Origin of the sequence: Dyadobacter linearis (genome assembly GCF_907165045.1) — a bacterium.
In the GTDB taxonomy this organism is placed as follows: domain Bacteria; phylum Bacteroidota; class Bacteroidia; order Cytophagales; family Spirosomataceae; genus Dyadobacter; species Dyadobacter linearis.
Genome location: NZ_CAJRAU010000003.1, coordinates 288358 through 346028, shown reverse-complemented (window position 1 = coordinate 346028; position 57671 = coordinate 288358). Strand labels below are relative to the sequence as shown.

The following is a 57671-nucleotide window of genomic DNA, read 5'->3' as shown; positions in this document are numbered from 1 at the left end:
GAGCATATCAGGCAGCTGCACAATCTGGCTTGCCGGAAACATTTCAAAGGTGGGGAAATACCAGAGCTGGATACCACGCAGTTTATGCGGGCGGGGCAAATGCGGCTGTTTTGATGTTTTTAATGCCACGAATACACGAATGTAACACGAATGAAAACTTCAATTCCGATACTATGAAACTGTCATTATATGCTTTTTACCTAGTCGCCAACATGCTGCTGTTCAATAATTGCGTCAATACCTCCGCCAGTAAAAATCCGGTATTGACAGGAAATGATACGATCAGCACACCAGGTGCAAATGCAGGTTTGAATGTACCGATCACCGGCGCGGACCAAATTTCAGAATATATTCCTTATCTAAAAGGGAAAAAAGTGGGTATTGTGATCAACCAAACCTCTATTATCGGCAGCAAACCGATGGTAGATAGTCTGGTGGCATTGGGCGTAAACGTCGTGGCGATTTTTGGTCCTGAGCATGGTTTCCGCGGAACTGCGAGCAATGGGGATAAGGTAAGTGACAGCGTAGACGAGAAAACGGGCATTCCGGCAATTTCACTTTACGGAAAATTGAAGCGACCTACGAATGAACAAATGGCCAGGCTGGATATTGTGCTGTTCGATATTCAGGATGTGGGCGCGCGTTTTTACACCTATATCAATACCCTCGGCCACGTAATGGAAGCCTGCGCCGAGAATAATAAGGAAATGCTGATTCTCGACCGACCGAATCCCAACGGTTTCCTCGTCGACGGGCCGCTATTGGAGGATCACCTGCATTCAGGCATTGGTATGTACCGCATTCCTATTTCACACGGATTAACGATTGCCGAATTGGCGCAGATGATCAATGGAGAAGGCTGGCTGAAAAACAAGATGCAATGCAAATTAAAGATCATCAAAATCAACAATTACACGCATGATACTCCCTACACCTTGCCGGTACTGCCCTCGCCGAACTTGAATACGCAGCAGTCGATCATGCTTTATCCGCATATCTGCATGTTTGAAGGAACGATCGTGAGCCAGGGACGAGGTACTTACATGCCGTTCACAGTATTGGGCGCACCGTTATTGAAAGACAAATACGCGTTTTCATTTACACCAAAAAGCATAAAGGGAATGAGCGAAACGCCACTGCACCAGGATAAAGCGTGTTTTGGCCTGGATCTCCGGGAATATGATATGAAAGAAATCCGCAAATCCGGGAAGCTGCATCTGGCTTGGCTGATTGAAATGTACAAGGCTTATCCTGACAAAGAGCGCTTTTTCGACAGATCGCAGAGTAAGCAAATGGGCAATTTCGATTTGCTGTCAGGAACTGAAAATTTAAGGAAACAGATCATCGCGGGTACTTCCGAAGAAGAGATACGGAAAAGCTGGGAGTCGGGACTTTCTCAGTACAAAGAGACGCGTAAAAAGTACCTGCTCTACCCCTGAATGCGATATTTCCTAAAAAATTTGAGCGACTGCATGAGCGCGAGCAGGATGAAAATGAGTGAAAAAATGTGTGTCGAAAGCCAGGGACTGAACGTGGAAGTTTTCAGTAATATCTTTTGAAAAACCATTACAAAAAGAAAAACGCCTGTAAATGTGCCTGCCGAAGTGCCGAAAATATAGGCATATTTCTTACTGTCTTTTACTTCAATCAACTCGGCATTAACCAGATACAGGTTCCAGCCCAGCCAAAACGGTATTTGAACCAGATTGATGCAATTCAGGAAAATGCCAAGCAGGAAAGGAGAATAGCCCGATAAATAATCAGGTATTGCTCTATCTCCAACTGCCTCCTGCCCATTGTAAAACGAAACTGCCAGCACCAGCATAAACAGGATCGACAAAATTTCGGTGACTTTTGTAAACCGCTTATGTCGGTGAAGCCAGTTCGCGGCTTTCAAAGTGAGCAGGATAAGCAGGAACTCGACGATCACAACACCCAACAAAAACAGGGTGAGGCTGCTCATTCCCTGCGTTTCATAAATTTTTAATGCGATTACATTGATATAACCAAGTGGCAGCGAACCTACCATACTGACTATAAAACCGACAAGCAAATTTTTCAAATGGACCATTTGCTAAAACCTTTCGAGCTTTTTTACGTGCAATTTATTTTGTCTCAGCATGTCCAGACCTTCCAAAAAAGTCAGGAATCGATGTCCGTTTGCATGGTTGAGTTTGCTGATTTTGAAAAGCATTGAAAAGTGCCGGACGATCTCTTTCCAGGCGGTGAATATAGACTGACCCGGGTCGTAAATGTGGGTAGGCTCACTTCCGGCGCCATTTAGTTCGATAATTGAAAGATTCTGACCGTTTTCCAGTTCCTCTATCGTATTGTATTTCAGGTCAAGCCGACCGTAGTAAAAGTGCGGCACTTGCAGGCAAATCCGGTTCAGAACAGCGGTGAGTTTCTCATTCGCCCAGCAAGTCGCATTCACGAAACGCGAGCCCCGGGCGTGATTTCCGTAAGGTACCAGGTTGAGCCGCTCGCCGGCTGCCGGAATTTCCATCAACTTCGTCCCGTACATTTTCTGCAACGCATTCATTTGCAGATGGTAACGGGGATTTTTTTCGATCAGTTGTTGAATGGTCGAACTTCCGTCTCCGGTCACGATCAGAAACTCTTTGGCGACTATTCCCGTAATTTTGCCGGCTTTCTGATCCGGGAAACGTACATAGAAAATACCGATCTCATTGGGCAGTTCAATGTACTCCTGTATTAAGTAATCAAAATCGACTTTCCGAATATACGCAGCCAGATCGTGCTCGTCTTCAAGCTTTTGAACCGCCATTCCGCGCATTCCGATATCCGGTTTGGCGATCATCGGAAATGAGATATTAGCTGCCATATATCTTTCCCGGACAGAGGCAATCGGTTCGCCGGGCGTGGCGAGAATGGTTTTAGGGTAAAATCCGGCGGGTAGCAGATCGTAAATCTCTTTCTTGGATTCCATCAAAAATCCTCCATTCCTGATAGAAGGATTGGAAGCATTGAAAAAGAAAAAGGACCTGGCGCGCAGCGAATAGAAGAACCAAACGAAGTACATCGGAATATAAACGATCCCGAAAGGCCAGTATTCCCAATGTGTCAATTTATGAAACAGGAGCGAGTACTTTTTCAAAAGATGCCTTTTAAACAGTTATGATAGAATGTGACAACTGCTTTTCCTTTAATAAGTCGTAGTGAAACATTTCAGCTTGATTATCCTCCACAACGGCCTGAGTTATACTGAATGTTTTTACACCACTATCTCTATTGATGATCAAACCATTATCCGGGTTTTCCCGGGCTGTCTGAGAATGGAAATGCTTCATATCTTCCATATCGGCCTCAGGATTTTGTTTTCGGAAATGATCAAACCAAAGTATTCTTTCCTGTTGAATATCAGGCGCATATAAGGTACAGGAAGACCAGATATGGTCCTCAGCGGCAGGTAACTGGATAGATTCCTTTTTTTCTCCATCCCAGCGCAGCTGAAAAAGCGAGTGTTGTTCCAAAAGTATGATCGTAAAAGGCTCAATACCCTGCAAATCATAGTTTTCCCAACAGGAGCTCGGGGAAATTTCAGCTATTATATCCAGCAAGACCAGCCCGCGGCTTTTTCGGTATTGTAATGCTGGCTGATGGGCGAATAATGCGCCATTCAACAAAACGGCTACGTTGCCCAAATCGTCGGCTGCGAACCAGGTGCCGCCCGCTTTCGGGTCTTTTGGAAATGTAATGTGCTTTTGTCCGATCAGGTAAGACGCGGGTGGCAGCGATGCCGGGCGGTCGCGATGTTCGTCACGGTTCGAGGTTAAAATCGCCTTTTTGCCCCTCGCTACATAAGTTACTGTGCACATTGTCTGTATTCGATAGTGGCAGGAGCGAGTCCAAAATTTTCATCTACCTCCACATTATCCATATCCATGACCGCGACCCTGATCAGCGCCTGGTGGTGAATGCAATGTTCAAGGTTATATAGTATCTCCCGGTAATAGTTAGTAGCGATTTTGATCTCCCTACCCGCTACTTTTTGATATAAAGCCAAAAATTTATCAGGCTTGTCAACCGTTTCGCGGATCATTTGAATGCAGCTTCTTGCATAAGAGGGCAGCGTTTCGATAGTAGCATTGCGCTGGCGGCTGTCATAATTGATCTCGCCCCGATCGTACTGAATGAGCAGACATTGAAATACTTCAATAATATGGCGCGTATGCTGCCCGATACTGGACCCGCTCAGTTCGGGGCACGGGAAGTTATATTGCTCGTGCGTGAGTTGACTTAAAAAAGAATCTATTTCGCCTAAGGTATGCCTGACGGATTGGATAAGCATATTGGTGTCAATTTTTAAGGTAAGTGATTTCCCGGTTAAAAAATTATTCCAGCGCCCGGACCTGGCCTGTATCAAAACGAAACATCCCGGGGATAGCTTCCCAGGGATGTTTAATTATTCTCAACGATATTTAATTTAAAGCAAAGTGATTTAGTTTAGGTTATATAATGTGTGCATAATGCAATTTTTTATGCACAAATGCCAATTTTTATCTGATGTACGTATAGCGCAACGAAATAGATTTCTCCAAGTGAAATTCCTGAAAAATAAATTGTGATTCCTTGATTTTTTAGGACAGAAAACAGGCAATTGCCTTAACTAAAAATAGTTCGACAACGCCACTCTCCCAAATTAATGGGGCGAAAGTCAGATTTTCAGGGGTGAAACGGAGAAATCTGTGGGTAAGAGACCAAAAATAGTCAGGTAGTCAGACTTAGGAGAACGTTTTGACTTTGCTCAGCAACTCATTCCGGTTATCATTTGTAATAGGAATTTCAATGTCATTGATCATTACATGTACATAATCAATCGCTGTGATCGCTTCCAGGTTGATGATAAATGATTTGTGTACCCGGAAAAACAGATTCGCCGGCAACTGCTGAAGCATGTTTTTCAAAGTCTCGCGGATGGTGTATTTTTTACCTCTTGTATGCAGTTCCAGGTAATTATCGTCGCTGCGTATGTAGAGGATATCTGAAAGCTGGATCTTGGTGAACATTTGCTTCTCTTTGATAAAAAGCGAATCCTTGATCACCGTCGTATCCTCCTTTTCCTTGCTGCTCGACTCGCCTGCCAGTGCGGCCAGCCGGTAGTTTTTCAGCGCCAGCTTCACGGCTGTATAAACCGTAATTTTTTGGAAAGGCTTTTGTAAAAATGCGTGCGGAGCGGATTGCAACGCTGCATTGACGACCGCAATATCGTCGTGGCTGGAAAGGAACAGGAAAGGAATACCCAGGGTCTCGCGGATATGGTCGGCCAGGTCTATTCCCGTCTGATAGCCATTCAGGTTGATATCAAGTACTGCAAGATGAAAAATCTTGTTGTTCAGCAACTCGATAGCGGTAGGGTAATCGGTAGCAATATCGTTTGCTTCATAACCGAATCCGTTCAAAAGAAATTGAAGGTGCCTGGCTATGATAAAATCGTCTTCGACAATTAGAATATTCATTTTTTTAAAAATGCGCCCGCTATCGGGCGTTGGACAGTGAACTTAATTAGGATTTACGGTAACTGTCTTAAAAATAGCTAGTACTCAGATATTTATCGAATTAATAGAGCGCTTTGACCAAAAAATTCTATCTCCGCTTTTGAGGGTAGACAAAGATGCAATGAATATGTAGGAATAGCAGGTTAAAATTTATAAGTTTTTCAATAAAAACGCCCTTTTTTTCATTGCTCAATGCGTTTTGTGGCGCCCGGTTGCCAGGAATAGAATTGTAACTATAATAAGCCCCGAGAAGAACCATAGACTTAATACTACATTGTAGTAGACGATGGCAATCAGGCACACGGACGAGAGTAAAAGTGCTACGGCGGGGAAGAAAGGGTAGGCGGGGACGATGAACGGACGTTCCAGTTCCGGTTCTTTTTTTCGGAGCGCAAATAGGGCCGCCATACTGATCATGTACATCACCACCGCACCCAGTGCCGCCAGTATAATAACCTGATCGGTCGTGCCCAGGACCAACGCGAGACAACCCGCCACTCCTCCGGCGATCAGTGACCAGTGCGGGGTTTGGAAACGGCGGTTTACAATGCCGAGAAACGCAGGCAGGTAACCGCTTCTTGCCAATGCATAAATCTGCCGGGAATAGCCGATGATCGTTCCGTGAAAAGAAGCGATCAGTCCGAAAAGTCCGAGGCTCGCAAAAAGCTGCGTCAGGCTATTGTCCCGCCCCAGCACGATACCCAATGCAGCCGGCAGCGGGTAATCGATCTCGCTCAGCGACTGCCAGGGCGCAATGCCGCCGGTCACGATCATCACAGAAAGTGCCAGCACCACGAGCGTGAGAATACCATATATATAGCCTCGAGAAATTGTTCTTTTGGGATCTTCCACTTCCTCAGCCACCATCGCTACGCCTTCGATCGCGAGGTAAAACCAGATCGCGAAAGGCAATGCCGCAAATACGCCCGGCCAGCCAAACGGCATCGGGTCGGTCACGAAAGTTGCATAGGAAAAGCTGGGCGCTACGATACCGATATAGACTAGTAACTCTCCGACAGCGAGCAAAGTCACGACCAGTGAAAAGAGCGCAGATTCCTTGATACCCAGCAGATTGATCAGGATAAAAATACCATAACAAGCGAATGCAACGTGCAATACTTCGAGCGACGGGTACAAAAAATGGGCATAACTGCCCAATGCAAAAGCAATAGCCGGCGGCGTGACGAGAAATTCAATGAGCGTCGCATAACCGGCGATCAGCCCGCCCCACCAGCCGAATGCCCGGTGCGCATAGGCAAACGGCCCGCCAGCGTGCGGAATGGAAGTAGTAAGTTCAGTAAAGCTGAAAATGAAAGTGACGTACATCAGCGTTACCACCAACGTCGCGATCAGAAAGCCGATCGTCCCCGAAACACCCCAGCCGTAATTCCAGCCAAAATATTCACCCGAAATAACCAGTCCGACCGCAATTGCCCAGAGGTGGATCGGCTTTAAAACTTTTTTAAGCGAGGCACTTTGTTCGGAGGACATGCAGGGTTGGGTTAGCGTTACATAATGCTTAGCGGGGCGCCGTTCGCAGGTAATCGCCCATTTCTCTCACTTTGTCTGTATTCAGATAATCAACGCCCATCGACATGAGTGTGCGCCACGAATTGATATTGTCAGGAGTCGCCCATAACCTTACTTTCTTGCCCGAATCGTGAACCTGGCCGATCACTTTTTGCAAAACTTTCTTTTCTTTTTCGGTTAAAGGGCCTTCTCCGTTCCATTTGGAATACTTCTGAAAAGACTGACTGATCAGCCCGATCCTTTTCAGCTGCTCCGGCGTGTAGGTATTTTCGGGGCGGCCATCGAAAAAAATGTAGGAAGGATATTCGCCAAACTGAGCCGGGGCGGGAAGGTTACCGCTGATCACGATTTTCACGGAACCTGACGGGGCAAAGATCTGCTTGTGCGGGTCCAGTAATTTCACCAATGCAGCCAGCGTCTCAGGCCCCGACGTTTTCAGGTCGATCAGCAATTGTAGCGGCACGTTTTGCTGCGGGTAGATATTGCCACCGTTTTTCTGAGTTTGTTCCAGGATCGGTTGGAGGTACAATGCGGCAAACGTCCGTTTGCGATTGATCTCTTTCTGGTCATGCGCCACGTACAGGCTGTCGTCTACTAAAAATAGATCCGCTTCGATAGAGCCGAACTGCTGCTCGTAAGCATCAAAAAATGGCTTTTTTCTCGTGTAATCATTGTGCGAATGCGCCTGAGCAGTCGTGTATGCTTTGATATTTTGTGTAAAAGCAAGGGGCGCAAAAAGTAATACAAACAGGGTGGTGAAGGTCAATCTCATATCGTTGTTACAGAACAGGTAAGCCCAAATCTGATTGAGAACACAATCTTCTTCGGTTTCATTTATAAAGCAAGAATTTTCTTCGGAAATAGAAGCCCAAATCAAACAAATTTGCAACGGGCTCGGAGATGCGTTGAGAATATCATTATTTTAGCCAAACTTATCGCATTCCTGCACAAGGTAAATCAGCTCCTTCATGAAACAAAATTCTTCTCTATTTCGTAAAAAAACAGTTGAACAAATTCTGAAAGATGCCAATTCCGGCGAGCACGGCGGACTGGCCAAGATACTCGGTGTGCGGGATCTGGTGTCTCTTGGAATAGCTGCAATTGTCGGAGCGGGAATTTTTAGTACGATCGGGCTGGCGAGTTTCAATGGTGGTCCTGCTGTGTCACTGCTTTTCGTTTTCACCGCGATCGCCTGCGTATTCACTGCATTGTCCTACGCACAGTTTGCGAGCACAGTGCCAGTCTCCGGTAGTGCCTACACGTATGCTTATGTTGCCTTCGGAGAGCTTTTTGCCTGGATCATAGGCTGGGCGCTGATTCTCGAATATGCGGTTTCCAATATGGTCGTCGCGATTTCCTGGTCGGAGTACTTTGTAAGTATGCTCAAAGGTTTCGGAATTACATTACCCGGCTGGCTCACAATCAACCAGGAAACAGCCTCGGAAGCATTTGCTAAAATGCAGTCTCTGGGCGTGGCAGAGCTTTCTGCCTACGAAAGATTCGCTGCGAATGCGTATGAAACTGCGCCACGGATCGGGGATTTCGCGATTATGCTCAATCTGCCCGCCGGAATCGTAACCCTGCTGATCACCGCATTGGTATATATAGGTATCCGCGAGTCGAGGACAGCAAGCAATATTATGGTGGTTTTAAAGATCGGCGTGGTGTTGTTAGTGATCATTGCGGGAGCATTTTATGTGAAACCGGAAAACTGGACACCATTTGCACCAAACGGAGCAAAAGGTGTTTTGAGCGGAGTGGCGGCTGTTTTCTTTGCATTTATAGGTTTTGATTCCATTTCCACAACAGCTGAGGAATGTAAAAATCCGCAGCGGGATATGCCCAAAGCGATGATCTACTGTCTGATCATCTGTACAGTTCTATATGTACTGATCACCCTTGTATTGACTGGAATGGTCAATTATACAGAATTGAAAGTAAGTGACCCGCTCGCATTCGTTTTCCAGCAAAACGGCCTGGATTTCATGGCCGGTGTGATTTCTGTAAGTTCTGTAATTGCGATTACCAGTGCATTGCTCGTTTACCAATTGGGGCAGCCGAGGATCTGGATGACGATGAGCCGCGACGGTTTGCTGTGGAAACGTTTCTCAAAAATCCACCCCAAATACCAGACCCCCTCTTTCGCTACCATCGTCACAGGCTTTGTGGTAGGTATTCCCGCATTGTTTTTCAAGATGGATTTCTTCGTCGATCTAACTAGCGTAGGTACCTTCTTTGCATTCATCCTGGTGTGCGCTGGTGTACTTTACCTGGATCACAAAGGGATTTCCGCACAGTCTAAATTTCGCGTTCCTTATCTGAATGGAAAGTATTTGGTCGGGATATTGCTGGTTGTTGCGATTATTGGCCTGTCCATATACGGTCAGGAAGTGGTGGCTGATTGGGCTGCATTATCTGCTGCAGAAATTATCGAACACAAGCTGCTTACCATTATTTTCTGGATCACCTGGGCAGTTTTGTCAGTGATGAGTTTTAAATACAACTTCTCGATATTACCGGTGGCCGGGATATTGACAAACCTTTACCTGATGACGGAACTCGGCTCTTCCAACTGGCTGATCTTCGCGATCTGGCTGGCGATCGGGCTGGTGATTTATTTCAGCTACGGTTATAAAAGGAGCAAGCTGGCGCAGTAACTTACTGTTTCTCAATCGTGAGCGTGATTCTGTGATTCTCTTTTTTGGGGATATCGGTAGATTTTCTAGCTGGCGTCAGTGACGAAAGTATAAATCTGTATTGTTGTCCTGCAAAGGATTTAACGACGGTGTCATTTACCGTGCGGAAGACTTCGGTGGTATCTTTGCGAAAAAAGCTGCATCCACCCAGGCACATTTCGACGTGTTCGGTGATCCCGCCTTCTGTCGTGCTTGATAATAGCAAATCCACCGAAGTATGGCCCTCCCAGATACAATTGACATCTTCCGGGCAGCGGCCGTCCGAGAAATCGAAGAAAGTAAGGGTAGTTCTCGGCGAAGCATTGATTTCGATGGTTTCCTTATAAGCGAGCCCTTCGTCCCGTTTATCAATCGAACCATTCTTGCACGAAAACACGCAGCATATACCCGAAATGATCAACAGAAGCTTTTTCATAAGATCGATTTAATTTCTTAGAAAGACCTGCAAAGGCTGGAAAAGGTTGGAAGTGAATTTTAGTAATATCAACTAAAAAACCAGCGTGAAAGTAGTGCCTTTCCCAACTTCCGAAACCACATTGAGCTGGCCGTTATGCTGTTGTAAAATCTGGCGCGAAAGGCTTAATCCAATACCTGAACCCGTTTTTTTAGTAGTGTAAAATGGGATGAAAATATTCTCAATCGCCTCCGGTTCAATACCGTCTCCATTGTCTGCAACCTCTATCATCACTACATTATCAGTTTGATAGGCTGATAGCGTAATGAGTCGCTCGGTTTGCGTGGAAAACGATTCGGCGGCATTTTTAACAAGATTGATCAATACCTGCTGGATCTGGCTGGCGTCGGCTTTTACGATCAGGTTTTCCGGTTTTACGGACAATTTCCAAAGCACGCCCGACCTGTTCAGATCGGTTTGCAGCAGCTGTAATACTTCCTGTAAAAGCTCGGCCACGTGATTATTGGCTATAACCGGCTTGGGTAATGTAGTAAAATCGCGGTACGCATTCACGAACTGCATCATTCCCTTACTCCGCTTTTCGAGGGTTGATAACGCTTCTTTCAAATCATTTACCGCTTCCTGATCGGTCGTGGATTTTTCAATATCCTCATTCACGATCAGCCGCATCGTACCTACCAGTGAAACGATCGGCGTCATGGAATTCATGATCTCGTGCCGCAAAACGCGCGTCAGGTTTTGCCACGATTCTACTTCCTGCTGCTGTAATTCTGTTTGAATATTCTGTAAAACCACAATCCTGACCCACATTCCCCGCAGCTGGATCGCGGCGCCCTGTAATGCAAGTGGCTGGTCCGAAGGTGTGCGGTACAGCTCGCGCACGCCGCTGTTGAGATTCGAAAGCAACTCGTAAAGTCTTGGATGTTTGTCTTTCAGCTCGATCAGCTGGTGCAGCCTGTAAATGCCCAGCATACGCAAAGCCGCATTATTGATCAGGTTCACCTGCCCGGTACTGTCAAATGTGATCAGCCCGGTACTGATATGCTGAACGATGGTATTCAGGTATTGCAGATTCGCCTCTTTCTCCGCCCGCGCCTGCCTGAATGCATGCAAAACTTCATTGAACTGCTGGTTCAATTCCTTAAAAGTCCGCCCCATTTTGTTGTCCGACCGGAAATTGATCGTGAAATCAGAATACCGGACGGATTCAAGAAAGTAGGTCAGTTTACGGTTTACATTCGTCACATACTGGTACAGCAGCGACGCCTGCACGAAAATGAATACCGTCCCGAGCACATACACGAGCATTTCATTGGTATGCCTGGCAGCCAGCCACGCCAATGCGATCACACTCAGGATAATCACAGCTATCCTGATCATGATCATAATACTGAAATGCCGGAGTCCGATCATGGGAGGGTGACGAAGATAAGGAGAGGATTAATTTTCGAGGATATTCTGAGGTACCCCCGACATTTCGCTCAATATATATTTTTCCAGCGAACTGATCTTGTAATGCGCCATATCAAATTTGGGATCTTTGAAAACTTCAGCCGCAGGTACCGATATTGTCACCATTCCCGCCGCGTGCGCCGACCGTAACCCGGCGTGGGAATCTTCAAATGCAATGCATTCTTCCGGTTTCACACCCAGCTTTTTGGCGGTTGTCAGATACACCGCCGGGTGCGGCTTGGTGAATTCTTCGAGTTCGCCCGAATGCCAGGTATCGAAATATTCAGTGATATTCAACCGTTCCAATACCCCTTCGATCAGCTCCATGTGCGACGCCGAAGCTACTGCGAGCTTCAAACCTTCGGCTTTCAGCGTTTTCAGTATTTCAATTGCGCCGGGCATAGCAGTTGCGTTGTTCAGGATCAGCTTATGCGCTTTTTCAAGGATCTCTTTTTCCAGCTGTTCAAAACTTGGGGTGTTCCACGGCTGGATCTGGTGACAAAAATCGAGGAACAGCTTGATAGACAAGCCCGTTGTTTGCAGTTTCAGTTCCTCTGTCAGTTTAAAATTCACTTTTTGCATTACTTCGTTCGCCGCCTGGTGCCACATTGGCTCGGAGTCGATAAGTAATCCGTCCATATCGAATATTGCTGCCTTGATCATTATATGTTGTCCGTAAATAGAAATCTACGCTTTTTGATTAAATGAAATGTTTTTTAATAACTCCCTAAAACTACTACTTTCGCAAATAAGAATGGCTTTGGGGGTGTCCGAAATGCGGACTGAGATTCATACCCTTTGAACCTGACACAGTTGATACTGTTGGAGGAAAAAGCGTGCCGGGAGTATACTACCCGTTCTTTTACTCAATTGCAAAACCAGAGATCAGTCGCAAAAAGCGCCTTGGTTTGTCCGTTCCATCAGTCCGATTAAAAAAATTGATATGGATTTTCATTTAGAACAAAATCTTTCAAACCTTAGGAATACTGTCCCGCTGGTGCATAATATCACCAATTTCGTGGTGATGAACTATACGGCGAATGCTTTGCTGGCCGCAGGAGCTTCGCCTGTAATGGCGCATGCGGTGGAAGAGGTAGAGGAAATGGTGTCGATCGCAGGTGCGTTGGTAGTGAATATAGGAACACTTTCGGCCCATTGGGTAGCGGGAATGAAAGCGGCGATGGTCACGGCGGCGCAACTTGGCAAGCCCATTGTGCTCGACCCGGTAGGCGCAGGAGCAACATCCTACCGTAACGAAACGCTGACTGAGCTGCTCGATGTGGCTTCGCCGACAATTATCCGTGGAAATGCGTCCGAAATTCTGGCGCTGGCCGGGGCTAGCGTACAAACGAAAGGCGTGGACAGTACGGCAGCTTCGGATCTGAGTCTCGAAGCTGCCTGGGCGCTGAGCAAGAAATTTGATTGTGTAGTAAGTGTAAGCGGCGCTATCGACGTGATCGTGAAAGGAAATCAAACTGCTTTTGTTTCAAATGGCGTGGCGTTAATGACCAAGGTAACCGGAATGGGCTGCACAGCCACAGCCATTGCCGGCGCTTTTGCCGCTACGGTGGCAGATCCTTTCGAAGCGGCGGTATCGGCAGCGGCGATGATGGGCGTTTGCGGTGAACTGGCTTACCGGAATGCAAAATCTCCCGGCTCTTTTCAGATTGCATTTCTCGATTGCCTGTCCGAAATTACGCCGGCGCACCTGGCCGAACTGGCCAAAATCAGAATATCCTGAAACATTACGAATAGAATATGACAACTTCCGATACGAATATTCAGCTTTACCTGGTAACCGACGAAGCCGCCTGTCTGGGCCGCGACTTGCTCTGGGTCGTTGAAGAAGCAGTGCAGGGAGGCGTTACCATGGTTCAGCTGCGTGAAAAAACGCTTGGTACCCGCGCATTCATAGAACGGGCCAAACGACTGAAAGATATTCTGCTGCCTTATCAGGTACCATTGATTATCAACGATCGGGTAGATGTAGCATTGGCAGCAGATGCCGACGGCGTGCATGTGGGGCAAAGCGATATGCCTTTTGAGATATTGAATAAAATGCTGCCGCCGGAGAAAATTATAGGTATTTCAGTTGAAAATGAACGGGATGTGCTCGAAGCAGAGCAGTGGGACATATCCTATCTGGGCGTAAGTCCGCTGTTTGAAACTCCCACCAAAACAGATACAAAAGTGCCGTGGGGCCTCGAAGGATTGCGCAGGATAAGCGAGCAAAGTAAACATCAGCTGATCGCAATAGGAGGTATAAATCTGACCAATGCAGGATCAGTGATGCAATACGGTGCGAGCGGGATTGCGGTAGTATCTGCCATTTGCAGCGCCACATCGCCCTACGAAACCGCCTTCCGCCTAAAATCCATGCTTCAATCCCAAGCAATAAGTGACAACACCTAACAATAAGTGACAACTTCTGACCACTAAACCCTTTATGACCCGATATCCAACCGTACTTACCATCGCAGGCTCCGATAGCGGAGGAGGCGCCGGCATTCAGGCCGATTTGAAGACGATCGCTGCCTTGGGCGCTTATGGCGCTTCGGCTATTACGGCACTTACTGCTCAGAATACGCTGGGTGTGAGTGCAATACACGCAGTACCGCCTGCTTTCCTGAAAGCGCAACTGGAAGCGGTATTCGAAGATATTACGGTGGATGCGGTTAAGATCGGAATGGTCAATACGATTGAAGTGGCGCTGGTGATCTCGGAAATTATTGAAAAATATAAGCCGGGCTTCGTGGTTTTCGATCCGGTAATGGTTTCTACGAGCGGGTCCCGGCTGATCCAGGAAGAAACAGTTGCTGTTCTTTGGGAGGCGCTTTTTTCGAAAGTTAATTTAATAACCCCCAATCTCGACGAGGCGCAGATACTGATCTCGAAACAGATCGAAACGGTGGAAGCTATGAAAGCTGCCGCCGAAGAAATGGTGCGCCGGGGTTGTAATGCAGTTTTGTTAAAAGGCGGACACCTGGTAGGGCCGGTGTTGTCCGATATCTTTGCGCGAAAAAATGAAGATACCCTGATCTTCGAAAGTGAATACATTGACAGTCCGAATGTGCATGGCACCGGCTGCACATTATCGTCGGCGATCGCATCATTTATGGCGACCGGCTATTCCCTGCCGGAAGCGATCATTTTTTCAAAGGAATACATTTCAGGCGCTATTGAAGCCGGAAAGAATATCACCACAGGAAATGGGCCAGGGCCGCTGAACCATTCATTTTCCCCAGTTCCCATGCAAACTATATGACCAAGTTCACTGACCACCTCTGGGAGCAGGCACTGCCCATTTACGAAAAAATAAAGCAGCACCCTTTCAACCAGGAGCTTAAAGAAGGTACCCTGCCGCTCGAAAAATTCAAATACTATATTTACCAGGATTCACTCTACCTCGCCGACTTTGCCCGCGCACTCGCAATGACCGGAACAAAGGCAGGTAACAGCCACGAACTGCTTGATTTTCTGGAATTTGCTCAAAACGCAATCCTCGTCGAAAGAGCTTTGCATTTGGGTTATTTTAAGGAATATGAAATTGAGTTTGATTCAGGAAAAGGGCTCGGCTGTTTTGCCTACACCAATTATCTGCTTGCTACAAGTGCCTTTGAATCCTACGAAGTGTCGGTAGCCGCATTGCTTCCCTGTTTCTGGATTTACAAAAAAGTAGGCGACTATATTTACGCTGATCAAACTACTCCTAATCCTTACCAAAACTGGATCAACGCCTACGCCGGCGAAGATTTCGCCCGCTCCGTCCAAAAAGCCCTCGATATCTGCGACCAACTAGCGGCATCCGCCTCCGAACAAACCAGAAACAAAATGACCGAAGCTTATATAAAAGCAACGGAAATGGAATACCTGTTTTGGGAAGGAGCGTATAGGTTGGCTATTAGCTGTTAGCCGTTAGCCGTTAGCTTTTAGCTGTTAGCACGTGACCGTAGTTAATAGCCAATAGCCAATAGCTAACAGCCAACAGCTAATAGCTAATAGCTAAAACCCTCCTCCCAAAAAAAAATAGGGTAACCCTCAGCTAAGTTGTCAATATCGAAACAACTAGCTATGAAAAATTTATTCTTCACTTTCATTGCCGCCGCATTGGGCGTTGCGGCTTTTGGTCAGCAGCCGACGCAAACTGTAAAAGGTCGGGTAGTGGACACTGAATCACAGCAGCCGGTGATCGGCGCGAATGTAATCATTACTTCTCTCAGCCCTATTCTGGGCGGAGTCACCGATACTGAAGGGTATTTCCGGATTCCGCAGGTGCCAGTTGGTCGGCATGCAATCAAAATTACTTCCATTGGGTACGACAATGCATTCCTGCAGGAAATCTCCGTAGGCTCGGGTAAGGAGGTGGAACTGAATCTCAAACTGACCGAATCTTTCAGGGCACTGGACGAAGTGGTGGTGAAAGCGCAAAAGGAAACGGGCGCGCCGCTAAACGACATGGTGAGCGTAAGCGGGCGGTCGTTTACTGTGGATCAGACCAAACGTTTCGCGGCTGCGGTCAACGATCCGGCGCGGATGGCGCTTTCGTTTGCGGGCGTTGCTACGAATGATGATGGTGGTAATCAGATCATTATCCGCGGAAATAGTCCCAAAGGGTTATTGTGGAGAATGGAAGGTGTCGAAATCCCCAACCCGAACCACTTTGCCGCCGAAGGTTCATCGGGTGGGGGCATCAGTGCATTGAGCGCGAACGTGCTCGGCAACTCTGATTTTCTGACCGGCGCATTCCCTGCCGAATATGGCAATGCTACTTCGGGTGTTTTTGATCTGAAACTCAGAAAAGGAAATAATGAAAAGCGTGAATATGCATTGCAGGCGGGCGTTTTAGGACTTGATTTCGCTGCCGAGGGGCCGATCGGAGCCAAAGGCGGCGCTTCTTACCTGGCCAATTACAGGTATTCAACTTTGTCGATTTTGAGCAAGATCGGCGTGCAGGTAAGCGGCGACGCGGTAAATGACTTTCAGGATGGCGCATTCAAGGTTTATTTGCCTTATGACGAAAAAGCGGTCGTGTCGGTTTGGGGAATGGGCGGGATCAGTACTACTACGATCAACAATGCGGATACCAAGGAGAAATTCACTTCCAATAGAGGTATCGTGGGCGTAAACTACCTGCGTTATCTCAGCAACAAAGCGTACATGGAAACGATCGTTTCTTACGCGGCGACCAGTCAAAGCGGGGATTTTTTGGATAAAGAAGATGGTACCGCATTTCAGCAAAACTTCATCAACCAGACTTTACGCCTATCCACCCTCCTCAATTACAAACTGAATGCAAGGAATACGATCAGGGTCGGGGCGATTATTAATCACCTGGATTTCAATCTTTTCGATCAGGATAACGAAGCCGGTTCCTGGATTAAGAATGTGGATCAGCAGGGAAATACGCAGCTTTTTCAGGCTTATGCACAACTGAAATCGCGCCTGTCGCCCGATGTGACCATGAATGTAGGTTTACATGCGATGCTTTTGGGATTGAATAACCAGCATTCCATTGAGCCGCGTGTTGGTTTGAAATGGGCAGTTGCGCCCAGGTCGACAGTTAGTTTCGGGGCAGGGCTGCATAGTAAGACGGAGTCTATCTCAACCTATTTTACGCAAATAAAAGCGAGCGATGGTAAAGATCAGCTGATCAACAAAAACCTGAAACTCATGAAATCGGCGCATTTGGTGACAGGTTACGAGTTCCGGCCTTCTTCGAGCTGGCGGATATTGGCGGAGACTTACTATCAGCACCATTATCATATCCCGATCGGGCCGGCCAATACGACGACCCCGTTTCTCTTACACAACTCGCTGATGAATGAAATATCAGGTTTTGTGAGCGATTCACTGGTCAGTGCAGGCACGGGGAGAAGTTACGGTTTGGAGCTGACCGTTGAAAAATCACTTACTGCCGGCATTTATCTGATGAGTACTACTTCTGTTTATCAATCCAAATACACGGGCCGCGATGGAATTGAGCGCGACAGCAGGTTCAACGGCAGGTTTGTTCAGAATTTCCTGGCGGGAAAAGAATGGCGGGTCGGGAAAAATAAGACGAATATTTTTGCTGCGAATATCAAATTGCTGGCGGCAGGAGGGAATATGTCCACGCCGGTGGATCTGGAAAAATCGCGCGAAAAAGGAAGGACCGAACGCGATTGGTCTAAAAGTTACTCGGAGCAGCTGCCGCATTACTTTCGGGGAGATTTGCGTGTGAGCTACACCAGAAATAAAAAACGAACTGCATCAACGATTTCGCTTGACCTGCAAAACGCAACCAACCGGCTGAATGCATTTGATAAATATTATGATAAAAAAACAGATCGGATAAAAGTGATCACACAAACGGGACTGATACCAGTTTTAAATTACCGGCTCGAATTCTAGCATAAATTCGCAACCGGGGAATTAGAATGGTAGCGGGAAGTTAGCCAGGATCAGACCAGCTTTTGAGGCAATATCCGTTTTTCAGATTGGGATGGAATGGTTGTTTTAGCAGTCTTGATATAGTTGATTTGAATACAAACTAACGACAATCATGGAAAAGGACTTTGAAAATAAGGATGCGATAAAAAAACTGAAATCGCTGGCTGAAGACATTCGTTTTTGTATGTATACCACTTACAAAAACGGCCGGATCGAATCGCGCCCGATGACCACACAACAGATTGATGATGAGGGTAATGTCTGGTTTTTTGCCAGCCGTAACACCGAGCCGGCTTCCAACAACGGAGAAACGGTTACTTTGATTTATTCTGAGCCAAAAAACAACACTTACCTGAGTATTTCCGGAAATGCGGAGCAGGTGAATGATGAGGCGAAAAAAGAAGAACTATGGAGTGTAATGTCCAAAGCATGGTATCCCGAAGGAAAAGACGATCCCAATCTGGTGATGATTCGGGTCGTAACTGAGGATGCAGCTTACTGGGATGCCACTTCTTCGCAAATGGTGGTTTTCTTCTCTATGATAAAAGCCGCCCTGACCGGTACTACACCCGACGGAGGTGACCATGGAAAGCTGAATCTTTCTTAGGATCAATCACTTATAATAGTAATGAAAGTGGTGACTCGCATTGGCGGGCCGCCACTTTTCGTTTCGAAACTGCCGGAACTATTCCACAGTCGATAGGGTAATCGGCGGAATAGTTTTAGTATTGCTTATTGAAATCTAATCCGCTCTATGAAAAATCGTAAACCGCTCATTATTCTCGTCGTCGTTATCATACTTATTGCTGCTGGTTGGATCGGGTGGAAAGCTTACAGAAAAGACAATGCGAATCCTGTTTCGGGCCTGAAACCTCGTGTTGAAATGGGTATCGGGCATATTTCCAATATCACTGATAGTACGATCGATCTTTCCCTGAAATTACTGGTTCACAACCCCCTGCCGGTTGAGCTGGATATCAAGCGCTTTGATTATTTTGTCCAAATGAATGGGGTTACTATTGTGGAGGATGAATATGCAAAACCGCTGCTGATCAAGTCGCAGGATAGTACAGTAGTAAGCATGCCTGCTCAGCTGAAAATCAAGAAATTAAAAGCGGAGGGAGACGCAGAAGCAAAGCAGGGTGAAGACAGTGCCAACTACCACTTCGAAGGTCGTTTTACATTGAACAAACCATTTTTAGGTAAAGATACAGTCACCCTCGATGTGGATAAAAGGCTTCCGTTATACAGGCTGCCGAAGGTGGAAATAGTGGATTTTGACCTCACAAAATTCCGTTTGGGTAAGTCGGAAGTCATGTTGCAGTTGAAATTTTCTAACCAAAATCCTTTCCCGGTCCAGTTCGAAGATCCATCTTACGTGGTCAGTCTGGGCACGCAGGAGCGGCTTGCAGAAGGCAGCGTAAAGGGTACCACGAAGGTGAAGGGAAAAAGTAGTGAAATTTACCAGATCCCGCTTACCGTGGAAATGGGTAAGTTGCTGAAAGCTGCCGGACAGGTTGTTACGAAAGGAAAATCTATTCCATTTACACTATATTTCAAAACCAAACTGGTGTCCGACAATGACATTTTCAAGAAAAGTGATGTCAATGTCATTGTCGATGGAGAGCTGAAAGATCTCGACACTGTGAAGAAGAACCTGGCAAAGTAAATGCCCGTTTTACTTCGCAGCGGTGAACCAAACCGTCATTTCGTTGGCACCACGGTTTGCCCAAGCGTAATAGGGAATTAGCGTAACGTTGTCCTGTGATTTCAATACATTGATACCGCCCAGAAAATCCTTCCTGAACTCGGGTGTAAACGTCTGTTCCGGTGCAATAGCGATCGACAATGCCTTTCCTTTGTTATCGTGACCTTCGGCGCAATACAAAACCGGCCCGCGCTCAATCGCTACTTTTCCCTGATTGGTCTTAATATTTTTACTCGAAACAACCTGACGCACAGGCATATCCAGGTTAACTTCAATCACATCTCCCTTTTTCCAGTTACGTTCAATGCGAACGTAGCCTTTATCAACAGCCGATTCGATTTTCTTGCCATTTACCAGCAAGGTAACCGGCTTTGGCTGGCCAGCAGTGTAGGTATACAGATCCCCGGGAATCGCCTGTCCGGTCGCCCAGCCTGGAATTCGTACAGATATTGGAAAGGTGCCCGCTTTTTCAGGATACACCGATATTTTCACTTTGCCTTCCCAGGGATAGTTGGTTTCCTGAGTTAGTTTTACTGCATTGCCATTTACATTCAGCGTAGCTTCGTTTCCTGCAAACAGATTGACAAACAGCTCTTTATCTTTTACAGCATAAATGTACCCCGGCATTGAAGGAAGGAATCGTGATACGTTGCTGGGGCAGCAGGCAGTACCAAACCACGAACTCCGTACAGCGCCGGTTCCTTTTCCGAAGTCATTTTTTCCATCGGAAGCCATTGGATTTACGTAAAAGAATTCATTCCCTTTTACCGACATTCCGCCTAGAAAACCGTTATACAATACCCGCTCAAAAACGTCCAGATATTTGCTCTCGCCTGTATTCAGGTACATTTTCTGATTCCAGAGCATATTGGCAATCGCTGCGCACGTTTCCTGATAAGCATTATCGTTGGGCAACACATATGCTTTGTCAAATGCCTCTCCGTCCTCCCGCGCGCCCACTCCGCCGGTGATATATTGCTTTTTGTAAGTAGCATCCTGCCAGATCGAATCGAGTGCAGTCTGGTATTTCGCATCGTTTTCGACCATCAACATATCTGTGACCGCGGCATACAGGTACTGTGCGCGCACCGCGTGACCGACTGCTTCGCGCTGTCTCACAAAAGGTACCTGATCCTGGAAATAGGCCGGGCCGAGTTTGTGCTCGTCGAGAAACAATGTCCGCTTGTCGGAGCGGCCGCGCATCGCGATGAAGAATTTCGAAAGTTCGAGGTATTCCTTTTTGCCTGTCGCGTGGTAAAGGCGGATCAATGCGGTTTCGGTTTCCTCGTGGCCGGGCACTACTACCAGTTGTCCGGGATTTGGCCCAATGGTTTTGACGAGGTGATCTGCGTTTTTGATAGCTACATTCAATAAATTTTTCTTTCCTGTCGCCTGGTAGTGTGCAACAGCCGCTTCATAAAGGTGCCCCACATTGTAGAGCTCGTGGCTTCCGTTCTCGAAAGAATAGCGGTAAGGCCCCGCGATCCAGTCGTAGGAACCGGTCGTGTCTTTGTTGATCGTTCTGATTGTATATAAATAGCCGTCGGGCTCCTGGGCGGCAGCGAAAAGGGTGATCAGGCTGTCAACATATTTGTCCAGTTTCGGATCGGGGTGATTTTGTAATACGTAAGATGCGCCTTCTACGATTTTGAAAACATCCGAATCATCAAAACGTGCGCCCCTGAATTTTCCTTCTTTCAACCCGCCTGCAACAGCGAAATTGTCAAACCGGCCCGATTCTTCGCATTGATGCAAGGCGTGGGGCAGGGTTACGGTACGCGCGGTTTCAACTCTGTCGTGCCAGAAACCTGTGGTCGTTTTGACGTTTTTTAAAGGAACCGGCGTCATTTTTCCGGTCTGTGCGAAAATGGATATGGAGCAAATGGAAAGAAGAAAAATCGAAACGTACTTTGTCATTTTTATGCTTATTGAAGGTAAATCTTCTTTTTGTATTTAAATAAATATACCAGCCCGGGCTGCGGACTGGTACAGATCATTGTCACGAATTACTTTATTTCTTACCTATAAACCGTATTTTTCCATTCTTCTGTACAATGCGGCGCGGCTCAGTCCGAGCTCACGTGCGGCGTCGGTGATATTGCCGTTGAACCGTTTCATGGCTTTTACGATCATCGTTTTTTCCATGTCTTCCAGGTCGAAACCGGTTGCGGTGGTAGGCTGTCCTGCCGAACTTTTCAGGAAAAGATCATCGGGTTGCAGGGTTTTTTCCTGAGATAAAATTACTGCCCGCTCCACTGCATGCTGCAACTCGCGGATATTGCCAGGCCAGTTGTATTGCTGCATTTTCTTGATCAATGCGCTGCTGATATCGTTGACCGGCCGGTTGTATTTTTTGGAATATTGTTTGAGATAATAGTCTGCCAGCGCGCTGATATCCTCGGGCCGCTCGCGCAGTGGCGGCAGATCGAGCTCGATGGTATTGATCCTGTAAAGCAGATCCTGGCGGAATGTTTTTTCGGCCACCATTTTCTCGATATTCATATTGGTAGCACAAACCAGCCGCACGTCCAGTGCAATCGGTTTGTTGGAGCCCACGCGCGTTACCCGGCGTTCCTGAATTACTGTCAGCAGTTTGGCTTGCAATGCCAGCGTCAGGTTCCCGATCTCGTCGAGAAATATGGTACCACCTTTTGCCTCTTCAAATCTGCCCGCACGGTCTTCTTTAGCATCCGTGAATGCGCCTTTCACGTGCCCGAAAAGTTCGCTTTCGAAAAGTGATTCGCTCAATGCGCCCAGGTCTACTACTACAAAAGGTTTGTCGGCGCGTTTGGAATGCTGGTGAATATGTTTGGCTAACTGCGTTTTACCCGTTCCGTTTTCTCCCAAAATCAGCACATTGGCATCGGTACCTGCCACTCTTTCGGAAGTCCCCAGCAACTGGCGCATGATCTCGCTCGTTGCCACGATGGTATCTCCCGAAGCTTTCACTTTTTTAGGATCTTCCTTCGACTTTTCCTCCTGCGCTACCGCCGGTTTATCTTTCCCGCTTTCCAGTGCAACAGCGATTGTCTCAAGCAGTTTGTCGTTTTCCCAGGGTTTGAGTACAAAATCAATAGCCCCCGATTTGATTGCCCGGATCGCCATTTCAATATCTCCGTAAGCTGTGATCATGATCACTTTGGCCGCAGGATTAATGTCAAGAATACGGTCCAGCCAGTGAAAACCTTCTCTTCCGCTGTTTACGTCACGCGTGAAGTTCATATCCAGCAGGATCAGGTTGTAATCGCCGTTGGTTACGAGAAAAGGTAGTTTTTGGGGATTTTTTTCGATGTCGACGGCTTTCGCGTGGCGTTTGAGCAGGAGCTTGGCGGCGCTCAATACATCCACATCATCATCTATGATCAAGATTTTAGCTTCGGAGAGTTGCATGGCTAATTTTGGGAATTGAATGATTGGAAAGATAGCGGATACAATTTAAAAATTCATTTTCTAAGCCGCCAAAAACTGAGTATTTTCCCCAAAAGCGATGAAAAAATGGCTTGTCCGCCGCCGAACAGAAATGTCCGATAACGAACATTGAAAGCTTATTCTTAATATGTAATGCATTTGGTAATCAGTACTTTATAGGCAGAAATCTTCTTTGGCATAGGGATTGGATAATCAGAGGAAACTATAAAGGCGAATTTTTCAAAAGCACATATAATGGAAGTCAGGACACCTAACTCAACAAGCACCAATAACAACGGTTTCTCCGGAGGTTCATCAATGGATAAAATAAAACCAAAGAAATTCTGGACAACCCAGCGTATCGGTATCATCGCAGGCAGCACATTGCTGGTCGCTTTTCTGGTATACCAGTTTTTTTACGCCGACAAGCGCAGCAAGCTGAATGTAGAACAGGATAAACTCACCGTATCAACAGTGAAAACGGGTCGTTTCGATGAATTTATTGTGGTAACCGGTGTGGTTCAGCCACTTAAAACCATTCAGCTGGATGCGATCGTGGGTGGTTATGTGACCGAGAAACTGATCGAAGGCGGTAACATGGTCAAGCAGGGGGATATTCTTTTAAGACTGGAAAATCAAAACCTGAAACTCAGCTTCCTGCAATCAGAAACAGAGGCTAGCCGACTGGTGAATGATCTTCAAAATACACGTCAGGGATTAAAAATAGCCCGGTTTAACCTGCAAAAGGCATTAAGTGATCTTGATTTTCAATTGGATCAGGCGAAAGATGCACACGATCGGAATGTAAAATTGTACAAAGACAAAGTGATCCCGGAAGCTGATTTTCTTAAAACAAAAAGGGACTATGAAAAGCTGGTACGTCAGCGCGAGATTGAGATAGAATCTCAGAAATATCAGGAAGAAAACTCTAGAATGACGATCACGCAACTGGAAGGAACATTAGCAAATACCCAGAAAAACGTGAGCTTGTGGCGACAAACTTTGGATAACCTGGTTGTGAAAGCGCCGGTTTCGGGCTTGCTATCTTCCATGAATGTTGAAGTCGGCTCGAATATCAATCAGGGTCAGAATATAGGTCAGATCGATGATTTGAACGGTTTTAAAATGCGGGTAAGTGTGGATGAACACTATATTTCAAGGATTTTCGCCGGCTTGCAGGGTTCTATGGAATTCAATGGAAAAGATTACGGATTGAAGATCATTAAAATATTTCCAGAGGTGCTAAGCGGCCGTTTTGAAGTAGATATGCAGTTTGACAAAGGGGCGCCGGAGCTGATCAAAAGAGGCCAGTCCGCACCGATCCGCTTGCAACTTGGCCAGCCTTCGCAGGCCACATTACTACCTGTTGGCGGCTTCTTCTCTGAAACTGGCGGTAACTGGGTATACGTAGTCGGCGAAGACGGCAAACGCGCCGCCAAACGCAGCATCACCCTGGGTCGCAAAAACCCCGAATATTTCGAAGTACTGGAAGGCTTGAAACCAGGCGAAAAAGTGATCACGAGTTCTTATGAGAACTTTGGGGAGAATGAGGTTTTGGAGTTTTAGCGAGGGAGGATGGAGGAAAGGAGGAAGGAGGAAGGAGGAAGGGCGGCCTGTGTAGGGAGGGAGGAATGAGGAACGTTGGTTAGGTGAGGTTGGGTTAGAAGTTGGTTTCTCGGATTTTGATTAGGTTCTGAAGCATGGCGGAGAGGTAGCGGGTTTTTGAAATGAGATCTTCACCAGTTTCCTTTTTCACTAACCCTATTCCAATCGCAATCTCTATTTGTGTTCTGAGTTCTCCGGAAGATCCTTTTGCAATTCGTAAATAACGTATAAACTCTTTGTTAGAATGACGCTCAAAACCCTCAGCAACATTAGACGGAATCGATACCGCAGCTCGACACATTTGATCCTTGAGACTAAAATCGCGACAGGTGGCAAGGATCTGATAAATATGGATGGATAAGTTGATCCCATCTTGCCAGATTTTTAAATCTTCGAATTTTTCAATTTTTGACATAAACCTAAGGATTGGTGAAAGAAAAGGGTAATTACGAAAATTCCTCCCTTCCTCCTTCCTCCCTTCCTCCTTAAAAAAAAACCAATGATCAAAATTACCAACCTGCATAAGATCTTCTCTACGGAGGAGGTGGAAACTACGGCCCTGAATGGGATTGACATGGATGTCAAAGATGGCGAGTTTGTGGCTATCATGGGACCTTCGGGATGTGGCAAATCCACATTGCTGAATATCCTGGGCCTGCTCGATAACCCGAGTGAAGGGTCTTACGAATTTTATGGCACAGAGGTGGCAAAAATGTCAGAACGCCAGCGTGCGCAGATCCGGAAGGGGAACATCGGTTTTGTATTCCAAAGCTTCAACCTGATCGACGAACTTACTGTTTATGAGAACGTTGAGCTGCCATTGCTTTACCTGAAAACGCCTCCTGCCGAGCGTAAAGAAAAAGTAGAAGCCGCATTGGCCCGCATGAATATGATGCACCGCAGAAACCACTTTCCGCAGCAGCTTTCCGGTGGACAGCAGCAGCGTACTGCCATAGCCCGGGCGGTGGTGGCTACGCCGAAAACGATACTTGCCGATGAGCCGACAGGTAACCTCGATTCTAAAAACGGGGAAGAAGTAATGAACCTGCTGAGCCAGCTCAATGCAGCAGGAACAACGATTCTTATGGTAACGCACTCGCCTTACGATGCCGGGTTTGCACACAGAATTGTCAACCTGTTCGACGGAAAAATCGTGACCGAAAAAGTGCATATTTAGCGTGCCAATGCCCAACTACAGTTAGCCAAATTTAACCATGAAAAAAATCCTTACCCTTGTGCTGGCCTGCACCAGCGTATTTTCCTTTGCTCAGAAAAAAAGTACGCTGAGCCGCTGTATCGAAGGGGAGCGCATTACGATGGCGTCGCCAAAACCTGAGTTACCACCAATTCCGCCTTTCCTGCTGGAACCGGAAGTGTATGTTTCGATAGATGTGACGCCGGAGATAACGCAGTCAGGAGATAGCCACGGAAGGACTTTTCAAGGACTCGATTCTGCCGGCTACCGCAAACACGTGAAATACAATCCGCAGACGGGTGAGCTGTTTCTACAATATCATTTCAAAAAGAATGATGAGGAATTCGTTTACGAAAAAACTATCAATGCGGCTGAAAAGTCAGATACCGAGCGTCAGCGCATTATTGACCGTTTTGAAAATGAAATAGAATTGCCGGGTAAGGGGATGGAAATGTAACGGAAGAAACTATGCTTCAGAACTATCTAAAAATCGCGTGGAGGAATCTTCGCAAACATAAGTTCTATTCATTTTTAAACATTTTTGGTCTATCGCTTGGTCTGGCAAGCTGCCTTCTGATCACACTTTATGTGATCGATGAACTGAGTTACGACCGCTCTTTTTCGGATGCCGACCGCATTCACCGGGTAAATTCAGATATTCGTTTTGGCGGGGCAGATATGAAGCTCGCCGTTGCGCCAGATCCGCTGGCTTTTACATTATTCAAGGATTACCCGCAACTGGAAGCTGTTGCGAGATTGCGGGAAGATGGAAGTTACCTCGTGCGCAGGAAAAGCTCGACCGAAAACCTCAGAGAAGACGTGGTAAGCTACGCCGATTCCACGTTTTTCGATGTATTCTCAATTCCTCTTATTGCCGGCGATGCAAAACGCATTCTCAGAGAACCGTTTACGATGGTTATTTCTGAGCGGCTGGCAAAAAAGTATTTTGGCTCCGAGAATCCGATCGGCCAGATCCTGGTGCTGGACAACAACCTCAACTATACAGTTGCGGGCGTAATGGAGAACATTCCCGAGCATTCACATATGTCGAAACTGAATATGCTGCTGGCAATGACTGTAAACTCCGAGAGCCGGGCAGACAATTGGGGAAGCCACAACTTCCTGACTTACCTGAAATTGAGGAAGGGGGTAAGTGCCGCGCAGTTTGAGAAGAACTTTGAAACCATTCTTCAAAAATATACCGGCTCGTGGGTCAAACAGATCATGGGAGCCACGCTGAATGAAATGCGCAAGTCGGGCAGTTACATTAAATATACCCTCATTCCGCTGACTGACATTCACCTGCATTCAGACCGTAAAGCTGAGATCAGTGCGAACAGCAATATTCAGTATGTATACATTTTTGCAGTTGTGGCTATTTTCCTTTTGGGAATAGCCTGTGTTAATTTTATGAACCTGGCCACGGCGCGCTCTGCCAACCGCGCCAAAGAAGTGGGAGTTCGCAAGGCGCTGGGATCCAAGCGGTCGTATCTGATGGGGCAGTTCCTGACCGAGGCGATCATGCTTAGCTTTTTCTCCCTGCTTTTTGCGATGATACTGGCTTATGCGGCACTTCCTTTGTTCAATAATCTGGCTAATAAGCAGATCGGGTTTCCATTTGAGAGTGTCATGTTTTGGAGTATTGCATTAGTGACAGCAGTTGTCGTGGGTGTTCTGGCTGGCAGTTACCCTGCTTTTTTCCTGTCTGCCTTCACGCCGCTTAAAGTTTTGCGTGGCGCAGTGGAGCAGGATGGAAAAGGGGGATATCTGCGAAATGCGCTGGTCGTATTTCAGTTTATGGTTTCGGTCATGCTCATTATCGGAACCGGCGTCATTTACAACCAGCTGAACTATATTCAAACTAAGAAACTAGGCTATTCCAAAGACCAGGTACTGATCATCAAAAATGCTTATGCGCTTGACACCAAGGCCCGCGCATTCAAAGATGAAGTAGCGCAGTTACCCAATGTGCAAAGCAGCACATTAACGAGCTTTTTGCCTACTCCTTCGTCCCGCACAGACAATACATTTTTTCCAGAAGGAGAAATGCAGCAGGAAAAGGGTATAAGTATGCAGCGGTGGGCGGTCGATTATGATTATATCAAAACGCTTGATTTGAGCATGAAGTCGGGCCGGAGTTTTGAAAAGGAATTTCCATCCGACTCTTCCGGGATCATCATTAATGAAGCTGCCGCTAAAATTCTTGGTTTTAAAGATCCGGTCGGCAAGCGTATCTATGATCTGCTTATGGATTCTACTAATTCAAAGAGAACGTATACTGTCCTGGGTGTTGTAAAAGACTTCCATTTTGAGTCACTCAGAAAGAATATCGGAGCATTAAGTATGGTGCTCGACCGCAGTTACGGGCTGGTAGCAATACGACTTAAAGCAGCAAACTATCCACAAACCGTCGCGCAGGTAGAGGCATTGTGGAAACAAATGGCGCCCGGGCAGCCATTTAACTACCGTTTTATGGACGAAGACTTTGATAACGAGTACCGGAGCGAGCAGCGGGTCGGGCAGATATTTATCACATTTGCGATTATCTCGATAATCATCGGATGTCTTGGCTTATTTGGCTTGTCGGCCTACACCGCCGAGCGGCGAACCAAGGAAATAGGTGTGCGTAAAGTGCTGGGCGCCAGCGTTTCGAACATTGTCACATTATTATCCAGAGACTTTTTGAAACTGGTGCTGCTATCAATTATTATCGGCAGCCCGATCGCCTGGTACGCGATGAATGCCTGGCTAAAAGATTTTGCGTATCACGTTGACATTGCCTGGTGGATGTTCGCCGCAGCCGGCCTACTCTCTATCCTCATCGCATTGCTAACCGTCAGTTTCCAAAGCATCAAAGCCGCACTAATGAATCCGGTGAAGAGTTTGAAGAGTGAATAGGGGGGAGGGGAGGAAAGGGAGGATGGAGAAACGGAGGAACGGAGGAAAGGGAGGAAAGGGAAGAAGGAGGATGGAATTAAGGAAATAAGCTATTCTGTTTAAAATTACCTAGTTTCTATTTTTCTTCCTTTGTCCGTTCCTCCTTTGTCCTTCCTCCTTCCTCCCTTCCTCCCTTTCCTCCCCTTCCTCCCCTTCCCCCCCAAATCTTAAAACCAATGCTAAAAAACTACCTGAAAATTGCCATTCGCAACCTCACGAGGAACAAGGTTTTCTCGCTGATCAATATTGCCGGGTTGTCCCTGGGGCTTACCTGCTGCATGCTTATTGTGCTTTATACCAAGGATCAGGTTAGTTTCGATCAGTTTCAGAAACATAAAAATGCGCTTTACCGGATTCAGGTGACAATGCCGGAAGACAAAGGGACGCGCACGATCGGGAGTTCCAATGCGGTGCACGGGCCGGGGTTTAAGCAGGAAATACCTGAAATTCAGGACGTGGTACGCGCTCAGAGTTCTTCTTTTGTGGTAAAAAAAGGAAATGAATTACTGAATGAGGATATTCTTTTTGCGGATGATAATTTTTTCTCGGTGTTTTCTATGCCCCTCCAGTACGGAGATCCGAAGAAGGTTTTGACCGATATTCATTCTATCGTGCTTTCGGAGGAGCTGGCGGAAAAGTATTTCAACACCAAAGATGCAGTCGGGAAGACGATGGAATTGAAGATCGAGGATGCATTTGAATCGTTTGTGGTTTCGGGTGTTGCCAAAAATTGCCCGCAAAATTCGTCAGTACAATTCAAAGCCGTGCTGCCTTTTAAATTTCAGGAAGCTAGAAACTGGACAGATAGCGAGTGGCTGGGTTTCTATATGAATACCTTTTTACTTCTGCACGATAAGGCTGATTATCAGGTAGTGGCCACGAAAATGAACCGGATTTTTACCAGAAAGCTAAACGAAGCAGGGAAGTTTGATGATCATGCAAAACACATCACATTCGGCTTGCAGCCGTTTCTCAAAATTCACATGGATAATGAAACCGGAGACCTACGAAATGGCCTTGGCTATGGCAGCAGCCCTATTTATTCCTACATATTGTCAGGTATCGCGATCTTTATTCTCATTATTGCTTGCATCAATTTCGTAAATCTCACAGTGGCCAGGTCGCTCAGCCGCGCGAAGGAAATTGGCGTGCGTAAAGTAGTTGGAGGGTTGCGAAAACAACTGATATACCAGTTTCTGGGCGAATCGTTCCTGTTGTCAGTCGTTGCTTTTGGGCTTGCTATTATATTAACGCTGATGACATTACCTACATTCAACGAGCTGGCTAATAAGCAGCTGTCACTGTCTTACCTGCTGGATACCAAGCTGGTAGCAGGTTATCTAAGCCTGCTATTAGCCACCGGCCTGATCGCCGGATTCTATCCCGCGATAATCCTGTCCGGTTTCAGTCCGGTGCAAACGCTCTATAACCGCACCCGTTTTTCAAACAAGAACTACCTGACTAAAGGGTTGGTCGTGTTTCAATTTGCCTTGTCTGTTTGTCTGGTAATCGGCACGATCATAGTCTATTCGCAATTCAAATATCTGACTAGTAAAGATTTGGGTTATAATGATGAAAATCTGGTGAGTTTTAGTGTGGGCAGAGGTGGCAGTTCGAAACTGGATGTGATCCGGCAGGAGCTGGAAAATATGGCGGGTATCCGGACCGTCGCGGCATTTAATGGGAATTATAATGGTACCGGGGCTAAGATCGGAGAAAAAGAAATTAGTTTCGGCTACATTGGCGTCGACGATCAGTTTCTGAAAACTTTGCAAATTCCGGTTCTAAAAGGGCGCAATTTTTCTAAAACCTATCCTTCCGATCCCGTTCAGTCCGTGGTGGTTAATGAAGCTTTTGTGAAAGAGGCCGGCTGGACAGATCCGATTGGGAAAGAGGTTAATTTTGAGTGGAAAAAACAGAAACTGCATGTGATCGGTGTGATCCGCGATTACCATTATGCCTCATTAAAAGATACAATCAAGCCCCTTTTGCTAACCCAGGATCCCAGCTACGCGCTGGGCGCCATTTACGCGAAGCTGGACTCAAAAGATATTCCGGCGACCATGAAAGCCATAGAAAATCTCTTCCGGAAGCACATTCCATTTATGCCATTTGAGTACAAATTCGAAGATGTCGCTAATTTGAACAGATACGAATCTGAGGCAAAATGGCGTGAAATGATCACGCTGGCGGCGATCCTGTCTATTTTTGTCTCCTGTATCGGCTTGTTCGGACTAGCCACATTCAATGCAGAAACGCGGATTAAAGAGATCGGGATCAGGAAAGTACTGGGCGCATCAGTTACCGGCATCGCCGCATTACTATCCCTTGATTTTGTAAAACTGGTAATTAGCTCAATTGTGATCGCATTGCCAATATCCTATTTTGCATCCAACATCTGGTTACAGGATTTTCCTTACCGGATCAGTATTTCGTGGATCTATTTCGCCAGCGCCGCAATCCTCGCGATGACCGTCGCAATACTTACTATAGCGTACCAGAGTATCCGATCAGCAATGATGAGCCCGGTGGAATCTTTGAAAAGGGAGTGAAGGGAGGAAGGGGAAAACGGAGGAAGGAGGAAAGGGAGGAAAGGAGGATGGAATTAAGGAAATAAGCTGTTCTGTTTAAAGTTACCTAGTCTCAATTTTTCTTCCTTTGTCCGTTCCTTCTTTGTCCTTCCTCCCTTCCTCCTTCCTCCTTCCTCCCTTTCCCTCCCTTTCCTCCCCAAATTTTAAAACCAATGCTAAAAAACTATCTAAAAATCGCGATTCGGACGCTTTGGAAGAATCGGTTGTTTACTGCTATTAATTTCCTGGGGCTGTCGCTTGGGCTGGCCAGTGCCGGGGTGCTGATCCTTTTTATACAGCGCGGGGTCACTTTTGATACATTCCATGAAAATAATGATCAGATCTATTATGTGCAGACTGAAACGAAGGGCGAGCGGTACAATGCGACTGTACACCCGATCATGCAGCAGCTTATCAGGACTTTCCCGGAAATAGAAACCGGCACGCATTTCCAGGGTTGGAACGATGTGTGGCTTACTTACAGGGGCAAAAATATTCAGGGTAATACCAAATATGTGGATTCCAGTTTCTTCGATATTTTTTCTTTCAAACTAAAATACGGAGATCCGAAAACTGCATTCAAGAGCAGACAATCAATCATAATAAACCAAAAAATAGCGCAGGCACTTTTCGGCGACAGGAACCCTGTGGGTGAAACGGTTTCGGTAAGTGATACACTCAATTTCACGGTAGCGGGCGTGCTGGACCGTGTTCCCGAAAACTCTTCCATGCAGTTCGAAGTATTAGTCCCGATCTCGCTTTTGGAAGCTAATGCAGGTTTTCGGAGTGGCGCCGACTGGTATAATACCTTTTCCTCGGTGTATCTGAAAATCAAAAAGGGGACGGATATTGCAAAGCTGGAAGCTCAGTTTCCCACATTTGCGAAAACCCACTTTGATCCCGCCGGAGGTGAGCGGCAAGTTCGCATTGAAAAGTTGGAGAACTTCATTCACTATGATAATCCGGGTTTCAAATGGATGATTTACGGAGCAATAGGGATTGTTATTTTTATCCTGCTGATTATCAGCATTAATCTGATCAATCTGAATACTGCAATCGCATTTACGCGGGCAAAAGAAATTGCAGTCAGGAAAGTTACCGGCTCCAATTTAAAGCAGATTTTAGTGCAGTTCTGGACCGAGTCGGCGATTGTTCTGATCGCGTCGCTCATGTTTGCAGTAGTCCTGGCCGCCTCTTACCTGGTACCCCAGTTCAACGAATTCAGGCAGGGCAGAATGCAGCTCACGCTGAGTTGGGAGCAGGATTATATGACTGTGATCGCGCTTGGCGGCATTATTACGTTTATCGCTCTCATCGCAGGTACTTACCCGGCCGTTTATCTCAATCGGCTGGATCTGCGCGACACGATCAAAGGCAAGCTTTCCAATAAAACGCATTCCCGGAACTGGTCGAGGGGAACGATGATCGTGGCTCAGTTTGTGATCGCTTTCGCACTGGTGATCGGCGCGATCGTGGTGCGTAAGCAGGTGAGTTTTATGCGCGAAGCGAAAACCGGTTTTGATAAAGAAAATGTGGTTGTGGTGCAGTCGGATCTGGAATATAGGGACACAAAATCGGCCGCGATCCAGTTCAAATCCATTTTGAATGAGCTGCGTCAGGATTCGCGGGTGCAAAGCATTGCCACTTCTTCGGTGGTCCCTTCCAAGTATTGGAGTAATTACAACACTTATATGGCCGATGGAGCCGTTGGGGCAGAGGTTCGTATCAAACACTCGGGCACGGGGCCGGGCTATTCTAAAACCTACGGAATTAAAATGCTGGAAGGTCGCGACTTTTCAGAAGAGATCGACAAGGACGGGAAGAATCTGCCGGTAGTTATCAATGAATCGGCTATGAAAGCGCTGGGCTGGAAAACGGCTGTCGGGAAGCGTATCAGGCAAAAGAGTAACCCGGAAGTGTACACGATCATCGGTGTGATGCAGGATTTTCATTATCAGGAGTTGAAAGAGAAAATAGAACCGCTATTGCATTGGTACAATGGCCCGGCCGGACTGAGCAGTTACCTCAGTATCAGGCTGAACGATATGGGACAGGCCAAAAGCGTATTGGCGGGACTGGAAGGTAAAATGAAGAAGATCCCCGCCAGAAAACCCTTCGGCGCATTTTATATGACCGATGAACTTAGCAGGCAGTATAACCATCTCGACGGTATTTGGAAAATGGTCAATTTCGTTGCTACGCTGGCGATTGTGATTGCACTGGCTGGAATTTTTGGCCTGATCACGCTCGCTGCAAATCAGCGCATGAAAGAAGTCGGTATTCGGAAAGTACTCGGTGCGTCGGTCCAGGAAGTAACGTTTTTGCTTGCCAAAGACTTCGTGATCCTTGTGCTGATCGGTATTGTGATCGGCGCGCCGGTGGCTTACAGTTTCGAGAGCCGCTATCTGGAAACCTTCACCTACCACACCCGCCTCGGTTGGCTTACATATCTACTAGTCGGCTGTACGGCATTGTTACTAACCTCCCTAACCGTAGGTTTCCAAAGCATCAAAACCGCACTGATGAACCCGGTTGATAGTTTGAAGAGTGAGTGAGGTTGGGCGTTGGAGATTTACATTGGTTTTAGTTAAATTGAGTTGTTTTTAACAGATAACCCAGAGATGGAGGCACAAACTATTGATTCGCAAATACTGAAATATCTTCCGATGCTAGGGGAAGACGAAAAGCAATCCTTGTTGGGTGTGATCAAATCTTTTTTGAGTTTGAAGAAAGATAGCAAGTCGACAGAAACCGCTTTTACATTAGATTATAACAGAGAACTGGACGAGGCACTGGCAAGAATAAATGAGGGTAATTTCATGACACAGGAAGAAGTTGAAAAGCAGTCAGCGGAATGGTAGACGAAGCTTACACTACCCCAAGTCCAATTGTGAACAAAAGTGTCCGAAAGCGGACACTTTTTTGGTTTAAAAATGAGTGTAAAAAGCTGATTATTAGTTAGTTGCGATGGATTGGATCGAGCTGGTATAATAATTCATTCAGGTTAACTGGATTTGCAAACGACGCTCTATCTATTAGCCATGATTAAAAATTATTTGAAAATCGCTTGGAGAAATCTGCTGAAAAGCAAGATGTTTTCCGGCATTAACGTTTTCGGCCTGTCGGTCGGTATGACGTGCTGCATGCTGCTGCTGCTGTACATTCTCAGCGAAATTTCCTTTGACAGGCACCACGAACACGCCAAAGATCTGTACCTGCTCCGCAGCGAAAATGTGCAGCCTAATGGTGAGAAAATGGATAACCCCCGCGCACCTTCGCCGTACGCACAGGCCGTAAAAGCGGAATTCCCCGAAGTGGTCCAGGTAACCCGGTTGTGGCAGAATTTTCTGGAAGACAAGACCTTACTCAAAGTTCAAGGCGAAGGGAACAATGCCAGGGCATTTTACGAAACCAAAGGTATTCACGTAGATTCTACATTTTTTGATGTCTTCACTTACGATTTCATCGAAGGCGATGCCAAAACTTCGATGCGCGACCCGCATTCGATCGCATTGTCGGAGGAAGTAGCAAAAAAGCTTTTTGGTAACAAGTCTGCATTGAACCAAACCATTCAGGTAGGAGGCAAAACCGGCAATAACGAGAACTTCAAAGTGACCGGCGTTTTCCGTGACGAGGCAAGGCGCTCGCACATTGACGCGCGATATTTTATCCCGATGCAGGCGGGCTGGGTAGGGACATACCTGCGCGAGTCGGAGCAGAATTTTACCAATAACAATATGTTTTACAGCTACTTGCGGCTGCGTCCGGGCACAGATCCAGACAAGTTCAGCAAAAAGCTACCTGCATTCATCGACAAATATGCCCGCGCCGATCTGAAATTTGCGGGTTATGATAAAAAACTCGCGTTACTGCCGGTAACCGGCATCCATTTATTCAACCTGATCGACAACATTGTGACGCCTACCACCAGTACAACTTATCTGTACGTGCTGGCTTCCATTGCTATATTCACGCTGTTGATTGCCTGTATTAATTTCATGAACCTGGCCACTGCGCGCTCTGCGAAACGGGCGGCGGAAGTCGGGATCCGGAAAGTGATGGGCGCAGGTAGAAATGGGCTGATCGGCCAGTTCCTGGGCGAATCGATGGTACTTACCTTCGTAGCGCTTGGGCTCGCATTCGTTTTCGTGCTGCTCTTTTTGCCGTTTTTTAATCAGCTGGCAGATAAATCGCTATTGATCAGCGACCTGCTGGATCCAAAAATCATTCTTGCGTTTGTGACACTCGCATTGCTGACCGGCGTTATTTCGGGTAGTTACCCGGCCTTTTACCTTTCACTTTTCAATCCGCTGGATGTGGTGAAAGGTAAGTTCGTCAATTCGGTTTCGGCGACAACTTTGCGGCGGGGTTTGGTTGTTTTTCAATTTGTGATCTCAATCGGTCTGGTTGTGGGCACTTTGGTGATTCAGGAACAGATACGTTTTATGCACGAGCAACCACTGGGATTTAATAAAGATCAGCAGATCGTGATCCCTTTCCGCAGCGACGAATCCAGGAAAACTTATCCCGCATTGCGTAACGAACTTTTACAAAATAACCAGATCACGGCCGCGGCGGGCACTTCATATTACCCGGGAATCATCAATCCCAGCGACATGAGCGTGTATGTCAGTGGCCGGCCGGTGAAAGAAGACGGACTTGTGAAAACGAACTGGGTTGCGCCGGAATTTATGAGCACGATGGGCTTCAAGCTCGCGGCGGGCAGGATGTTTTCCAGCCAGTTTCCTGCCGATACCAATATGAAGATTGTAGTGAATGAGGCTACGCTGAGGAAATTCAATATCCCGCTCGAAAAGGCGATCGGGCAGAAACTGAGCTTCGACGATCGGTACGATAAACAGACAAAGAGTATTGAGATTATTGGTGTAGTAAAAGATTTTCACTTCCAGGATTTGCACCAGGCCATTGAACCTTATGCATTTTTCCTTCAAAACGAACCCGTTCACAACTATGTGATCGCGCACGTCAATACCAACGATGTTGCCAAAGTTCTGCCTTTTATCGAATCGAAATGGAAGGCGCTGAATCCGGACGAGCCCTTTACTTTCAGCTTTTTGAATGAGGATTTTCAAAGGAATTATACAGCCGACGCCCGCACTTCGCGGATCGTTAATTCATTCACGGTCATTTCAATTCTGATCTCCTGCCTCGGTCTTTTCGGACTGGCGGCATTTGCGGCGCAGCAGCGGATCAAGGAAATAGGGGTCAGGAAGGTGCTGGGGGCTTCTATCGGTAGTATTGTCGGTTTGCTTTCCGGTGATTTTGTTAAACTGATCTGCATTTCAATCGTAATCGCCACGCCGCTCACTTGGTATGTAATGGACAAATGGTTGCAGGATTTTGTCTATAAAATCAGTATTCAATGGTGGATGTTTGCGCTGGCGGGCATATTGTCGGTCGTCGTCGCCATGATCACAGTAAGTACCCAGGCTATCAAAGCCGCTATGACAAATCCGGTGAAGTCACTCAAAAGTGAATAGAATCATGATCAAAAACTACCTTAAAATCGCGCTCCGTAACCTTTGGAAAAATAAGGGTTACGCTATGATCAATATCGTTGGCCTTTCGGTTGCTTTCTGCATTAGTGTCTTTCTGTTTCTCACAGCCTATTTTGTGCTTTCATTTGATAAATTCCATGCGGATAAAGACCGGATTTTTAAAACCTATTTTTTCGCCAATGAGCCTCAGAAAGCTAGAAAAGCAGGTTCCATGCCGCACCCACTTACGCCCGCTTTGAAAGCAGAATTCCCTGAAATCGAGGGAGCCGCCCGAATCTTGAATGGCCAGTATGTGGTGGTTTACAAAGGCAAATATTTCGATAAGGATATCAAATACACCGACGCTGATTTTCTTAAAATATTCTCTTTTCCCCTTTTAAAAGGCAATGCAGGCTCTGCGCTCAGCGATCTGAGCAATATTGTGATCAGCAGGAATATGGCTGAGAGTATTTTCGGTAAGGAAGATCCGCTGGGCAAGGCGCTTCAGCTGGGGATGGATGCCAATAAGAAACAGTACATCGTTACCGGAGTGCTGGCCGATTTTCCCGAAAACTCTACGATAAAATATGACGCATTCATCCGGGTTGAAAATGCAGGCGGCTACCAGCGTGAAAAAGACCAGTGGGACGCGCATTCGCACGCGGTTTTTGTGAAATTAAAACCAGGTATCGACAAAGATGCATTCGAACAAAAGCTTAGACCTTTTACCAAAAAATACTTCGCCGAAAGCTTTGCCTCTCTTAAAAAGCAAGGCGCCAAGCCCGACCAGAAGGGGGATATTTTTGCGCTAAGGCTCATGAAACTGACCGACATTCATTTTGATTCAGATATGTCTGGCGGAGCGCCGATCGGGCTGGTATATGCATTGATGGCGATCGGTACTTTCATTTTGCTCATTGCGAGTTTCAATTTCATCAATCTCAATGTGGCGCGCTCATTTATCCGGGCCCGTGAAGTGGGGGTGCGTAAATCGCTTGGTGCATTGAAGCAGCAGCTATTTTTTCAGATTTGGGGAGAAGCCGGCGTTATTTGTCTGGCCGGTTTTCTAGTAGGGATGACGCTGACAATTCTGCTTCTACCCACATTTAACAGCACCTTTCAGTCGAAATTGAACCTTGACTATATCATGCAGCCGGGTACGATATTGCTCGTTTTCAGCCTCTTTTTGTTCGTAGCGCTGATTGCAGGCGGGTATCCTGCGTGGCAGATGTCGCGGTTCAATGCAGTGGAGGTTTTGAAGGGAAAGGTTTCCATGAAAAAGCCGGGTTTGTTGCGTAACTCGCTCATTGTAGCTCAATTCACATTATCAAGCCTGCTGATCTGCTGCACGATTATCGCGGTGCAGCAGGTGGATCATTTGAAAACACAACCACTGGGATTCCAGAAAGAGGAAGTGATCAGTATTCCGGTTGGAAATAAGGTCGACGGTCAGCAGGCATTGCGTCGGCTGCGAAACCAGCTGAAAGACGATCCCAGCATATTGAGCATGACGGGCAGCGGCGTCAATCTGGGAATAGGAGCGGATCGAAGTTCGTCCCGGAGTGTCCTCGGATTTACATTCAACGACCGCGAGGTTTCGACGGACTGGCTTCACATTGATTATGATTATCTCAAAACACTCAATATAAAATTACTGGCTGGCCGCGAGTTTGATCCCACGTATTCCACTGATTCGATTGGTCGCGTGATCATTACCGAAAGTATGGCAAAAATGATCGGTGAGAAGGATCCGGTGGGTAAATTCTTCCGGACTGACACGGCGGGTATGAAACACCAGATCATTGGCCTTGTTCCAGATTTCAATCTGTATTCTTCCAAAAACGAGAAGAAGCCGATTACCATGTACATTTCACCGTCGGGACCGATCAGCTATATTTTTGTGCGGGTGACGCCGCAAAGTCTGGGGACTTCGATGGAAAAGTTGAAGAAAGCATGGAGAGAAGTTACCCCTGAATCGGAGTTTACCGGCAGTTTCGTGGATGAAAATACGAATTCCTGGTACCGCGAGGAAGAGCGGCTTTCGAAGGTTTTTAGTCTGGCTTCTGGCGTGGCGATTATGCTGTCCTGCCTCGGGTTATTTGCAGTCGCATTGATCGTGATCGAACAGCGGACGAAGGAGATAGGTGTTCGTAAAGTGCTGGGAGCGAGTATTTCGAGCCTGGTTTTGGTGTTGTCAAAAGACTTCGTAAAGCTCGTTATAGTAGCAATTGTCATTGCCTCGCCTCTGGCCTGGTTTGCTATGCAGGCCTGGTTGGACAATTATCCCTACCGGATCGAGATCAACCCGATGATTTTTGTTTTTGTAGGATTGGCGGCGATTGTGCTGGCAGTAGGAACAGTGAGTTTTCAAAGTATAAAAGCCGCATTGATGAATCCGGTAAAGTCGCTTAAAAGTGAGTAAAGCCAGCCAGTCGAAAAATAATAAATTCATCTTGCCATGATCAAAAACTATCTTATTACTTCATTCCGAAACCTGCGGCGGAACTGGAATTTTACAATTATTAATGTTACCGGCCTCACGCTGGGGCTGACGTGCTGCCTGCTGATCTTCTTTACGGTCAGGTATGAACTCAGCTTTGATACGCATAACAAGCATATTGACCAGGTTTACAGGCTATCGATCCACAATAAGGCGAATGGGGAAAAAGGGTATATGACCGGGATGCCTCTGCCGGTGCTCGCCGCACTCAGGAGTGATTATCCCGAGATAAAAAACATGGTAACCTGCATTTATGGTATTCGCGAAGTACTGGTGACGATCGGGGAGGGGAAGAATCTCAAGAAACTCACTTCGGCTTCTTATGCATTAGGTTTTATCGGCCCCGAGTATTTTAACCTGCTGGATTATAAATGGTTAAAAGGCTCGCCGGCGACTTCGCTCAGTAATCCCGGCTCTGTGGTTTTGACGGAAAGTCAGGCCGTGACTTATTTCGGTCCCGGGAATGCAATGGGCAAAACGATTCGTGTGGATAACAAAATGAACTTTGTAGTAACCGGTATCATCCAGGATCCGCCGGTAACAAGCAGTTTTCCATTTACGACAATGCTTTCCTTTTCGTCGCTCAAAGAGTATGGCGCTTTTACCAGCTGGGACGATTGGATAAGTACCTACGGCGGCGGACAAATGTATATGCGGCTCCCTGAGAATATGACCGAGCAGCGTATGGAGCGGAATCTGGCGGATTTGAGTAAAAAATACAGAGATCCGAAAGCTGCGGCCGAGACTGACCTGGTGCTCCTGCCTGTAAAAGACATGCATTTCATGACGAATATGCAGAATTACGCGGGGCGCACAATAAGTAAAGGAATGATCTGGTCGATGGTACTGGTTGGCATATTTATCCTGATCACTGCGTGCGTCAACTTTATCAATCTGGCTACGGCGCAGGCTTTGAGGCGCGCGAAAGAAGTGGGAGTGAGGAAGGTTTTGGGAAGCACGCGCGGGCAGTTGCTGCGTCAATATTTTTCGGAAACAGGCGTGCTGACGTTTGTTTCGGTATTGCTGGCACTCATTCTGGCGCAGATCGCGCTGCCGGGTGTTGCAGAAACCCTGAATATCAGTTCGAAAGGCGTTATGTTTTTCGCTGATCCGTCGATCCTCGTGTTTTTGCTGATTATGGCGGTCGTAACAACTTTTCTGGCTGGTTTTTATCCTGCGCTCGTGGTTTCGGGATACCAGCCTATTCTTGCATTAAAAGGCAAAATGAGGACTTCGGGTGGCGGTCAGGCGAATTTGAGGAGAGGGTTGATCGTACTTCAATTTACAATTTCGCAGGTTGTGCTGCTGGGTACGCTGATCGCTTACATGCAAATGAAGCATTTCCGGACCATGGATCTTGGGTTTGTGAAAGACGAAATCGTGAATGTGCCTGTACCCGAGCAGAATCCGGGCCAGCTGGAAAGGCTACGTGCCCAGCTTGAAAATGAGCCAGGTATTAAGAGTATGAGTTTCAGTTCATTTACACCGATGTCCGGTAGTAACTGGCAGACTGCCTTTACTTTTGAAAATGACAAGGAACTTCTTGATTTCGAAGTGGTAATGCGGCCCGCCGATACTTCTTATGTGAAAACTTATGGCCTCACGCTGATAGCCGGTCGGATGTACCTGCCGGCAGATACGATCCGGGAATATGTGATCAATGAAGCTTTTGTTCAAAAGCTAGGATTCAAAAATCCGGAAGATATCCTTGGGAAGAGACTCACGATCGGAGGCTCCGATCACAAGTTACCTATTGTAGGTGTAGTGAAAAATTTCAATACGTATAGCCTGCATCGTGAAATTATTCCCTGTGTACTAACGAGCCTGCGAAGTAATTATAGCACCTTAGGAATGAAGCTGGCAGCAGGAGCAAGTCCGGCGCTGATCAGCAAGATCGAAAATGTATGGTCGGCCACGTTTCCGGATTATTTATTCAAATACACTTTCCTGGATCAGACCCTCAATAGCTTTTATCAAAAAGAAGAACGTTTGTTCGAACTCTTTAAAATACTGGCCGGTATCGCCATTTTTATCGGCTGCCTCGGGCTGTACGGCGTAGTTGCATTCATGGCCGAATCGCGTACGAAGGAAATGGGAATCCGGAAGGCAGTAGGCGCGTCTGCACTGAATATCTTCGGTTTATTTTCCCTCGATTTTGTCAGGTTAGTGGTGGTCGCGCTTGTAATTGCGTCGCCGGTTGCGTGGTACTTTATGAGCGAGTGGCAGCAGGATTTTACCTATAAAGTCAATGTGAGCTGGTGGATTTATGTATTGGCAGGCATATTTGCAATTATCATAGCGATGATCACAATTAGCTTTCAGAGCATCAAAGCGGCGCTCACTAATCCGGTAACTGCGCTGAGAAGCGAATAAGTTTTTGTGCCTGGCTTCGTGCATGCAACTTCCAGGTAAGAAAAGCAATCTTTTGGATATGATATTAAACCCTATTAGCTGTGATCAGGAATTACTTTAAAATTGCCCTCCGAAACCTTTCCAAAAACAAGGTTTACTCTTTTATCAATATCATCGGGCTGGCAGTTGGTATTGCAGTTGCAATGCTGATCGGGCTTTGGGTCTGGGACGAATTGTCGTACAATAAATACCATAAAAACTATGACAGGGTAACCCAGGCGTGGATCAACCAGACTTTCAACGGCCAGACGTTCACGGGGACAGCGGTTTCTATCCCGGCGGTCACAGAAATGGCTACGAAATACGGTTCGAATTTCAAGTTCACTTCGCTTGCGTCGTGGAATTATGGGCATTTGCTGGCTAATGGAGATAAAAAGATCAACAAACCAGGAATGTACGCGGAGCCTTCGCTACCGGAAATGCTTTCGTTAAAAATGATCAAAGGGGATTATAATGCGCTCAAAAATCCCGGTTCCATTATGATTTCCGAGTCTCTCGCCAAATCACTTTTTGGAAACGAAGAGGCGCTCAATAAGACCTTGCAACTAGATATCAAGAAGAATGTCAAGGTAACGGGGATTTATGAAGATATTCCCTTTAACTCCAACTTCCACGAATTGAACCTGATCCTGCCGTGGAATGATTACCTGCAAGCTGAGAATTGGGTGAAATCGGCGCAGCAGGAGTGGGGCAACCATTCGTTTCAGTTTTTCGCACAGGTAGCCGACAACGTTGATATTGCAAAGGCTTCGTTGAAGATCAGGGATGTAGAAATGCCGCATGCATTCTCCAAAACGGATAAACCGCAGTATTTTTTGCATCCGATGAGCCGCTGGCATTTGTATTCCGATTTCAAGAATGGCCTGAATATAGGCGGCGGTATTCAGTTTGTGTGGCTGTTTACGATCATAGGCGTTTTTGTACTGCTGCTGGCATGTATCAATTTTATGAACCTGAGCACTGCCCGGTCGGAAAAGCGGGCGAAAGAAGTGGGGATACGCAAATCGATCGGTTCGTTACGCAGTCAGCTCGTGTTCCAGTTTTTGAGCGAATCGTTTCTGGTGGTTTGTTTCGCATTGATCCTGGCCGTTTTGTTTGTACTCATTTGTTTACCCGCATTCAATGACTTATCCGGAAAGCAGGTCGAATTTCCATTCTTCTCTCCGCAGTTCTGGCTCGCGCTTATCGTTTTTTCGCTGTTCACAGGTTTGATTTCGGGCAGTTACCCCGCCTTCTATCTGTCTTCTTTCAACCCTTTGGCTGTACTTAAAGGCACGTTTAAAGTTGGGAAATGGTCGGCTGTTCCCCGGAAGGTTATGGTGGTAATGCAGTTTACCGTTTCTATTACTTTGATTATTGGTACGATCATCGTTTTTCAGCAAATACAGCACGCCAAAAGCAGACCGGTTGGGTACGACCGGCAGGGACTATTGCAGATCGATATGTCGCCGAACCTGTTCGGAAAATACTACCCGCTGCGCGACGATCTGATGAAAACGGGCGTCGTGCACGAAATGAGCGAGTCTTCCAGTCCTACTACCAGCATTAATTCCAATCAGATCGGTTTCGAATGGGACGGAATGGAAGCCGGCTCCATGCCGCTTTTCGGCACGATCGCCTGCACCCACGATTTTGGAAAAACAATAGGGTGGAAGATCATTGACGGACGAGACTTTTCGAGAGATTATTCCACGGATACTTCCGCGTTTGTACTCAATGAAGCTGCCGTAAAATTGACTGGGATCAAGGATATTGTCGGCAAGACGATCCGTTACAATAAGAAACCGATGCAGGTAGTGGGTGTGATCAAGGATATGGTGATGCAGTCTCCTTATGAACCGGCTGTGCCTACTATTTTTATGCTTAATTATGAATGGGCTAGTCTCATTAATGTCAAGCTGCTGCCGGGCAAGCCGGCTGATCAGGCATTGAAAAAAGTAAAAGCAGTGTTCCGCAAGCACGATCAGGATTCGCCTTTCGCATTCAAATTTGCCGATGATGAATACGATGCGAAGTTCAGAGCGGAGGAGCGGATCGGGAAATTGGCGCGGGTATTTGCAGTGCTGGCGATCATTATTTCGTGTCTCGGTTTGTTCGGACTTGCCGCATATACAGCAGAGCAGCGCACAAAGGAAATCGGTATTCGCAAAGCGCTGGGTGCCAGTGTGGCGCAAATGTGGGCGATGTTGTCCAAGGAGTTTATTTACTTGGTTCTGATATCCTGCGTCCTTGCTTCACCAATCGCCCTATATTTTCTCAGTGACTGGCTCAAACGGTATGAATATCATATTGAGCTCAGCTGGTTCGTATTCGCCATCTCCGCTTTCACGGCAATCCTGATAACGTTGTTAACCGTTAGTTTCCAGGCTATTAAAGCAGCTTTGACAAATCCTGTGAAGTCGCTGAGGAGTGAGTGATTTCACCAGATAACCTGGACTATTGTGCTGTAAAAGCGAAATTTGGGGTCTACGGAAATTAATTGGTATCCCTCGGTGATTGCTGTCGCTAGGATCATCCTGTCAAAAGGGTCTTTGTGATTACCAAATATTGGAAGTTTCTGATAAAATATCGTGTGATCTTGTGATATACCAACCGTCGTTATTCGATTAAAAGTTGATTTAGCAATGGTGTCTGAAAGTGAATCAGGTAGTATTAGCTTTCCGATTGTAAGTTTGACTGAATCTCAAACCAACTTGTCACACTAACATAAACATCGTTATCAACCGCCTCTATAAGACTTTTTGTCTTTCTCGAAAGCTTCGCATTATCTTCTAGAAACCACAATAATGTGTGTGTGTCAAGTAAATATTTCATTTACATATATTCTTTGAATTCATCCAGAGGTTCGTCAAAATCATCTGACATAATTATTTTTCCACTCAATATGCCAGCCACTCGTTTCGTCAGTGGCTGCTCTAATTTTATGTCTTCAAGAAAAGTGACCACAACCTCTGTCTTTTTATTGACAGGCGGGATTTCCATTAGGGTCACTTTTCCATTCTCGAAAATTCCTCTTACAGTGGTTAGCATAGCTTTATTAGTTTGCTGATAATCAAATATACAAAATACTGATAATTGAAATTTCATACGAGCATCGGCAATGGACTAACGGCAGCGTTGAACTTCCCATTCGTCGATAAAAATTACCAGACGGTCTGTTGATTGGTGCAGTTCGCAGATTGGCGGTCAGAGCGCCTTAAACGCAGGGGCGAAATCTCCCTCTAACCACCATAAACGAACAAATTAAACATTAGAAACCATGAAAAAGACCATCTTAGCAATCGCAACAATAGTAACATTGACCATCGGAAACAGCTTCGCACAAAGTTACAGAGGCCACCAGTCTCCGCGCGAAAATGCCAGAATGGAGAACGCTTACGAGGAGTTCCAGATCAACAAGCTGGACAACATCGTGAAGCTGACCCGCAAACAGGAAAATCAGATCAAAAGGATCGAGAACAAATATGACCGCCTGGCGCCGCGTAACCAGAGAGCCCACACCTACCAGGGTGCGATGAGATTGGAACAACAAAAACACAAAGAGATCCTTTCGGTTCTTAACCCGGTGCAGCGCCAGCGCCTGTTCGCTTACCAGAATGCGAGCAGAAGAGGTAATTGGAGAGGATAAGGATTAAAATTTAGCCATGAAAAATACATTAGCCAGGTCGTAGAGATCTGGCTAATTTTTTGGCATTAAGGCAATCCTCTCTATTCTTCAAATTTCCTTTCAAACCTGCTAATGCACCGCTCATCACGAAACGAGGATATTTCCATATAGTACCTTGCATAACAAAGTACCTTACTATACATTTGTTGCTGCATCTATTAGCCATAAAAATAAAAAGCCATGAAATCGTTACTATTATTCCTGCTGTCGCTCTTACTCTCGGGATTGATTTGCATTCAGGATTCTTTAGGGCAATCTGTACTATCCGGCCGCCAGATCAGGGGTGTTGTCACCGATTCACTGAGCGGCAAGCCGATGGATTTTATTACAGTAAATTTACTGGTAGACAAGGTTACTGCTGTAAAAGCCGATTTTACCAAAGAAGATGGAAGTTTTGTTTTTGACAAATTAAAACCAGCCAACCACACGGTCGCGATCGTGGGAGTAGGCTACGGCACCAAATTGCTGACCGCCGATCTGAGCGACAGTACCCGATCCGTGATCGATCTGGGCCGCATTAAGTTAAGCCCGACTACCGTTGGGTTGAAGGAAGTGACGGTAACAAGTGTAAAACCTATTGTTCAACAGGAAGTCGACCGGATTTCTTACGACTTGCAGGCTGATCCGGAAAGCAAGATTTACAGTGTTCTGGATATGATGCGCAAAGTACCCTACCTGGCGCTCGACGGGGACGATAATATCCAGCTGAAAGGGAATACCGATTTCAAGATCCTGATCAACGGAAAGCCTTCTAGTATGATGGAGCGGAGCTACAAGGAAGTGCTCAGAAGTATGCCGGCCTCGTCTATTGAGCGCATTGAAGTGATCACTACGCCGCCAGCCAAGTACGATGCTGAGGGGCTTGCCGGGATTATCAATATCATCACCCACCGCAAAATCGACAACGGTTATAATGGTACGATCACCCTCAGCGAGCGGTTTCCGGTAGGCGGCCCGGGTGTGGGAGGCACATTTGCTGCCAAACTCGGTAAGGTTGGTATGACGGTTTTGTTGGGCGGGAGCCAGTATCGCACGCCGTCGACCGTGAATGGGGTGAACCGGAGCACTTTCGGCGAGCGCAATACCATTATGTTTCAGGAAGGATCGTCGCGGTCGGAGAATAACAGCGGCTATGTGGGCTACGAGATCAGTTATGAGATCGATACGCTGAACCTGCTGAGCGCGCAGTTCAATATCAATGGAAGCTATTCGGATGGTTTGGGTTATCAAACCTCCCGTTTAAGCGGAAACGGCGAGATCCTGGAAGCTTACCGGATCAATAACGACAACAATGGAAATGGAAACGGAATGGATGCGGCAGTCAATTTTCAGCGGACTTCCAAAGCGGATAAAGGCCGGTTGCTGACCCTTTCCTACCGGTATTTTGGATTTAATAATAAACAAAAAAACAACCTGGATATTACTGACCAGATCAATTTTGAGCTTCCTGATTACAGGCAGGTAAATGATCAGGGATTTTCGGAGCAGACGTTTCAGGTGGATTACGTTTATCCCGTCAAAAAGCTGAGCATTGAAGCAGGTTTGAAGGGAATAATGAGGGATAACCGCAGTGATTTTCAATATGAAACGTTCAATCCGGAAAGCGGTCAGTATCTGATCAATAAGGATATGAGCAACAAGTTCAGCAACATTCAAAACGTTTTTGGCGCCTACAATACGTATCAGTACAATCTTAAAAAATGGTCACTGAAAGCCGGCGTGCGGATCGAGCAGACGATCGTGGATGCAGATTTTATTTCAACCGATTCGAAGGTGCGCCAGAACTATTTTAATGTGATCCCGTCGGTGTCGGTGAACCGGAAATTGAAGAATAATAATGCGCTCAACCTGGGCTATTCGCAGCGCATCCAGCGGCCGGGTATCTGGCAGCTGAACCCTTTTATCGACCGATCTAATCCTAATTTTGAAAGGACCGGCAACCCCAATCTGCGTCCTGCCTTCGTCAATGACATTTCTCTGAATTATAGTTTGAACAAAAAAGCTTCTGTAAATGTAGGTGTGGGCCTCACCGCATTCCGCGATCTGATTTTCGGCGTGGCTGTTTACAATCCTGAAACCAATATCACCCAGACTTCTTTCGAAAATTCAGGTACCGCGCGGCTGATCACCGGAATGCTGAATGCCAATTATCCGATCACCAAAAAATGGAATTTCAGTCTGAATGCGAGGGTGGCGCACGGAAAGGTGAAAGGGACGGTGAACAATATACCGGTTACCAATCAGGGTATTATGTCGCAGGTATCGGCTTCGACGGGTTATCGTCTGGAAAAGGACTGGCGGCTCAATGCGAACCTGAATGTAAATGGCCGGAATATCAATTTGCAAGGCACCAATAATGCTATGACCAGCTATTCATTTAGTATTAGCAAGGATATTATGAAAGATAAATTGTCACTTTCTGCCGCCGCCAATAATCCTTTCACGAAGTTCAGAAACTGGCGCAGAGAGACTTACGGCCCTGATTTTAATCAACTTGACTACCGGAGAGATTACTTCCGCACATTCAATTTCAGCCTCAACTACAAATTCGGTAAGCTGAAAGAGGCGATCAAAAAGAACAAAAGAGGAATCCGCAACGACGATGTGCAGAATGGAGGTTAAAGGGAGTTACTCCGCGAGAAATTGAAAGGCCGGAACTGCTTTTATAACTTTTCCGTCCCTTTCGAATTCTTCGGTTTGGTGTAGTGTGACAATGGTACCTTCACTTAATTTGAAAAAATCCATTGCTTCAAACAAACCATTCATCTCGCGATCCAGATTATCGGGTGTGAGTTCGTAACAAACTTGTAACAGCTTCTTTGCTGCACCTTTTTGAAAGACCACAAAATCACATTCATTCTTTTCTGAGAAGTAATATATTTCTTTAAAATCCCTGCGTAAATGAAGGAATATCATATTCTCAAATTTTCGACCAAAATCATCAGTAAATGATCCTGAATTGGCATTGATCATACCTGTGTCGGCTGCATATATTTTGCGTGGATTAACCAGCTGCTTTCTTGTGGAGTAACTGAATTTTGGGATAAAATGGAACAGATATGTATATTCCAGATGTGACAAATAATCCATGATCGTGCTGGTGGAACCGATTTCGAAAAGCCCTTTGAGCCGGTTGCCGGTAACCAGTTTGCCCACATTTGAGACCAGGTACAATGCAAGTCTTTGCAGCGTTTTAACATCACGAACGCCGTAACGAACCGCTATATCGCGGATTAATATGTCTTCGAAAAGGTGATGGAGCACTTCTTCCAATCCCGATTTTACATATTCAGGAAACCCACCAGTGTGCAGGTAGGCCATCACAGCTTCTTCGGAAGGCTGCCACTTTCTGTAATTTATAAATTCAGTGAAAGAAAAAGGGAAAAGCTCTTTTGTAATGTGCCTGCCAGTCAATTTTGTGCCCAGCTCGCGGCTAAGTAACGATGCATTGGAGCCCGTGATTACCACTTTGCAGCCTTCATCGAGTTTTTGCCTGACATACGTTTCCCAACGATCGATGATCTGTATTTCATCAAAAAAAAGAACATTGGTCTTTGATTCTTTTATGATCGCGTCCAGCCGCGAAAAGTCATTCGGCTCAAAATTGTATAGTCGGGTATCTTCAAAATTCAGGTAAAGTGCTTCGGGGTATTTTTCTTTCAGTAACTGATATAGCAATGTACTCTTCCCCGAGCGCCTGATTCCGGAGACTATCAATGCATGGGATGTTATATCCGGCAATATAGCCAGCGCACTTCGCCGAAGCCCAAGGTCGAGATCATGGACGTTGGACTTCTGGGCTTCCATTACATTCGCTAGTACAGATTGCAGTATCATAACAGATCTTTTGATACAAAAATATACTTTTGTTCATTAGTATCAAACAAAGTTGTTCGTTACTATTGGACAAGTTTGTGTATGGTTAGGAGTACATGAAAAATAACCAAGCGAACACAGAACACAAATGTCCGAAATCGAACATTTTATATATCATAACTAGTTGAAAACTTAATAGTTAAGCTAATGGCACAAATTTAGAGCCAGGTTCCAATCAAAACCTAACAGCCAAAAGCTAACAGCTATAAGCCGACAGCCGCTATGCTAAAAAACTATCTTAAAATCGCTTTCCGCAGTCTTTGGAAATATAAAACCAATACTTTCATCAGCGTAACCGGACTTGCAATCGGTGTCAGTTGCTTTTTGCTGCTGGCTACTTATGTGCTGCATGAGCTGCGTTATGACCGTTTTCAGCCTGGCTCTGAGAGAATTGCGCGGGTGAACCTGTTTTATCAGTCGGGGGAAGGAGAGTCAGTTTATATTGCGATGACGCCGACTGCGGTCGCGCCGGTTTTTTCAAGGGAATTCAGCGAGATAGAAAGTGCAGCCCGCATTTATCCGTACAGCGCCGACGGTTCCGTTTCTGTTCAATATAACGATCAGTTGTTTAGTGAGCGGAAAGTCGTATTTGCGGATTCTTCCTTTTTCAAAGTTTTTCAATATCCTTTTGTAGAAGGTAACCCTGCTACGGCACTATCTCAGCCCAATTCGGTGGTGATCGACCAGACTACGGCGGCCAAGATCTTCGGAAAAGGCAGTGCGATCGGTAAGTCTGTGAAAATGAATGAGCGCCTGACCTTGCAGGTAACCGGCGTTATTAAAGATGTACCTTCCTATTCTCACCTTAAATTCAATTGGGTCGGTAGTTATAGTACTTTACCCCGCTCCAAAACGGAAGCTTTTGACTCAGCCAATGATTTTTCCTATGTCCTGCTGAAACCGAATGCGGATCTTAAAACATTGCAGGCCAAGGTAGACAGATATGTGAGCAAAAACCTGGCAGACCCACGGAATCCGAGTTTCAAAGTGAGGCTGGAACTCGAACCGTTTCATGCAATTCACCTTTATTCCAAAGCTACAAATGGTACCGAAGCTTCGGGTAACTACAAATACATTTACATTTTATCCGGCATTGCGGTACTGATCCTGCTGATCGCCTGCATTAATTTTATCAACCTGGTAACCGCCCGCTCAGCAGTTCGGGCGCGGGAAGTGGGTGTGCGGAAAGTGATCGGTGCACTGCGTATGCAGCTTTTCGGTCAGCATATATTCGAAAGCGGGATGATCACATTCGTCGCTACGGCTATCGGATTCCTGATCACCATGCTTGCATTGCCCGGCCTCAGCAGCCTTACCGGGAAAGTGCTGGATCTGGGCGTTTGGCCAGCGCTCTCTTTTGAAGTCACGCTATTTGTTCTTTTTCTTGTTATTACACTTTTGTCCGGGGCATATCCGGCTGCGGTTTTGTCTGGTTTCGAGCCAGTTAAGGTATTGAAAGGAACTTCGCTTTCCAGCAATAGCGGCGGCGGGCTGCGCAACTTTCTGGTTGTGTTCCAATTTACGATCTCCATGCTTTTCATTATCGCTACGCTCATTGCCGGTCAGCAGTTGAGATTTATCCAGAATAAAAACCTGGGCATGAATCCCGACCAGATCATTGTGCTGGATATCAATTCGGGTATTTCCAAAAGCAAACTGGCTGCGATGAAAGGCGAGCTGCTCAGTAATTCAGCCGTGAGATCGGTGACTGCTTCCTACGATTCGCCGCTGAATGTGCAGGGCGGCTACAACATTACCGCGGCAGACAAGCCGGCAGGTTTTGGAATGAATATCACCGCAATACCAGTCGAAAAAGACTTTGTGCCTACCATGGGAATGAAGCTTGTCACAGGCGAGAATTTTAATGAAACCGACATTGTACAAGCCACGCAAGACAGTTTTCAGCTGAGAAGCTACGCTTTTATCCTGAACGAATCTGCGGTTAAAGGACTTGGCTGGACACCTGCGACCGCACTCGGTAAGATGGTTAATATGAATGGCAGGCAGGGTAAGGTAAAGGGAGTTGCGCAGGATTTTCATTTCCGGTCGCTACACGAAAAGATCAGCCCGATCGCCATTATGCCTGAATACGATTTTTTTGGTAAAATGCTTGTCAAAGTGACTGGCAGGGAGGCTTCTGAGGCAGTGCAAATACTGGAAAAGAGCTGGAAATCGAATTTCCCGTTGCGGCCATTTGAATACCATTTCCTGGATCAGGAATTTGAAGAAATGTACAACGCCGAGAACAAGGTCTCCACGGTTCTCGAAATATTTTCATTCGTAACAATCCTCATCAGCTGCCTCGGGCTCTTCGCATTGATCGCCTTTATCGCGCAGCAACGAACCAAGGAAATCGGTGTGCGGAAAGTGCTGGGCGCATCGGTAACAAGTATCGTAATGCTGCTTTCAAGGGATTTTGTCAAACTAATAATAATTGCCATCATCATCTCATCGCCCATTGCCTGGTATTTCATGAATGAGTGGCTGAAAGATTTCGCCTACCGCATCGATATCAGCCTGTGGGTTTTCATAGCCGGCGGGGCCATCGCAATACTAATCACATTCATCACAATCAGTTTTCAAACGATCAAAGCAGCGTTAATGAATCCGGTTCAATCGTTGAGATCGGATTAAGGGAGGAAGGAGGAAAGGGAGGAAGGAGGAAGGACTTTTGCACTTATTTTTTATTTCTCCCTCCTCCGTTCCTCCCTTCTTCCGTTCCTCCTTCCTCCGTTCCTCCTTCCTCCGTTCCTCCATTCTCCCAAAAAAAAGCCATGCTTCAAAACTATCTCAAAATCTCACTTCGAAATCTGCTGAAACACAAGGCTTTCAGTATGATCAATATTTCCGGTGTAGCGATCGGGCTTGCTTGCTTTTTGCTGCTTTCGCTTTACGTGAAAGATGAGCTGAGCTACGACAGGTTCCACACGAATGCTGACCGGATTTACAGACTTTCGAGAACTTTCATTTCAAAAGATGGTACAGAGTCACTCCGGCTGGGACACGCTGCGCCGCCATTCGGGCCGTTGATCAAACAGGATTTTCAGGAGGTGGAAGAAGTCGTGCGAATGCTCGATATCGGGGCGAATCTGAAGTATGGGGAAAAGAATTTTAATGAAGATGCTCTCTTCGCAGCCGAGCAGAACATTTTCAAGGTTTTCTCCTTTGATGTGAAGTTGGGAAATCCGCAAACTGCGCTTGCTAATCCATTTTCTATCATGTTTTCCCGGCCAATGGCGGAAAAGTATTTTGGAAAGGAAAACCCGATGGGCAAGATTATCCGGATGGACAACCAGCTGGATTATACAGTTACCGGGGTTTTTGAGCCGCTGCCCGCACAATCGCATTTTCATCCCCAATTTCTGGTCTCATTTTCCACTTTGAACGACAGCCGCGTTTATGGCGCGGAAGGTTTGCGGAGCAACTGGGGCAACAATTCTTTTTCTACTTTTCTGCTGCTTCCGAAAGGTTATTATGCGCAAAAGCTGGTTAAAGCATTTCCGGCTTTCCAAAACAAACATATTGATGCAAACGCGTCGAGTTACTCGCGGCTGGACCTGATGAAACTGACCGATATTCACCTGCATTCGCACTTGGATTCGGAACTGGAAGCGAATGGGGATATTCAGTATGTGTACCTGTTTTCGGCCATTGCGATGTTTATCCTGCTCATCGCCTGCATCAATTATATGAACCTCGCTACTGCCAAATCTGCAACACGCGCCAAGGAAGTCGGAATGCGGAAGGTGATCGGTGCGGTGCGTCACCAGCTGGTCCGCCAGTTCCTGAGTGAATCGATGCTGCTGGTGATTGTGTCGTTGTTTTTTGCCGTGGTACTGGTCACACTTTGTCTGCCGCTTTTGAATGAATTCACCCAAAAACAGCTTTCGTTCAATGCATTGCTGGACCCGATTTTCCTTTCCATTTTACTAGGTATCACGCTTTTTACAGGTCTGATCGCAGGAAGCTACCCGGCGTTTTTTATGACTTCCTTTCACCCGCTCAGCGTTTTCAAAGGGAAAGTTTCTTCGGCATTAAAAAATGGAAAACTGCGGCAGGTATTGGTCGTGACGCAATTTGCGATTGCCGTCGTATTGATCGTGAGCACGACTGTGGTTTACAAGCAAATGCAATATGTGCAAAATTACAAGCTGGGTTATTCCAAAGACCAGGTGTTGTTGCTGAGGGCCGGCGGTGACTCTGCTGTGAATTATGAAAGTATCCGGCAGCAGCTCAAATCCAACAGCAATATCATGGAAGTAGGCCGCTCGTCGCGCATTCCGTCGGGCAGGCTGCTCGATTCCTGGGGGGCTTATGTAATGAAAGGAGATTCGCTGGCTCCCGCAGATATCAATATCAAATCGCTGGGAATCGACGAGGATTTTATTCCTACTTATAAAATCGAAATGGCAGCTGGGCGCAATTTTTCGCGTGATTTTCCTACTGACAAAACGAATGGATTTATCCTTAACGAAACCGCTGTCAAATTACTGGGCTGGAAGAATCCCGCGGACGCGATTGGCGCCAGGTTTGGCTACGGGGAAATTCGCGGCCAGATCGTGGGGGTTACGAAAGACTATCATTTTGAATCGCTGCACCAGAAAGTGTCGCCGGTGGTAATGTTTGCGCAGCACGGGCAGCTGGGCTGGATGTCAGTGAAAATTTCAGGAGGAAATCTCAAAAATGCATTGGCGCACGTGGAATCCGTTTGGACTCGCCAGTTTCCGGAAATCCCTTTTTCCTACGAATTCCTCGACCAGCGATTTGGTAACCTGTATGCCCGCGAGCAAACGCAGCAGCTGCTTTTCGGAATATTCGCAGGAATAGCGATTTTCATTTCCTGCCTCGGTTTACTAGGTCTGTCGATGTTCATGGCCGAGATCCGCACGAAAGAAATTGGCGTGCGCAAAGTGCTGGGCGCTTCGGTAACGAGCCTGGTAATTATGCTCTCCAATGATTTCCTGAAACTTGTACTTATCGCAATTCTAATCGCATCGCCGATCGCCTGGTACGCCATGACGACCTGGTTGCAGGAATTCGCGTATCATACCAATGTCAATATCAGTGTATTCCTCTTCGCCGGCCTCATTTCAGTAGCAATCGCCCTGTTTACGGTCAGTTTCCAAAGTATCAAGGCGGCATTGATGAATCCGGTTAAATCTTTGAGGAGTGAGTGAAAGGGAGGAAGGAGGAAAGAGGAATGGAGGAAGGAGGAAAGGGAGCAAGGAGGAAGGCCCGCTTAGGGAGGAAGGGTTAAGTAAATAGTAAGATTTTAGAACCAATAGTTAATAGCCAAAAGCTAATGGCTAATAGCCAAAGAACGCCATGATCACAACACATTTGAAAATCGCTTTTCGCACTTTGTTGCGGTACCGCAATTATACGATCCTGAATGTGATGGGTCTTTCGATTGGGGTGGCGGCTTGTTTGCTGCTGTATGTTGTATATAATTATGAATCCGGGTTCGACCGGTTTCACGCCAAACAGAACCGGATTCACCGGATCGTGCGGCAAACGCAATATCCGGGCGGACAGATCGATTACACGCCTGGAAACCCGCTTCCTTTTGCGCCTGCGTTGAAAGTCGACCTGCCGCAGCTGGAACAGATCGTTTCCGTGTATGGTACCATGGATGCACAGGTGACGGTTTTGGGTAAAAATGCGAACAATCAATCCGCCGATAAAAAATTCAGGGAAGAGGACGATGGGCTGATGACCGAGCCTGCATTCTTTGAACTCTTCGATTTTCCGTGGCTCACCGGTACCAAAGCAGTTTTGAAAGATCCGAATGTGGTAGTTCTCTCGCAACGCAGGGCGGAAAAGTATTTTGGAAGCTGGGAAAATGCAGTGGGTCAGTATTTGAAGATCAATAACAAAACGGTAGTGAAAGTGGGCGGAATTGTCGCCAATCCTCCGATCAACACTGATCTTCCGGTCGATATGGTTGTTTCCTATGAGACGAAGCGGCAAAATCCCTTGCTTTTTGGGTTTGGGGATTTTGAAAACTGGGGCTCGACGAGCAGCAACGATCAGCTTTTTGTACTACTGCCCGAAAATATGACGGTCGAGACTGTAAATAAGCTGCTGGCGAAATTTTCGAGCAAACATTACAACAATAAGGACGATAAGAAGAAGATTTCCCTTTTACTGAGCCCGCTCGCAGACCAGCATCACGACAGCCGGTTCAATAACTTTTCGGGGCATCAAACCAGCCGGACCGTATTGCGGACCCTCGGCGTGATCGGAGTACTGATCATTTTTATGGCCTGCGTCAACTTTGTCAATCTCGCAACGGTGCAATCTGCCCGCCGCTCGATGGAGGTAGGTGTGCGGAAAGTACTGGGCAGCAGCCGGCGCGAACTGATCAGGCAGTTTTTTAGCGAAACGATCCTGATAGTCAGTTTTTCGGTGGTGCTGGGCGCTGTGATCGCAATGCTGTGTGTCCCGCTTCTTGGTAAAATATCACAGGTACCCGCGGAACTGCCGGTTATCTCTAATCCTCAAATCTGGCTGTTTATAATTGGTATCACACTCTTGATCAGCCTTATAGCGGGATCTTACCCGGCGCTAATTATGTCGGGCTTCAAGCCGATCGAGGCGATTAAAAGTAAGGTGACAACCCGCTCGCTGACTGGGATTTCGTTGCAAAAAGCATTGATCATCATTCAGTTTGGCGTGTCGCAAATATTGATAGTAGGCACGATCGTGACGATTACGCAGATGAATTTTGTGCAAAGTCTCGACCTGGGTTTTGTCAAAGAAAGCGTTTATACACTGGTTTTGGACGATGCTTATGCAAGTCGGAATCAGGCATTTAAAAATGAATTATTACAAAACCCGGAAATTGAATCTGTCAGTTTCGCGTCCGACGTTCCTTCGTCTGACGATAAATGGTCGGGCAACTTTGCTTTCGATAACCGTGGCAAAGATGAAGAATTCCAGTTGTTCCAGAAATTCGCCGATGAAGACTATCTTGAAACTTACGGTATAGAACTGGTAGCAGGTACCGGATTCCGTGCTGGCGACTCGACCAAATCGTGCGTGGTGAACGAAACGTTGCTCCGGAAACTGGGAATTCGCGACGCAAATGCGGTAATCGGAAAAAATATCAGAACGGGCGGCAGCGACTGGCGGCCGATCGTGGGCGTTGTGAAAGATTTCAAGTCCAGCTCCGCGCGTGAGGCATTGCAGCCGATTGTGATTATGCCGATGAAAGAGTTTTACTGGCAGGGCGGGATCAAAATTCGCACCAAAAACCTTTCAAAATCAGTAAGTTATATTGAGAAGGCGCACGCAAAGATATTTCCCGAGGTAGCATTTCAGAGTAAGTTCTTTGACGAAACGATCGAGGATTTTTACAAACAGGAAAAACAAATGAGCCGGCTGTACCAGATCTTCGCCGGGTTATCCATTTTCATCGCCTGCCTCGGATTGTTTGGCCTCGCCACATTCATGGCGCAGCAGCGTATGAAAGAGATCGGCGTACGAAAAGTGCTCGGCGCGTCGGTTGGCAGCATTGTAGGATTATTGTCAAAAGATTTTCTGACACTGGTTTTCATCGCCATCGTGGTCGGCTCGCCGGTCGCCTGGTATTTCATGAATAAGTGGCTGCAAAACTTCCAGTACAAGATCGGTATCAGCTGGTGGATGTTCGCCGCCGGCGCGGTACTGGCGATCATCATCGCATTTATCACAGTTAGTTTCCAGAGTATTAAAGCAGCGTTGATGAATCCGGTCAGGGCTTTGAAATCGGAGTAGGGCGGCCCGCGTAGGGAGGAAGGAGGAAGGGAGGGAGGAAAGGGCGGAAGGGAGGAAAGGGCGGCCCGCGTAGGGAGGAAGGAGGAAGGACGAAGGAGGAAAGGGGGGACCGCGTAGGGAGGAAAGAGGAAGGGAGGAAGCAGGGGCCGCGTAGGGAGGAAAGTTTTGCGATATGGGGTAATCGAGCTGATCTTAGATATTAATACTAATACTGAAAATATGATCCGGAACTACTTTAAAATCGCTTTGCGGAATTTCCTGCGGAACAAGGCATTTTCGGCTATTAATGTGCTTGGACTTGCTTTTGGGATGGCGGCGAGTTTGCTTATTTTACTCTGGATCAGCGATGAATGGAGCATTGGGAGGGGTTATGCAAATGCGTCGCGCATTTACAGGGTGATGGAGCGGGAGTTCACCGACGGGAAGGTGGTGGCTGATGATGATACGCCGGGAATCCTGGCTGACGAACTCAAAAGACAGTTTCCCGAGGTATTAT

The 57671-nt window shown here is 46.6% G+C and carries 42 protein-coding genes and 1 riboswitch (2 of these 43 only partly in view); of the genes, 27 read left to right on the top strand and 15 right to left on the bottom strand.

Annotation, left to right across the window (positions count from 1 at the left end; all coding sequences use genetic code 11):
- Both KOD92_RS11890 and KOD92_RS11885 read left to right on the top strand, forming a co-directional pair.
- Positions 1-114, top strand: partial view of a PA0069 family radical SAM protein gene (locus tag KOD92_RS11890; protein ID WP_215233792.1) — the 3' end only. It extends 939 nt beyond the left edge of the window; the window shows 114 of its 1053 coding nt (coding positions 940-1053); the start codon falls outside the window, past its left edge; it ends in the stop codon at positions 112-114.
- Between the two features lie 59 nt (positions 115-173).
- Positions 174-1439, top strand: a complete 1266-nt coding sequence (locus KOD92_RS11885; protein WP_229254645.1) for an exo-beta-N-acetylmuramidase NamZ family protein — start codon at positions 174-176, stop codon at positions 1437-1439.
- Here the strand turns inward: KOD92_RS11885 and KOD92_RS11880 are convergent.
- The 7 genes from KOD92_RS11880 to KOD92_RS11850 all read right to left on the bottom strand — a co-directional run bounded on the left by KOD92_RS11880 (position 1430) and on the right by KOD92_RS11850 (position 7821).
- On the bottom strand, positions 1430-2071 hold the full coding sequence (locus KOD92_RS11880; protein ID WP_215233791.1) for a hypothetical protein: 642 nt from the start codon (positions 2069-2071) through the stop codon (positions 1430-1432). The genes KOD92_RS11885 and KOD92_RS11880 overlap by 10 nt on opposite strands.
- A gap of 3 nt (positions 2072-2074) precedes the next feature.
- Positions 2075-3118 carry an ATP-grasp domain-containing protein gene (locus KOD92_RS11875; RefSeq protein ID WP_215233790.1) on the bottom strand — a complete coding sequence of 348 codons (1044 nt, stop codon included), beginning with the start codon at positions 3116-3118 and terminating at the stop codon, positions 2075-2077.
- A gap of 10 nt (positions 3119-3128) precedes the next feature.
- Positions 3129-3839, bottom strand: a complete 711-nt coding sequence (locus KOD92_RS11870; protein WP_215233789.1) for an NRDE family protein — start codon at positions 3837-3839, stop codon at positions 3129-3131.
- The gene (locus KOD92_RS11865; protein ID WP_215233788.1) at positions 3827-4312 is read right to left on the bottom strand and encodes a DinB family protein; all 486 of its coding nucleotides are present in this window, start codon (positions 4310-4312) and stop codon (positions 3827-3829) included. The genes KOD92_RS11870 and KOD92_RS11865 overlap by 13 nt, the downstream gene beginning before the upstream one ends.
- A gap of 433 nt (positions 4313-4745) precedes the next feature.
- Positions 4746-5480, bottom strand: a complete 735-nt coding sequence (locus KOD92_RS11860) for a LytR/AlgR family response regulator transcription factor (protein WP_215233787.1) — start codon at positions 5478-5480, stop codon at positions 4746-4748.
- 228 nt (positions 5481-5708) lie between these two features.
- Complete coding sequence (gene eat / locus KOD92_RS11855) at positions 5709-7010, bottom strand: ethanolamine permease (protein WP_215233786.1); 1302 nt, start codon at positions 7008-7010, stop codon at positions 5709-5711.
- A gap of 28 nt (positions 7011-7038) precedes the next feature.
- The gene (locus KOD92_RS11850; RefSeq protein ID WP_215233785.1) at positions 7039-7821 is read right to left on the bottom strand and encodes a phosphatidylinositol-specific phospholipase C/glycerophosphodiester phosphodiesterase family protein; all 783 of its coding nucleotides are present in this window, start codon (positions 7819-7821) and stop codon (positions 7039-7041) included.
- A gap of 196 nt (positions 7822-8017) precedes the next feature.
- Between KOD92_RS11850 and KOD92_RS11845 the strand changes: the two genes are divergently transcribed.
- Complete coding sequence (locus KOD92_RS11845) at positions 8018-9706, top strand: amino acid permease (protein WP_215233784.1); 1689 nt, start codon at positions 8018-8020, stop codon at positions 9704-9706.
- 1 nt (position 9707) lies between these two features.
- Here the strand turns inward: KOD92_RS11845 and KOD92_RS11840 are convergent, their stop codons facing one another.
- From KOD92_RS11840 to hxpB, 3 genes are all read right to left on the bottom strand, one after another.
- On the bottom strand, positions 9708-10160 hold the full coding sequence (locus KOD92_RS11840) for a hypothetical protein (protein ID WP_215233783.1): 453 nt from the start codon (positions 10158-10160) through the stop codon (positions 9708-9710).
- A 72-nt stretch (positions 10161-10232) separates the two neighbouring features.
- Positions 10233-11573 carry a sensor histidine kinase gene (locus KOD92_RS11835; protein WP_215233782.1) on the bottom strand — a complete coding sequence of 447 codons (1341 nt, stop codon included), beginning with the start codon at positions 11571-11573 and terminating at the stop codon, positions 10233-10235.
- 27 nt (positions 11574-11600) lie between these two features.
- A complete protein-coding gene (hxpB, locus tag KOD92_RS11830; RefSeq protein ID WP_215233781.1) occupies positions 11601-12275 on the bottom strand; it encodes a hexitol phosphatase HxpB in 675 nt (224 codons plus the stop codon).
- Positions 12276-12364: 89 nt separating this feature from the next.
- Positions 12365-12460: riboswitch (TPP riboswitch) on the top strand.
- 95 nt (positions 12461-12555) lie between these two features.
- Between hxpB and thiM the strand changes: the two genes are divergently transcribed.
- The 7 genes from thiM to KOD92_RS11795 all read left to right on the top strand — a co-directional run bounded on the left by thiM (position 12556) and on the right by KOD92_RS11795 (position 19710).
- Positions 12556-13353, top strand: a complete 798-nt coding sequence (gene thiM, locus KOD92_RS11825; RefSeq protein ID WP_215233780.1) for a hydroxyethylthiazole kinase — start codon at positions 12556-12558, stop codon at positions 13351-13353.
- A 17-nt stretch (positions 13354-13370) separates the two neighbouring features.
- Positions 13371-14024, top strand: a complete 654-nt coding sequence (gene thiE / locus KOD92_RS11820; RefSeq protein WP_215233779.1) for a thiamine phosphate synthase — start codon at positions 13371-13373, stop codon at positions 14022-14024.
- A gap of 34 nt (positions 14025-14058) precedes the next feature.
- Positions 14059-14877 carry a bifunctional hydroxymethylpyrimidine kinase/phosphomethylpyrimidine kinase gene (gene thiD, locus KOD92_RS11815; RefSeq protein ID WP_215233778.1) on the top strand — a complete coding sequence of 273 codons (819 nt, stop codon included), beginning with the start codon at positions 14059-14061 and terminating at the stop codon, positions 14875-14877.
- Complete coding sequence (gene tenA / locus KOD92_RS11810; RefSeq protein WP_215233777.1) at positions 14874-15524, top strand: thiaminase II; 651 nt, start codon at positions 14874-14876, stop codon at positions 15522-15524. The genes thiD and tenA overlap by 4 nt, the downstream gene beginning before the upstream one ends.
- 159 nt (positions 15525-15683) lie before the next feature.
- Complete coding sequence (locus KOD92_RS11805; RefSeq protein WP_215233776.1) at positions 15684-18002, top strand: TonB-dependent receptor; 2319 nt, start codon at positions 15684-15686, stop codon at positions 18000-18002.
- 151 nt (positions 18003-18153) lie between these two features.
- Complete coding sequence (locus tag KOD92_RS11800; protein ID WP_215233775.1) at positions 18154-18648, top strand: pyridoxamine 5'-phosphate oxidase family protein; 495 nt, start codon at positions 18154-18156, stop codon at positions 18646-18648.
- Between the two features lie 147 nt (positions 18649-18795).
- A complete protein-coding gene (locus KOD92_RS11795; RefSeq protein WP_215233774.1) occupies positions 18796-19710 on the top strand; it encodes an LEA type 2 family protein in 915 nt (304 codons plus the stop codon).
- Between the two features lie 9 nt (positions 19711-19719).
- Here KOD92_RS11795 and KOD92_RS11790 read toward each other — a convergent pair whose 3' ends face one another.
- Positions 19720-21666, bottom strand: coding sequence for a glycoside hydrolase family 127 protein (locus KOD92_RS11790; protein WP_215233773.1), 1947 nt, complete (start codon positions 21664-21666; stop codon positions 19720-19722).
- A 105-nt stretch (positions 21667-21771) separates the two neighbouring features.
- On the bottom strand, positions 21772-23139 hold the full coding sequence (locus KOD92_RS11785; RefSeq protein WP_215233772.1) for a sigma-54-dependent transcriptional regulator: 1368 nt from the start codon (positions 23137-23139) through the stop codon (positions 21772-21774).
- 336 nt (positions 23140-23475) lie between these two features.
- Here KOD92_RS11785 and KOD92_RS11780 point away from each other — a divergent pair, with 336 nt between their 5' ends.
- On the top strand, positions 23476-24723 hold the full coding sequence (locus tag KOD92_RS11780; RefSeq protein ID WP_215234297.1) for an efflux RND transporter periplasmic adaptor subunit: 1248 nt from the start codon (positions 23476-23478) through the stop codon (positions 24721-24723).
- A gap of 94 nt (positions 24724-24817) precedes the next feature.
- Here the strand turns inward: KOD92_RS11780 and KOD92_RS11775 are convergent, their stop codons facing one another.
- Complete coding sequence (locus tag KOD92_RS11775; RefSeq protein ID WP_215233771.1) at positions 24818-25177, bottom strand: four helix bundle protein; 360 nt, start codon at positions 25175-25177, stop codon at positions 24818-24820.
- 84 nt (positions 25178-25261) lie between these two features.
- Between KOD92_RS11775 and KOD92_RS11770 the strand changes: the two genes are divergently transcribed.
- The 10 genes from KOD92_RS11770 (at position 25262) to KOD92_RS11725 (ending at position 44291) form a co-directional block, all read left to right on the top strand.
- A complete protein-coding gene (locus KOD92_RS11770; RefSeq protein WP_215233770.1) occupies positions 25262-25939 on the top strand; it encodes an ABC transporter ATP-binding protein in 678 nt (225 codons plus the stop codon).
- A gap of 37 nt (positions 25940-25976) precedes the next feature.
- Positions 25977-26414 (top strand): hypothetical protein, encoded by a 438-nt coding sequence (locus KOD92_RS11765; RefSeq protein ID WP_215233769.1) that lies wholly within the window; start codon positions 25977-25979, stop codon positions 26412-26414.
- Positions 26415-26425: 11 nt separating this feature from the next.
- A complete protein-coding gene (locus KOD92_RS11760; protein ID WP_215233768.1) occupies positions 26426-28855 on the top strand; it encodes an ABC transporter permease in 2430 nt (809 codons plus the stop codon).
- 215 nt (positions 28856-29070) lie between these two features.
- Positions 29071-31446, top strand: a complete 2376-nt coding sequence (locus tag KOD92_RS11755) for an ABC transporter permease (protein WP_215233767.1) — start codon at positions 29071-29073, stop codon at positions 31444-31446.
- A 191-nt stretch (positions 31447-31637) separates the two neighbouring features.
- The gene (locus KOD92_RS11750; RefSeq protein WP_215233766.1) at positions 31638-34019 is read left to right on the top strand and encodes an ABC transporter permease; all 2382 of its coding nucleotides are present in this window, start codon (positions 31638-31640) and stop codon (positions 34017-34019) included.
- A gap of 66 nt (positions 34020-34085) precedes the next feature.
- Entirely contained in the window at positions 34086-34325 is a 240-nt protein-coding gene (locus tag KOD92_RS11745; protein WP_215233765.1) for a hypothetical protein, read from the top strand.
- 180 nt (positions 34326-34505) lie between these two features.
- A complete protein-coding gene (locus tag KOD92_RS11740; protein ID WP_215233764.1) occupies positions 34506-36965 on the top strand; it encodes an ABC transporter permease in 2460 nt (819 codons plus the stop codon).
- A gap of 4 nt (positions 36966-36969) precedes the next feature.
- Positions 36970-39384: an ABC transporter permease gene (locus tag KOD92_RS11735; protein ID WP_215233763.1), complete on the top strand. Its 2415-nt coding sequence runs from the start codon at positions 36970-36972 to the stop codon at positions 39382-39384.
- 36 nt (positions 39385-39420) lie between these two features.
- Positions 39421-41835 (top strand): ABC transporter permease, encoded by a 2415-nt coding sequence (locus tag KOD92_RS11730; RefSeq protein WP_215233762.1) that lies wholly within the window; start codon positions 39421-39423, stop codon positions 41833-41835.
- An 80-nt stretch (positions 41836-41915) separates the two neighbouring features.
- Positions 41916-44291 carry an ABC transporter permease gene (locus tag KOD92_RS11725; protein ID WP_215233761.1) on the top strand — a complete coding sequence of 792 codons (2376 nt, stop codon included), beginning with the start codon at positions 41916-41918 and terminating at the stop codon, positions 44289-44291.
- 397 nt (positions 44292-44688) lie between these two features.
- Here the strand turns inward: KOD92_RS11725 and KOD92_RS11720 are convergent, their stop codons facing one another.
- Positions 44689-44961 carry a DUF2281 domain-containing protein gene (locus KOD92_RS11720; protein WP_229254644.1) on the bottom strand — a complete coding sequence of 91 codons (273 nt, stop codon included), beginning with the start codon at positions 44959-44961 and terminating at the stop codon, positions 44689-44691.
- 172 nt (positions 44962-45133) lie between these two features.
- On the opposite strand from KOD92_RS11720, the gene KOD92_RS11715 reads away from it, so the two are divergent.
- Both KOD92_RS11715 and KOD92_RS11710 read left to right on the top strand, forming a co-directional pair.
- The gene (locus KOD92_RS11715; RefSeq protein ID WP_215233760.1) at positions 45134-45502 is read left to right on the top strand and encodes a hypothetical protein; all 369 of its coding nucleotides are present in this window, start codon (positions 45134-45136) and stop codon (positions 45500-45502) included.
- 219 nt (positions 45503-45721) lie between these two features.
- On the top strand, positions 45722-48163 hold the full coding sequence (locus KOD92_RS11710) for an outer membrane beta-barrel family protein (protein ID WP_215233759.1): 2442 nt from the start codon (positions 45722-45724) through the stop codon (positions 48161-48163).
- Between the two features lie 6 nt (positions 48164-48169).
- Here the strand turns inward: KOD92_RS11710 and KOD92_RS11705 are convergent, their stop codons facing one another.
- A complete protein-coding gene (locus KOD92_RS11705) occupies positions 48170-49378 on the bottom strand; it encodes an ATP-binding protein (protein ID WP_215233758.1) in 1209 nt (402 codons plus the stop codon).
- A gap of 261 nt (positions 49379-49639) precedes the next feature.
- Here KOD92_RS11705 and KOD92_RS11700 point away from each other — a divergent pair, with 261 nt between their 5' ends.
- The 4 genes from KOD92_RS11700 to KOD92_RS11685 form a co-directional block, all read left to right on the top strand.
- Positions 49640-52051 carry an ABC transporter permease gene (locus KOD92_RS11700; RefSeq protein ID WP_215233757.1) on the top strand — a complete coding sequence of 804 codons (2412 nt, stop codon included), beginning with the start codon at positions 49640-49642 and terminating at the stop codon, positions 52049-52051.
- Between the two features lie 140 nt (positions 52052-52191).
- Entirely contained in the window at positions 52192-54594 is a 2403-nt protein-coding gene (locus KOD92_RS11695) for an ABC transporter permease (RefSeq protein ID WP_215233756.1), read from the top strand.
- Between the two features lie 148 nt (positions 54595-54742).
- The gene (locus tag KOD92_RS11690; RefSeq protein WP_215233755.1) at positions 54743-57175 is read left to right on the top strand and encodes an ABC transporter permease; all 2433 of its coding nucleotides are present in this window, start codon (positions 54743-54745) and stop codon (positions 57173-57175) included.
- A 219-nt stretch (positions 57176-57394) separates the two neighbouring features.
- On the top strand, positions 57395-57671 hold the start of the coding sequence (locus KOD92_RS11685; RefSeq protein WP_215233754.1) for an ABC transporter permease. 2099 nt of this gene lie beyond the right edge of the window; the window shows 277 of its 2376 coding nt (coding positions 1-277); its start codon is at positions 57395-57397; its stop codon lies off the right edge, out of view.

Coding starts and splice junctions, on each gene's coding strand:
- KOD92_RS11850 (WP_215233785.1), bottom strand. CDS start 7,821: ATGAGATTGACCTTCACCACCCTGTTTGTATTACTTTTTGCGCCCCTT.
- KOD92_RS11710 (WP_215233759.1), top strand. CDS start 45,722: ATGAAATCGTTACTATTATTCCTGCTGTCGCTCTTACTCTCGGGATTG.
- KOD92_RS11740 (WP_215233764.1), top strand. CDS start 34,506: ATGATTAAAAATTATTTGAAAATCGCTTGGAGAAATCTGCTGAAAAGC.
- thiM (WP_215233780.1), top strand. CDS start 12,556: ATGGATTTTCATTTAGAACAAAATCTTTCAAACCTTAGGAATACTGTC.
- KOD92_RS11695 (WP_215233756.1), top strand. CDS start 52,192: ATGCTTCAAAACTATCTCAAAATCTCACTTCGAAATCTGCTGAAACAC.
- KOD92_RS11715 (WP_215233760.1), top strand. CDS start 45,134: ATGAAAAAGACCATCTTAGCAATCGCAACAATAGTAACATTGACCATC.
- KOD92_RS11860 (WP_215233787.1), bottom strand. CDS start 5,480: ATGAATATTCTAATTGTCGAAGACGATTTTATCATAGCCAGGCACCTT.
- KOD92_RS11770 (WP_215233770.1), top strand. CDS start 25,262: ATGATCAAAATTACCAACCTGCATAAGATCTTCTCTACGGAGGAGGTG.
- KOD92_RS11765 (WP_215233769.1), top strand. CDS start 25,977: ATGAAAAAAATCCTTACCCTTGTGCTGGCCTGCACCAGCGTATTTTCC.
- KOD92_RS11840 (WP_215233783.1), bottom strand. CDS start 10,160: ATGAAAAAGCTTCTGTTGATCATTTCGGGTATATGCTGCGTGTTTTCG.
- thiD (WP_215233778.1), top strand. CDS start 14,059: ATGACCCGATATCCAACCGTACTTACCATCGCAGGCTCCGATAGCGGA.
- KOD92_RS11835 (WP_215233782.1), bottom strand. CDS start 11,573: ATGATCGGACTCCGGCATTTCAGTATTATGATCATGATCAGGATAGCT.
- KOD92_RS11865 (WP_215233788.1), bottom strand. CDS start 4,312: ATGCTTATCCAATCCGTCAGGCATACCTTAGGCGAAATAGATTCTTTT.
- KOD92_RS11785 (WP_215233772.1), bottom strand. CDS start 23,139: ATGCAACTCTCCGAAGCTAAAATCTTGATCATAGATGATGATGTGGAT.
- KOD92_RS11750 (WP_215233766.1), top strand. CDS start 31,638: ATGCTAAAAAACTATCTAAAAATCGCGATTCGGACGCTTTGGAAGAAT.
- KOD92_RS11800 (WP_215233775.1), top strand. CDS start 18,154: ATGGAAAAGGACTTTGAAAATAAGGATGCGATAAAAAAACTGAAATCG.
- KOD92_RS11755 (WP_215233767.1), top strand. CDS start 29,071: ATGCTAAAAAACTACCTGAAAATTGCCATTCGCAACCTCACGAGGAAC.
- KOD92_RS11720 (WP_229254644.1), bottom strand. CDS start 44,961: ATGAAATTTCAATTATCAGTATTTTGTATATTTGATTATCAGCAAACT.
- KOD92_RS11700 (WP_215233757.1), top strand. CDS start 49,640: ATGCTAAAAAACTATCTTAAAATCGCTTTCCGCAGTCTTTGGAAATAT.
- KOD92_RS11795 (WP_215233774.1), top strand. CDS start 18,796: ATGAAAAATCGTAAACCGCTCATTATTCTCGTCGTCGTTATCATACTT.
- KOD92_RS11805 (WP_215233776.1), top strand. CDS start 15,684: ATGAAAAATTTATTCTTCACTTTCATTGCCGCCGCATTGGGCGTTGCG.
- KOD92_RS11870 (WP_215233789.1), bottom strand. CDS start 3,839: ATGTGCACAGTAACTTATGTAGCGAGGGGCAAAAAGGCGATTTTAACC.
- eat (WP_215233786.1), bottom strand. CDS start 7,010: ATGTCCTCCGAACAAAGTGCCTCGCTTAAAAAAGTTTTAAAGCCGATC.
- KOD92_RS11745 (WP_215233765.1), top strand. CDS start 34,086: ATGGAGGCACAAACTATTGATTCGCAAATACTGAAATATCTTCCGATG.
- KOD92_RS11760 (WP_215233768.1), top strand. CDS start 26,426: ATGCTTCAGAACTATCTAAAAATCGCGTGGAGGAATCTTCGCAAACAT.
- KOD92_RS11880 (WP_215233791.1), bottom strand. CDS start 2,071: ATGGTCCATTTGAAAAATTTGCTTGTCGGTTTTATAGTCAGTATGGTA.
- KOD92_RS11780 (WP_215234297.1), top strand. CDS start 23,476: ATGGATAAAATAAAACCAAAGAAATTCTGGACAACCCAGCGTATCGGT.
- KOD92_RS11845 (WP_215233784.1), top strand. CDS start 8,018: ATGAAACAAAATTCTTCTCTATTTCGTAAAAAAACAGTTGAACAAATT.
- tenA (WP_215233777.1), top strand. CDS start 14,874: ATGACCAAGTTCACTGACCACCTCTGGGAGCAGGCACTGCCCATTTAC.
- KOD92_RS11775 (WP_215233771.1), bottom strand. CDS start 25,177: ATGTCAAAAATTGAAAAATTCGAAGATTTAAAAATCTGGCAAGATGGG.
- KOD92_RS11790 (WP_215233773.1), bottom strand. CDS start 21,666: ATGACAAAGTACGTTTCGATTTTTCTTCTTTCCATTTGCTCCATATCC.
- hxpB (WP_215233781.1), bottom strand. CDS start 12,275: ATGATCAAGGCAGCAATATTCGATATGGACGGATTACTTATCGACTCC.
- KOD92_RS11690 (WP_215233755.1), top strand. CDS start 54,743: ATGATCACAACACATTTGAAAATCGCTTTTCGCACTTTGTTGCGGTAC.
- thiE (WP_215233779.1), top strand. CDS start 13,371: ATGACAACTTCCGATACGAATATTCAGCTTTACCTGGTAACCGACGAA.
- KOD92_RS11705 (WP_215233758.1), bottom strand. CDS start 49,378: ATGATACTGCAATCTGTACTAGCGAATGTAATGGAAGCCCAGAAGTCC.
- KOD92_RS11735 (WP_215233763.1), top strand. CDS start 36,970: ATGATCAAAAACTACCTTAAAATCGCGCTCCGTAACCTTTGGAAAAAT.
- KOD92_RS11885 (WP_229254645.1), top strand. CDS start 174: ATGAAACTGTCATTATATGCTTTTTACCTAGTCGCCAACATGCTGCTG.
- KOD92_RS11730 (WP_215233762.1), top strand. CDS start 39,421: ATGATCAAAAACTATCTTATTACTTCATTCCGAAACCTGCGGCGGAAC.